Source organism: Mesorhizobium sp. B2-1-8 (assembly GCF_006442545.2).
Taxonomy (GTDB): Bacteria; Pseudomonadota; Alphaproteobacteria; order Rhizobiales; family Rhizobiaceae; genus Mesorhizobium.
The window spans coordinates 1416588-1471700 of sequence record NZ_CP083952.1 but is presented as its reverse complement, the minus strand read 5'-3'; the positions used below and the strand labels follow the sequence as shown (position 1 = coordinate 1471700).

The window sequence follows — 55113 nt, the reverse complement described above, 5'->3', positions numbered from 1 at the left end:
CGCATCTGCGCGCGGCTCGATGCGGAGAACCCGTTGCCGATCATCAGGGATCGCGGCGTCGGCAAGGATTGGCTGAAACGCATGGGCTTCGAATAGGCCACTTTAGACCGGTTCAGCGATTGGTGGAATCGCTGAACCGGTCTAACTCTTTGTTTTACGCAATTCCGGACGGAAAACCGCTACGCACTTTTCCTGGAACTGCTCTAACCTATCGTTCTTTCCAGCATGCTCAGCCAGTTGCGGTAGGCGATCTTTTCGATCAGCGCCCGGCCGAAACCGCGCGCTGCCAGCGCATCGATGAGTTTCGGCAGGCCAGCGACGTCGCCGATGACGGCCGGGATCATGGCGCCATCGAAATCCGAACCGAGACCGACGCCGTCCTCGCCCAAGGCCTGCAACAGGGAATCGATATGGCGCACCATGATGTCGAGGCTGGTGTCGGCATTCATGCGGCCGTCCTCGCGCAGGAAGCCGGTGGCGAAGTTGAGGCCGACCATGCCGCCGGTTTCGCGGATCGCCCCGAGCTGCCAGTCGGTCAGATTGCGCGAGTGGCCGCAGATCGCATGCACGTTGGAGTGGGTGGCGACCAGCGGCGCATCGCTGAGCGCTGCAACATCGCGAAAGCCCTTCTCGTTGAGATGCGAGAGGTCGATCATGATCTTCAGTTCATTGCAGGCCTTGACCAGCGCCTTGCCGGCATCGGTCAGGCCAGGTCCGGTGTCGGGCGAGGACGGAAAGCGGAACGGCACGCCATTGCCGAACGCATTCGGCCGGCTCCAGACGATGCCGAGCGAACGCAGGCCCGCGGCATGCAGAACGTCGAGCATGGTGAGTTCGGGATCGATCGCCTCGACGCCCTCGATGTGGAAGACTGCGGCAATCGTGCCCTGTGCCATGGCATTGCGCACATCGCCGGCACTGCGGCAGATCGCCAATGCGCCGGCGCGCTCCAGCCGGAACAGGATGGACGCCATGGCGATCGTCGAGTTGAGCGCATCGGCGCGCGGAACCTCGGGCGGCAGCGGCTCGCTGTCGCTCGGCGCCGAAGGCACGGCGCTACGCCGCGCTTTCTCGACCGGCGGCGGGAAGATGGCGAACATGCCGCCGGCGAAACCTCCGGCCCTGGCGCGCGGCAGGTCGATATGGCCGCCTGATTTCCCTTCGATGAACAGCTTTTCGACGTCGCTGTCCTTGGACTGATAGAGCCTCAGTAGCGTATCATTATGGCCGTCGAAGACGGGGACGAGGTCGGATTCGGTCATCGGGGGGTCATTCGGTTCGTTCATCGGCGCGGGAGCGATATATCATACCCACTTAGGCAGGATGTGCTACCCGCGCAAATGACAAAGCCCGTCCGACCTATTGCTTCAGCACGTCGGCCCATTCCGGATGGCGTCGGAACTGGGCGTTGGCGAACGGGCATAGCGGGATGATCTTCTTGCCCGCTGCCCGCGCGTCCTCGACGGCGCGGGTGACGAGCCGAAGCCCGGCGCCTTGGCCGCGAAAGGCGTCCGGCACTTCGGTGTGGTCGATGATGAGCTGGTGCTCGCCGATCTTGGTGAAGGTCATCTCGGCCTCGGCGCCGCCGGGGCCGCGCAGGACATAGCGACCCTTGGAGCCGCGATCCTCAAGTTCGATCTCTGGCAGTTGATCGGGCATCTTTAGACTCCTTGGGCGACACCGGCAAAAAGCCGCCGCGCCGCCTCGATTTCGTTTGGCCGCACCTCGTGCCCGCCTTCGTGCCACTCCACTGTGACATCGGCGCCATCGGCACGCAAATAGGCTTCGAGCCGCGCCGTCAGGTTCGGCGGGCAGATCGGATCGCGCCTGCCGGCGGTCACCAGGATGTGACGACCGGCAAGGCTGCCTTTGACCTCAGGTTCGAACGGGATCAGCGGATGCATAAGTACCGTGGCATCGAACAGACCAGGGGCTTCGAACACCACCGAGGCCAGGATATTGGCGCCGTTGGAATAGCCGAGGCCCAGCACGGCCGATGGCGTCGTCGCCTCGACATGGGCCTTGACGAATTCAGCCATCTTGGCCGTCGCCCGCGCCAGGTCGTCCATGTCGTAGACGCCCTCGCCGGTGCGGCGGAAGAAACGCGCGGCACCTTGTTCGGAGACATCGCCGCGCGGCGAGATGATGGTCGCCTGGGGCGCGAGATCGCGCCCCAGCGATACAAGCTGGCTCTCGTCGCCGCCCGTGCCATGGAAGACGAAGAGCAGCGGGCCACCCGGCGAACCGGGTAGCACTTTGTGGATGAAAGCGTCCTTGCTCATCGCCTCAGCCCTCCAGCTTTTGCAGATGCTGTTCGAGATAGGGCCGCAGGTGCTGATGCTGCGTGGGCAGCTTCAGCGCCTCGCCGAGATGAGCGGTGTCCTCGTCACGGTCGAAGCCCGGCTCGTTGGTGGCCACTTCGAACAGCACGCCGCCCGGCGTGCGGAAATAGATCGCCCAGAAATAGTCGCGGTCCATCACCGGCGTCACGCCATAGCCCGTATCCATCAGCGCCTTGCGCACTTCGAGCTGCTTGGCGCGGTTCTCGACGGCAAAAGCGACATGGTGGACGGAGCCGGCGCCGAGATCGGCGAAGGGCGCGGTCGGCAGCGATTCGATGTCGACGACATCGGCGCCATTGCCGTTCTTGACGGCGAGCCGCCTGACATTGCCTGACTTGTCGACCTCCTCGTAGCCCATGAACTTCAGCAGCTCCTCGGTGGCGCCACCATCTTTCAGCCTGAGCGAAACCGAGTGAAAACCGCGGATCGCCTCGTCTGCCGGAATGCCGCCCTTCACCCATGGCGCTCTGCTGTCGGCCTTGTCCTCGACAAGGGCAAAGCCGTCGCCGTCCGGACCGGCAAATCCGAGCCGCTTCTCGCCAAAGCTTTCCTCGCGGGAGACATTGGTTACGCCTTCGTCGGTGAAGCGTTTTTCCCAATAGGCGAGCGTGCCTTCGGGCACGGAGTAGACCGTGGTACCGACTTCGCCGACCCCATGGCGGCCCTTACCGATGTTGGGAAACGGAAAATAGGTCATCACCGAACCCGGCGTTCCGACCTCGTCGCCGTAATAGAGGTGATAGACGTCCGGCGCGTCGAAATTGACCGTCTTCTTGACCCGGCGTAGGCCGAGCTTGTGGGTGAAGAAATCATTGTTCTGCCGTGCATCCCTGGCCATCGAGGTGACGTGATGCAGGCCCCTGATCTGGTCGAGCATGGTCTTTGCTCCTTCCCTTGGTGTTTGTGCGGCCCTCGCCGCTGTCCACGCCAATATGAGGATACCTGCATCCACGGCAAAGGCGGCAAACACAGAATGGACTGTGCTGTATAAGTGAACAATAATCGGATTCTTGTTCACCATCCGGTCAACAGCCTGGTCTTGCGCGGTTGATGGAAATCGGTTCCATGTGCTCACCGAACGTACTGGAGGGGAGAGCAAAGTGACTGGAAAAGGCAGGCGGCCAAATGTCCTCCTCATCACCTGCGACCAGTGGCGCGGCGATTGCCTGTCGGCTGCCGGCCATCCCCAGGTGAAGACGCCGAATGCCGATGCGCTGGCCGCCGAAGGTGTCCTGTTCAAGCGCCATTACGGCGGCTCGGCTCCATGCTCGCCGGCGCGTGCCTGCCTCTACACAGGCCTCTACCAGATGAACAACCGCGTCTGCCGCAACGGCACGCCGCTCGATGCCCGCCATGGCAATATTGCGCTTGCGGCGCGCAGCGTGGGCTACGATCCGACCTTGTTCGGCTATACCGATGTGTCGCTCGACCCGCGCCAGCTTGCACCGGCCGATCCACGGCTGCACAGCTATGAAGGCGTGCTGCCTGGCTTCACGGTGCGCCAATTGCTGCCCGAACATCAGAAGCAGTGGTTGTCCTGGCTGAAGCAGCAGGGCATCGATGCCGGCGCTGGAAGTCCTGATATCCATCGTCCCGTGGGCGAGGCGGACGGCGCGGTGACTGAAGCGCCGCCCGTCTACTCGAAGGACCAGACGCCGACCGCCTTCCTTGCCGGCGAATTCATCCGCTGGCTGGGCGAGCAAGAGGAGGCCGCGCCATGGTTTGCGCATCTTTCCTTTATCAGCCCGCATCCGCCCTTCATCGTGCCGGAACCGTACAACACCCGATACGATCCGGCGGACGGCCCCGCTTTTCACCGTGCGGAAAGTTGGCGAGCCGAATCTCAGGGCCACCCCTACATCGCCTATGATCTCGGCCGGCAAAACCGCGCGAAGTTCCGCCCCGGCGCCACGGGCAAGGTACAGGACTGGAGCGAGGATGATTTCCGCCGCATCCGAGCAATCTACTACGGTATGATCTCGGAGGTCGACGCGCAGCTCGGCCGCCTATGGCAAGCGCTGAAGGCCGAAGGCGCTTGGGACAACACCATCATCGTGCTCACCTCCGACCACGCCGAAATGATGGGCGACCATTTCATGCTGGGCAAGGGCGGCTATTTCGACGGCAGCTACCACATCCCACTGGTCGTCCACGACCCACGCCATCGCAAGGCCGCCGGCAGCACTGTCGATTGCTTCACCGAAGCGGTCGACATTTTGCCGACGCTCATCGACCTGCTCGGCGCGGCTCCCGAACCGCATCTTGACGGGTGCTCGCTCAAACCCTTCCTGAGCGGCGGAACTCCCGCCGTTTGGCGCGACGCCGCGCACTGGGAGTTCGACTTTCGCTCGATCGCGGACGGAGAAGCCGAACGGCACTTCGGCATTACCTCGCGCCAGTGCAACCTCGCTGTCATCCGCACACGGAAATTCAAATACGTGCATTTTGGCGGCGGCTTGCCGCCTCTGCTTTTCGACATGGAGGACGACCCTGGCGAATTGAAGAACCTCGCCAACAGTCCGGCACATCGTTCCACCCGGCTGGAATTCGCCGAAAGGCTGCTTGCCTGGCGGGCCGAACATCTCGACCAGTCGCTTGCCCTCTCGGAGCTGACGGACAATGGATTGGTTGGATATGCCAGGTCGCATACGGGGCGGTAGGGATTTCCCTACCGCCCCATTTCCTTAGCTGTCGAAGTATCCTTGCCTACCGAACCATCAGACGCTGCTCGTCGCGCTTCTGGGCGTAGGTGCCCTTGTCGTAAGCTGCTTGCTTCTCGAGCTGCTCCTTGGTGAAGGTCGTATAAAGGTACTTCTTGCCGCTCTTGTCGGTCATGAACTTCAAATTATCCATGCCAACCGCGACCTCCTTCGAGCCGATGCCGAGGAAGCCGCCGACATCGACGATCACGGCATCGGTTTTCTTGTCGGGCGTCAGCACGACATCGCCGATCTCGCCAACCTTGGCGTCATTGGCGCCATAGACTGTCGTGCCCTTCAGATCGTTAGCCCTGATCTCGCCAATCGGCATCTCCGTCAGCTTCGACTTATCGATGGCTGAGGTCTTTGTCTGGTCGGGAGCCGTGGCGTCAGCTGGCGCCGCCGCCGTCTTGTCTGCCGGAGCGGCGGCGGGAGCTGTCGTGGCGGAAGGTGCCGCGGCTGGCGCGGTTGCCGCCGGCGCGTTGGATGCCGTCGTTGCCGGCACCGGATCATAGGCCTTGCGGTTGAAGTCCGGCTGCGCCTGCAGTTCTTCCTTGGTGGTCTGCGCCACCAGCCAGCGGTTGCCGTTCTTCTGCGCCCACTTCGCCTTGGCGAAATCATAGGCGACGTTCTTCTCGCCCATGCCAAGGAAGCCGCCGACGCCTATAATCAGCGATTGCGCCTTGCCTTCCTTGGTCAGCACGATGTCGTTAACGTCGCCGATCTTCTGGGCGTCATCGCCTGTCCCGTTGTAGACATTTTCACCGATGATGTTCGTAGCCAGATTGCCATCAGCCTGTTTCACCGGCTGCGCATTCATGTCGGCGGGCTTCTGCGCGGTGTCGGTCGACGTGGCTGGCGCCTGGGCAGTTGTCGATGCCGCCGGGGCCGGCGCATAAGCCTTGCTGTCAAACGCCGGATGCGCCTTCAGTTCGTCCTTGGTCGTCTGCGCCACCAGCCAGCGGTTACCGTTCTTCTCGGCCCATTGCAGCTTGTCATAGTCGAAAGCGACGTTTTTGGTTCCGACGCCAAGGAAGCCGCCGACGCCGATGACGACGGATTTCGCCATGCCGTCCTTGTCAAAGACGACGTCAGTGACCTTGCCGATATTCTCGGCATTGTCGCCAGTGCCATTATAGACCGATGCACCGATAATATTGGTGACGATGCTACCTTCCGCCCGCACCACCGGCGCAGCCGGTTGTTGGGCGGCTGGCGGGTTAGCCGGGGCTGGGGTTGCAGCGCTCTGCGCGAAGGCCCCGGTTGCGACCATTGTCGCAAGGGCAGTCGTCGCTAAAAGGGTCCGGATCATGATAATCTCTCCTCGTGCCTGATTTCGTGCGCCGCGTGCGGTCGACCCATCGGGGGAGATTGGACGCGGCATCTCTACAGGTTCACAACGTCGTGACCATGCTGTTGTTCCGACAAAAAACCGCGGCGTTCGAGACCAAGACCCACCAAACGGATGCGTATCCGCCAGCTGACGCAACCCTGGATTCCGGGCTTGGGTTCTGGCCTTGGATTGCGGCGCAACCGGAACCTTTCCTGGTCCGCTGCGTTCCAGCCTCCGGCTTGGGCGCCCGGGCCAGGTTTTGAGCGGAGCGGGGCATGAAGTTTGCAGCGGTGCTGAACCGGGACGGTGGCACCTTGCGCACCGTGGATCTCGCGGCTTTTTCGGACCGGATGCGTCAGACGCTGGAATCGGCGGGCCACTCTCTCAGCATCGACATCGTTGCCGGCAAGGACATCGTGGAAACCCTCGACAGCGCCGCGTCGCGCCGCGCCGTCGATGTTGTGCTTGCCGGCGGCGGTGACGGAACCATCTCAGCCGCGGCCGCAAGGCTGATGGGCAAGAAAAAGGCGCTTGCCATATTGCCGGCCGGCACGATGAACCTGTTCGCGCGCGGTCTGGGCATTCCGCAGTCGCTCGATGCCGCGTTGGACTCCTTCGCCGACGGCGAAATCATCGCGGTCGACATGGCCACGGCCAATGGCCAGCCATTCGTCCATCAGTTCTCGATCGGCATGCATGCCAAGATGGTGCAGCTACGCCAGGGGATGGAATTCGGATCGCGCCTGGGCAAGATCGGTGCTTCGGCCAAGGCCGCTTGGGCGACGATCAGGAACCCGCCGGCGATGAACGTCACGCTCGGCATTGGCGACGCCGAGGTGACGGCGCGCATATCGGGCATCGGCGTCACCAACAATCTGTTCGGCGAAGGCCATTTGCCTTATGCCGACAACCCTGCGGGCGGCGTGCTAGGCGTCTATGTCACGGTGGCGCAGCAGCGCGCCGAACTGGTCAAGTTCTTCTTCAACATGGCGCGCGGCAAGTGGCGCGACAATGAGCATGTCGAAATCCACCAGGCCGACCGTGCGGTGCTGAAAATCCATTCCGGCGGCAGAAAGTTTCGCGCTGTCATGGATGGCGAACTGGTCAGGCTCGATCGGGAGACGACCATCGAAATCCGGCCCGGAGCGCTCAACGTCCTGGTGCCGGCCAGCATTGCCAAGGCAAAGGCTGCCTGATGTGGCCCCGGGCCCTGACGCGGTCTTTGGCGATGACGCAATCTCTGGCGATGGCGGCCGAAACTCTAACCGCCGCTCGGCCCACTTCCTTGCTCCGTGGCTGGAGTCTTGGCCGTTTCGCCATATATTTCGGCGACACCCCATGCCACGAATGCCAGAAGCAGCGCCGCGATCAGGATGCGCAACCCGTGCCAACCCCAACGCCCCTGGCGTGCTTTGTTTTCAGGAATGATCTTGGGCATGGTCGGCCCTCGTCTCGTTCTGCGCCAACCCGCGCACTCGATAAATCACGGTCGGGTAACGGGTTCCTTGCTAGGATGGTTCCGGGGAGCCGGGTCCGGAAGGATGGCGCTGGAAGATCTGTCGAAGTGACACGAGGCGGGCCGCCCCGGCGCTGCTACTCCTCGCCGGCCTCCGGATGGCCGGTGTCGGACTTCACGTTCTCGCGGTAGATGGCGTAGGCCGCGAGTGCCACGGCCGGACCGAGAATAACCCCGAGCCCACCTTTTCCCTTGAGCAATGTCGGCAGTACAGCGAGCGCGGCCGTAATGCCGATCGCCTTCATGTCGGCCTTGCGCCGCCTTGCCTCGCGGCGGACCCGGGCGCCCGACATCAGCCTGTGGGTCAAAAGAACAAGGCCCGCGATCACCAGGAAGCCGACACCGAAACCAACCGCGGCAGCCAGCGATCCATAGCGCGCCGATGTCCAGATATAGGCTGCCCCGACCAGGAAGCCGAAGCCGCAGAATGCCGCCAGCGCGGCAAGCGCGTAGACGATGGCCGCCGTGCGTGCGCGCCGCACCGCAGCCATTGTTTCACCCGAGGCAAAACCCGAGAGCAGGGAAGCCAGCAATCCCATCTCAGCGGAACTAGCGACGCGCGAGCAGCGCGAACAGGAAGCCGACGCCAGCGGCGATTGCCAGCGACGTCACCGGCTTTTCGCGTACACTTGCCACCATCTGCGCCTCGATATCCCTGGCATTGCCGCGCAGGCTGTCGAAGGCTGCTTCCCCTTGGGCGCGCAACTGCTCGACGCCTTCGGCCGCCGCCCGGCGCGCTGTGCCGTAGCCGTGTTCACCGGTCTTGGCCAGCTGCTTGGTGAGCTTGTCGATATCGGCCTTCAACTGCCTGATATCGGCTTCAAGATCCGAATTCGTCCGGGCTTCGTTGGCGGTTTTCCCTGCGGCGGTTGCCATTGCTTAACTCCTTGTGATTGCTCGATTTCAAACGCGCCGTGTGTCTCAAGGTTCCGATGTGGGGACAAACTACCCCAAAACCCGGTTACGTGCATCCTCGGCGCCCTGGCGAGAAGCGCCGCGTCATATCAGCGGGCCGCGGCGTTCGCCCAGAAGCTCCGGTCTCCCGAACTCCCGGAACACCGGCAAGAGCCGCAACGGACATTGCTCGCAAGGGTATTGCCGGGCTCGCAAGGGTATTGCCGGCTTGAAAAAGCACACGCCCGATCTGGCTTGGCATTTCCTCCTTGCAAAGGCCTGCCGCCAGCAGGTCCGCTTTACGCGCTTGTCCAAGGTCGGCCTTTTATCGCCGGCGCACGGCTTTTTTAAATGACAACACACCAAATTACGATCATGACTCCCGACGTTTCAAGGAGCAATCGCCCGTGCCCCAATTACTTGACGGATTGCGCATTCTTGTCTTGGAGGATGAATTCCTCATAGCCATGGATGTCGAGCAACTCTGCCGCGACCACGGTGCGGGCGAGGTGGTGGTTGCCCGCGACCTGGCCGAGATTGACGGCCGGAAGATCGCGACGCATTTCGACGCGGCCATTGTCGATCTGATGCTGGGTGGCGCCTCGACGCTCGAATTCGCCGCGGGCCTGCGTGAGACCGGCGTCCCGTTCGTGTTTGCGTCCGGTCATTCCGATGCGGGCGAGATCAAGGCATCCTTCCCCGGAGTGAGGCTGGTCACCAAGCCGTATTCAGGCGAAGACCTCGTCGAAGCCGTGGCGCTGGCCTACGGTCGCGGCTCCCTTGGCTGAGACCGACGCAACGACATTCGAATTGCCGTTATCCGGCCCGCATTTCAATGTGCCGCCGTCCCTGTGACCTGGGCCGAGATCGCATCGGGACCATACTCGTCCTCACCGGAGATTTTCAGGATCTCCTGCAGGCGTGTGCGGGCCCTGCTGACCCGACTCTTGATCGTTCCGACCGCGCAACCGCAGATTTCGGCGGCCTCCTCATAGGAGAAGCCCGATGCACCGATCAGGATGATGGCTTCGCGCTGGTCCTCCGGCAATTGCTCGAGAGCGCCACGAAAATCCTTGAGGTCGAGCTGGCCATGCTGGGCCGGATGCACCGCAAGCCGGGCCGTCATGATGCCGTCGCTGTCCTGCACCTCGCGGCCGCGCTTGCGCATCTGCGAATAGAACTCGTTGCGCAGGATCGTGAAAAGCCATGCCTTGAGATTGGTGCCGGGCTGAAAGCTCTCATGCTTGTCCCAGGCCTTGACCAGCGTCTCCTGCACGAGGTCGTCGGCCTTGTCGGCATTCTGTGTCAGCGACACGGCAAAAGCCCGCAAGCTCGGGATTGCCCCAAGCAGATCGGTCTTGAAGCCTTGGGAGACCGCTGCCATGCCTCAGTCCTTCTTCTGTGCGGGTTCGGCCTGTTCCAGTTGTCTGAGCAACTGGGCGAAGCGATCCGGCACATTGTCGGAGACCAGCTCGTCATAATATTGTTTGAGTTTGCGTCCGATTTCGGAGTTCGGCCCCAGAGGGTCGCCGACGCCATTCCGGCGCCTGCCCGCGGCACCAGCCAGAATATCTTTCGTCATGTCCTTCATTTCGCCCTTATATTCCCAGAACTCAAGCCGCTCGTATCCAACGCAACACAAGGCAAGCGGCACCCTCGTCTGGTTGCCCATCCCGACGCCCAAACGCCATTGCCACGGATTTGTTCCATATCGGTGGAACTTTTTCGGAAAAGCGCCGTTATTTCCGCGGGGCGCAATCGGCGTGAGCTGCAATCCGTCCAACCGCGTCATCTGAGGGAGACGTCCATCATGAGCTTGTCCGCCACCATCGCTCCGCATCTGCCGTTCTTGCGGCGCTTCTCGCGTGCCGTCTCGGGATCGCAGGAGAGCGGCGACGCGCTGGTCGCCGCAATGCTTGAGGCCATCATCGCCGATGTCGACATCTTCCCGGAGGCGTCGAGTGACCGGATCGCCTTGTACAAGGTTTTCGCCAAGCTCTTCACATCCGTTGCCATCCGCGTTCCGCAGGAGCAAACGCAATCGGCCTGGGAGCAGCGCGCCGCCGCAAATCTCAATGCGATCGCGCCGCTTCCCCGCCAGGCCTTCCTGCTGGTTGCCGTCGAAGGTTTCAGCGAGGACGAGGCAGCCGAAATCCTCGATGTCGGCGACCAGGAGTTCTCTGAGTTGCTCGCCGAGGCAAGCAATGAGATTTCCCGTCAGGTGGCGACCGACGTGCTGATCATCGAGGATGAACCGCTGATCGCCATGGATATAGAGGAGATGGTCGAGAGCCTCGGTCATCGGGTCGTGGGAACGGCGCGCACCCATGCCGAAGCGGTGACGATGTTCGGCAAGACCCGACCGAAGATGGTGCTCGCAGACATTCAGCTCGCCGACGGCAGCTCGGGCATCGAGGCCGTGAACGAAATCTTGTCGTCGACATCCGTGCCGGTAATCTTCATCACCGCCTTCCCCGAGCGTCTCCTGACCGGAGAGCGCCCCGAGCCCGCCTTTCTCGTGACCAAGCCGTTCAATCCCGACATGGTGAAGGCGCTGATCAGCCAGGCTCTGTTCTTCGACCGGCAGGCCAAGGCTGCCGCATAGATCGCGGGCTCCGGAAGCCGGACGAGGGACATCAAAAGGCCGTTGGATGCGATTCATCCGGCGGCCCTTTTGACAAGCCGGATCGGCCACTGGCGAATTTCCCAGCCCGCGCTGCCCGGAACGATTTGCAAGCACCGTCTTTTTCGGCGAATGGTGGAACAAACCGCATCCACCCACGTTTTTGCCGTATCATTCGAAGGAGATGGACCATGCTTTACTGGGCGCTCGTATTTCTCGTCGTGGCGATTATTGCCGGCGCGCTTGGTTTCGGCGGCATTGCCGGCACATCCGCCGGTATCGCGCAGATATTGTTCTTCATCTTCCTGGCTTTCCTGATTATTTCGCTTCTGGCCGGCCTGTTCAGGCGGGCGTGAGCCTGGCGGCTCATGAGGCGAACACTGGAAGCCGCACCCCTCAAACGGTTTCCAGCCACCGCCGGGCGGCGTCCTTCAAGGATACCGTCCGGCGGACCGCTTTCAGGGGAACCCATTCGACAGTGAGCCGTTCAGCCCGAGTTGGATGGACGAATTGACCGATGCGCTCCAGGACTTCAGACAGAACGGAAGGCGCACCGCGCGATGAAGTCATCGCCATGCACCCCGCCGAAAGCGGCATGCAGCTTGGCCGAGCCCTTCTCCACGCATTGCACAATGCCGGCATTTCCGTCCTCTATCAGGATCGCGAAATGAAGACCGTATGGGCCCGCAACATGCGCGCGCCCTGGGCCTCCGACGATGTCGACGGGAACGGCATCCTGCCAACGGCGCAGGCCGACCGCATCGGCGCCGCCAAGCGCGATGTGGTTGCGACCGGCGATCCTCAGCGCCTTGAAATCAGTGTTCCAGTCGAGAATGGCGTTCGCTGGTTTCAGATCTGGGTCGATGCCGACCGAGGCGACAATGGCGATGTCCAAGGCGTCGTCACCACCATGGTCGAGACGACCGAGCAGAAGCGGCGCGAACAGACATTGACGACGCTGCTGCGTGAAGTCAGTCACCGCTCGAAGAACCTGCTGGCGATCATCCAGAGCATCGCGACCCAGACCGGTCGTTATTCCGACGGCGTCGGCGACTTCCTGAAGCGCTTCCGCGGCCGGCTGCAGTCGCTGGCGTCCTCCCAGGATCTGGTGACATCCTCCAACTGGCGAGGGGCAGCCCTTCATGAGCTGGTGGCGAGCCAGGTCGGCCGCTACGGAGCGAATCCGTCACATAGCCTTCGCTTCCGTGGCGCCAATCCCTACCTCAATCCCAACGCCGCGCTGCATATTGGCCTGGCGATGCATGAACTCGCCGTCAACTCCGTCAGCTACGGCGCCCTGTCTCGGCCGGATGGTTTCGTCGAGGTCACCGCCGACCTCAACGCCGCCGACACGGGGGAGGTCACCCTGTCCTTGACATGGGCCGAAACGATAGGGACCAAAGACGATGGGGGCGGTCAGAAGCGATTCGGCAGCGTCGCGTTGGAGCGGGTGGTGCCAGCGTCCCTGAACGGAACCGCGAACCTCGATATCGGCGACGGCCATCTCGAATACCGCCTTGTCGTTCCGCACAACAATTTCGAGACGCAGTGAAAGCCTCGGCAAGCAGCGATTCTTAACCGGCTGTTCACCATGAGGGTGGATGCTTTTTTTCCCAGATACCGCCGGAACCTGCCCCGCTTTCGGACATTGTTGGCAGGCTTGCAGCGCGGTACGGGAGGAATGTCTTGACGGTTGCCGACATGAACATATTGGAACAAGCCGCCCGGATTTCGATGGGCGAATTTCTGGAATCCGAATCCTCCGCGGAAACACACCCTGAGGCAGGCAGGGGTTCGATGAAGGGGCTCATTCTTGCCTTGGCCGCGATCATGTTGCTGGCCGTTCTTTGGCAGCTGACCTGACTTGGGTCCTGCTCTCCGTTGAAATCGCCGGTCGATCAACGCCGCCGCGCCTCCGATCGCGAGGGGCCGCAGTTTTTTTGCGTAACCCGTTGGAAATGACAGGAACTTTTTGACGATGTCGGCCGTTATTGCGGCCAGAGGACATCCGTCATGGAACACATAGCCGCGTTGTTGCTGGTGATCGGCTGCTCGAACACGATGGCCGAATGCCGGGAATTGCAGGTCCCAGTCAGTGTTTTTGCGACTGCCGACGAGTGCACCGCCGAGCGCCCCTTCGCGATGGGCCACGTGCAGGGGCAGGCGCAGCATGTCGTCGCCGAATGCCTCGCGGTCGATCCCGCCTTGGAGGACGACTACGATCAGATTGTCTGGAAGGTGCGGCCAGACGGTAACCTTGACGCTTCGTTGGCCATTTCCAACCTCGTCATGGCATCGAACACGATCCGCCCAGAAAAAGACGACCTTAGTCAACAATAAATTGCAGCAGCAAAGGCCGTCGTTTCATGCTAAATGGCGGTTGGAGCTTACTAAAGTGTGGACACAAGGTGAGGAGCGACTCTATGCGGAAAATACTTATTGCCATGGTTGCGGTGGTTGCTGTCAGCGGCTGCACCAGCACGGAGAAGGACGTCGTCGGCGGCGGCTTGATCGGCGCCGGTATCGGCGGCTTGGTCGGCGGCGGCAAGGGCGCGCTGGTCGGTGCGGCTGTCGGCGCCGGATCCGGCCTGCTGGTTCGCAAGTTGCAGAACGGCTACTGCCAGTATCGCGATCATCGCGGCCGGATCTACACGGCCCGCTGCAACTAATTCAGCGATTGGAGCAATCCAGGATCGGCTAGGCAATTTCTATCAAACGCTGAACCGTTCTAATGGAATACAGATCCGGGGGCCATGTGCGACCTCCGGATTTTCTTGGTTGCCGATCGGCAGGATTTCAGCCGACCAACGGAATTCTGATTTCCACCTTCAGGCCGTCAGCCTGGAAATCGCGCTTGATCGTGCCGCGCAATTCGCGCGTGACGTTGAGGTCGATCAGTTTGGTGCCAAATCCGGTCACGGCCGGCGCCTCGACCTTGTTTTTTCCGGCTTCCCGCCAGTTCAGCGCCAACATCCGCTCGCGCCCGCGCCCTACCAGCGACCAGTCCACCTTCAGCGCCCAATCTCCCTTGGACGAAGTGGCGGAATTGCCGGCTTCACCATATTTCAGCGCATTGGTGGCGAGTTCATGAAAGGTCAGGCCAAGCGCCTGCGTCGTGGTTTCGTCGAGCAGCACCTCCGGGCCCGACAGGAGTCCCTCCGGCAGTTCCTTGCCGAACACCTGGCCAAGCTCGATGCGCAGCAGATCGGCAAGGTCGGCTTTCTGCCAGCGTGAGCGCGTCAACATGTCCTGCGAAGCGGCCATCGCCTGCAGCCTAGCCGAGAAGGAGGCGGAGAACTCATTGACGTCGGTTGCCCGCGACGCCGTCTGCCGCGCGATCGCCAGCACCCTGGTGATCGAGTTCTTGATGCGATGCTTCATCTCCTGCAGCATCAGGTCCTTTTCGAGCAGGCTCTTTTCCGTCGTTTCGTGCAAGGCCGACACCGCGTCATAGGCTCGCTCCTGATAGCGCGCCACCAGCGCGATGGCGCCGGCCAGGAGCAGGCCGAACAGCCCCAGCATTACGGGGATGGCGCGCGACGAGGGTTGCGAGAAGGCGCTGGTCGGCCTGAACAACACGGTCCAAGGGCGTCCCGCCACGGTCATCTTGCGGGTGACCAGCAGCTGGTCTCCCAGGGATGAAGCCGGTGGCGTCTCCGAGCGGAACAACAGATTGTCGCCGTTCACCGCTCCATCATAGATCTCTGTGTTGACCGGCAGCAGCGGCGCACGGCTCAGCGCGATCTGGAACAGGTCCCGGGTCCGGAAGGCCGCATAGAGGAAGCCGGCGGTCGAGGATCGCGAGGCGTTGATGACCTCCGGCGCGGTTTCGACGTTGAGCCGCACGAAGACCAGGAAGCCGGTGAAGGTCTGCGCGGCGCCCGTGTGCTGGCCGAGCTGCACCAGCCCGCTTGCATGCTGCTGGTCGTCGGCCATCGCCTTTTCGATTGCCGCGCGCCGCACCGGCTCGCTGAACATGTCGTAACCGATGCTGGCCTGGCTGGACGGATCCAGCGGCTCGAAAAGCGCTATCGGCGTGCGCCAGGGCTGCGTCGTAGCGGGATAGACCGGGTGGCTGGCGCCGAAATCGTGGAGGATTTCGCGTTCGACCGCTGCCTCGTCGCCCGTCTTGACCAGCCGCAGGAAGCCGATGCCGCGCAGGCCGGCGAAATTGTTGTCGACATCCAGGGCCTTGAAGAAGGCCTTGAACTCGTTCTGGGAAATATCGCCGTTGCGCGCGTCGAACAGGGCCTGCATGGAGCGCAGCAGCGACAGATGCAGGTCGATACGGCTCTCGATCCGGTTAAGGGCGTCATCGGCCGCCCCTTCGAACTTGATGCGGGCGGCTTCCTGCGTCGCGAAATAAGCGAATCCCGCCATGGTCATGCTGATCAATGCAACGGCAATGAACGCGACGATTGGAAAAAGCTTCTTCAATGGATGATGCGGTCCCTGAGCAAAACAGGACCTTTATGGGCAAGTCGACGGGCCAACACAATGGTCAGGCCAAGCCATCGTGATCACTGGCATATCACGTGAACGGCAACGGGGCGTACACGCAGCCTGGCTGGCCTCAGGCGGCGATCTTCAGCGCACCCGGCCCCGGTATGGCACCTGGGGGACATTTGCCCAGGATGATCATGCCCAGCGCCTCGTCCTGGGTGACATCCGTGGTGCGTGCCGTGCCGACGACCTGGCCGTTCTTCATCACGCAGACCCGGTCGGCCAGCTCGAACACGTCGTGGATGTCGTGGCTGATCAGGAAGATGCCGATGCCGTCGGACTTGAGCTGCCTGACCAGTTCGCCGACCTGCGCCGTTTCCTGGGGCCCGAGAGCCGCCGTCGGCTCGTCCATGATGAGGATACGGGCGTTGAACAGGATGGCGCGTGCGATCGCCACCGATTGCCGCTGTCCGCCCGACAGTTTGATCACCGGCTCCTTGAAGCGCTGGAAGCGGGGATTGAGCCGCCCCATCACCTTGCGCGCTTCGGCCTCCATGGCGACGTCGTCGAGCGTGCCCCAGGCGGTCATCAGCTCGCGGCCGAGGAACAGATTGGCGGCCGCATCGACATTGTCGGCCAGCGCCAGCGTCTGGTAGATCGTCTCGATGCCGTATTTCTTGGCGTCGCGCGGGTTGGAGATCGCTGCCTCCTCGCCATTGACGAAGATCTGGCCCGAGTCGCGCTTGTAGGCGCCGGACAGGATCTTGATCAGCGTCGACTTGCCGGCGCCGTTGTGGCCGAGCAGCGCCACGACCTCGCCGGGGAAAAGATCGATCGAGGCGTCGTCGACGGCGCGGATGCCGCCGAAGGCGATCGAGATGTTGCGCATATCGACCAGCGGCGTGCCCGTGGGGGCAGTTGCGGGAGCGGTCTTGTCAGCCATGATCGTACCCCTAAACCCGCTTGCGATAGACTGTGTCGAGCCACACCGCGATGACCAGCACGGCGCCGACGACGATGCTCTGCAGCGGCGAGTCGACGCCGAGGAGCACCATGCCCGACTGCAGCGACTGCATCAGCAACGCGCCGAGCATGGCGCCGATGATCGTTCCCGAGCCGCCGGCGAGCGACGTGCCGCCGATGACGGCCGCGGCAATGACGAGCAGCTCGTCCAATGTGCCAAGCACATTGGTGGCCGAGTTCTGCCGTGCCGACGAAATGGCGGCTGCGATGGTGGCCAGCACGCCCATGATCATGAACACCTTCATGGTGATCCAGCGCGTGTTGATGCCGGCGAGGTTGGCCGCTTCCGGATTGCCGCCGATGGCAAAGACATAACGGCCGAAACGGGTGCGTTTGGTGATGAAGGTCATGACCAGACCGACGGCGACCGCCATCAGTACCGGTATGGCGATGCCGTGGGCGATGAACAGGCCGCCCTCGGGCACGGTGATGTTGTTGGCGGCCGCGTAGCGCTTCACGATGCCGATCGGCCACGGATAGGAGTTGGCGAGCCACACCGCGCCCATGATGACGGCGCAGGTGACGACGCCGAGCAGCGTCTCGGCCCAGATCGGGCGCAGCGGGAACCGGAAACGCTTGCGCTGCACCCTTCCGTTGAACAGCGCAAACACGACGGCCAGGCAGGCAACGATGCCCACGACCCAGCTCCAGGTGGCGCCGATCGATCCGGCCGGTCCGCCGCCCATCAGCTGGAAGGTGGCGTCGAGCGGTGCCACCGTCTGGCCTGACGTGACCCACCAGGCGGCACCGCGCCAGACCAGCAGGCCGCCCAGCGTGACGATGAAGGCCGGCACTTCGAGATAGGCGATCACGAAGCCCTGGAACGCGCCGATCAAAAGGCCGAGCGCCAGGCCGATGACCAGCGCCAGCACCCAGATCCACGGATTGCCGAGTTCAAGCCCCACGAACCGGACCAGGAAATGCACCTGGGCAAAGCCCATGACCATGCCGATCAAGCCCTCGGCGGAACCGACGGACAGGTCGATGTTGCGCATGACGATGACCAGCACCATGCCGCAGGCCATGATGGCGACCGCCGACGTCTGGACCGACAGGTTCCACAGGTTGCGCGGCGTGAGAAACGTGCGGCTGTCGAAATCGAGCGGATTGACGCCAAGACGCAGGCTCGAAATCACATGCAGCGCGATCCAGATCAGCAGCAGGGCGCCGATCATGCCCAGCATGCGGGTGTCGATCTCGGTCGCTTTCAGGAACCGGGCGACCGCGCCGAGTTCCGAGGCTCGCGCGGTGTCGGCCTGCAGGTCGGACGTCGTGTCGGTCATGATTTCCTCCAACCGGCTGGCCGTCTGACGCGGATGCCGAACCCAGCCTAGAAGCTATCCGCGCGACGCGGAAACACAAATCTTTTTGAGAAAACGCCGCGGCTTTGGGGCCGCGGCGCCTTCACTTCTGCAAGCGGTCAAACTCAGTTGCAGGCCGCGACTGTGCCGGCGGCGACGCCAGCGCAGACTTCGTCCTTCTTGATCCAGCCGGCGTCGATGACGAGGTTGAGATTGTCCTTGGTGATGGCGACCGGGGTCAGGAACAGCGACTTGACGGTGTTGCCGCCAGGCGTCGTGAAATCCTTCGCGCCGGCGATGTCGGTCATCTTCTTGCCGTCGGCGAGCTGCGAGGCGATCTCGGCGGCGTTCTTGCCGAGTTCACGCGCGTCCTTCCACACCGACACGGTCTGGGTGCCGAGCGCGATGCGGTTGAGCGCGGCGTGGTCGCCGTCCTGGCCAGAGACCGGCACGGTGCCGGCGAGCCCCTGCGCCGTCAACGCCGCGACGACGCCGCCGGCGGTGCCGTCATTGGCCGCGACCACCGCGTCGACCTTGTTGTCGTTGGCGGTGAGGAACTGCTCCATGTTCTTCTGGGCGTTGGCGGGCAGCCAGCCGTCCGTATAGGCTTCGCCAACATTCTTGATCTTGCCGCTGTCGATGGCTTCCTTCAGCACTTCCATCGAGCCCGAGAACAGGAAGTCGGCGTTCGGGTCGGCGCCCGAGCCCTTGATGAAGACGTAGTTGCCTTCAGGCTTCACCTTGAACACCTCGCGGGCCTGCATGCGGCCGACTTCCTTGTTGTCGAAGGTCAGGTAGAAGACGTCTTTGTTCTCGATCAGGCGGTCATAGCCGACGACCGGAATGCCCTCGTCGAGCGCCTTCTGTACCGCCGGGCCAATGGCCGACGCATCCTGCGCCAGGATGATCAGCGAATTGGCGCCCTGCGAAATCAGGCTTTCGACATCGGTCAGCTGCTTGCCGGGATTGGACTGCGCATCGGCGGAAATGTATTTGTCGCCCGCGGCCTCGATCGCCTTCTTCATGGCGGCTTCGTCAGTCTTCCAGCGCTCTTCCTGGAAATTCGACCACGAAACGCCGATGACCTTGTCCTTCGCCTGCGCGACCGACGCCAGTGTCAGCGACATGGCGACACCCGCCAGAATGGCGACTGTGAATCTCTTCATGTTATCCTCCCTGCGCCGCGTATGGCGCGACCAAACTGGCCCGAAGGCCGGCACAGAGGCCCTATTTTTTCGAGCCCCGAAAAAATACTGGTCCATCGTCGGAACGCTGTCAACATCGATTCTGATGCATTTTGAGGTGCCGGGAACCTTTTTTCGAGTCCCGCAATAAATAAATGACAGCACCAGCCGCTTCTGCCAGTATTCGACGCGTTGCCGGAGGTGTCGAGGGGCGTCAGGAACCACGGCGACGGGGAGGATGTGGGAAAGCATGTCGGTCGGAATCCGTCACGACGATCTGCGCCGGCGCAACCGCGCAATGGTGATTGCAGCCGTGCGCCAGGGTGGCCAGCCCTCGCGCACCGAGATCGCCGCGACCACGGCCCTCAGCCACTCGACCATATCGGCGATATCAGCCGACCTGATCGCAGAGGGTATCCTGACCGAAGGCAAGCCCAACGAGGCCGGCTCACTGAAACGCGGCCGGCCACAGGTCGGCCTTGGCCTCAACCCCGAGGCCGCGGCTGTGATGACCGTGGTGCTGTCGCTGAATTTCCTCTCTGTCGCCGTCATCGATTATGCCGGCCAGGTGGTCGCCGAGGAACAGCGCCGGCTGGACACGCTGACCATGTCGCGCGAGGCGCTGATCGGCGAATGCACGGCAATAGTACGACGTCGCCTCGAGGATCCCGATCTCGATGTCCGCAGTGTGGCCCGCATCGCGTTGGCGATCCAGGGCATCACCGACACCGAGGCGCGCGCCATGCTGTGGTCGCCGATCACGCCGCAGACGGACATAGCCTTCGCCGACATACTCGAAGCCGAATTCGGCATCCCCGCCACCGTGGAGAACGACTGCAACATGATGGCGGTGGCGCTGCGCTGGCGCGACCCCGAACGCTACCGCGACGACTTCATCGCCATCCTGCTCTCGCACGGCATCGGCATGGGCCTTGTGCTGAAGGGCGAGCTGTTCACCGGCACGCATTCGTCGGGTGGCGAGTTCGGCCACATGATCCATCGCCCGGGCGGCGCGCTCTGCCGCTGCGGGCGGCGCGGCTGCGTCGAGGCCTATGCCGGCAACTACGCTATCTGGCGTAACGCCAGGCAGCTTGGTGAGGACACCGAGCCGGTCGCCGATGTCAGCGACGCGCAAATGCGGACACTCGCCGCGACGGCAAGGGAGAAGGACGGACCGGAGCGCGAAGCCTATCGCAAGGCCGGCGAGGCGCTGGGCTATGGCCTCGGTAGTCTTTTCGCGCTGATCGATCCGGCACCGGTTGCGATGGTCGGCGTCAGCGCCGCCGCCTTCGACCTGATCGAGCCGGCCTTGCGCGAGGCCATCGCCCAGACTGCCGGCGGCCAGCATTCGGAATCGATTTCCTTCGACACCGAGCCGAACGAGCTGCCGCTCATCCGCGAAGGCTGCGCCATGCGCGCATTGACCTTCGTCGACCAGGAGATTTTCGCGCCTGGCGTGCAGGCAAGGGCGGGCGCGGGAAAGAACGTTGCCTGAGACCAAGATCGAACCCAATCACTCCGACGGGGCATGACATACTACCCGCCAGATTTCGAGCCTCCTGCTAGAGCATGATGTCGAAAAGTGTGAAGCGGTTTTCGGACGACATCATGCTCTATCTCTTCGATTTAGAGAAGGATTCAGATTTCAGGTTGATTCGACCTAAAATCATCCGGCTCTAAGCCCCCGTCGGGCGGCGGTGCGGTCCGCCGTGCGCCAGTACCCAAAACCGGCGTTCAGGCCGGGTAGAGCGCCGCAGCCCAGCGGCAGAAGGTCTGCACCGCGTCATTGCGTCCCGCCCCGTCGGCCTGCACCATGTAATGCGCGCCACTTATGGGCAAGCGGTGCGGCAAGGGCGCTACCAGTTGGCCGGAATCGAGAAACGGCCTGGCGAAACTCTCCAGAACGATCATGGCGCCGCCGCCCGTGGTCATCGCCCAGAGCGCGAGCAGCGATGAATCGTAGCGGGCACGCTGCGGCGGGGCCGGGAGGGCGAGGCCGAAATGATCCGACAGGCGCTGCCACTCGGTCTCAAACCCGATCACATGGTGCAGGCAGGCAAAGGGGAAGTCGCGGATGTCCCGGCGCCCCGCCAACCAGGCGGTGTCGGCAGGATGGCAGACGACGATCGCGGATTCATGGGCCAGCAGTTGAACCGCACCCTCGGGCCAGTCGCCGTGCCCCCAGCGGATGTCGACATCGCTGTTGCCGGCTTCAAAACGATCGGACCAGACGAAGGTGGAGAGTTGGATGTCGATCTCTGGATGGGCCTGCCGAAAATCGGCCAGCCGGGGCGCGAGGATCAACGCCGCCCAAGTGATCGAGGCGCGCACCCGCACCACCCGCCGCGATGGGCGCGCGAAGAGACCGTCCGTCGCCCGCTGCAACTCGGCGAAGGACTGGCGCACCGGCTGGGCATAGGCCTGGCCGATATCCGTCAGCGCAACGCCGCGCGGCAGCCGCTCGAACAGCCGCGCGCCGACATGCTTTTCCAGCAGGCGGATATGCTGGCTGACGGCCGCTGCGGTCAGGTTCAGCTCAGTGGCCGCGGCGGTGAAACTGCCATACCGCGCCGCCGCCTCGAAGGCGAGCAGCCAGGTCGGGTGCGGTGTTTTCATGAGATCTTACCGTCAATTAAAATGACCCCAATACCTGAAAAGATATTCTTTGTGTTGTCAATTTCTGAGCAATACCCTGCGCATGAACCACGGCCGGAAAAGAGCGACATCGATGTCAGACCGGAAGGAATGGAACCACGTCCCCGACAGCCTGCCCATTGAGATTGCGCCGATCTGGCGCTGGCCGCTGAACCTCGCAGCGATCTTTCGCTGGTATGTCGGAAGCTGGCTGCCTGTCTCAATCAATCTCGTCATCGTGGGGCTGGCCTTCGCGGCTTATGCCTTGGCCAGCCCCACGCTTGCCCAGGCGAAGGAGCCAGGGCTATGGATCGGGGTGATCTGGCTACGAAACTTCGGCCTGACGGTAATTGTAGCGCAGGGGCTGCATCTTGTTTTTCACCGCCACCAGTTGCAGGGCACCGACAAAAAGTTTGATCCGCGCCCTTACCCGCGCAAGGGGCGCGCCTTCAGTTTCGACAGCCAACTGGCCGACAACGTATTCTGGTCGCTGGCTTCGGGCGTAACGATCTGGTCGGCATACGAGGCGCTGGTCTGGTGGGCGATGGCCAATGGCTATGCGCCGACTCTAACATGGTCCGGCCACCCGGTCTGGTTCGTCGGCCTCTTCCTGTTGATCCCGATCTGGGAGAGTTTCTACTTCTACTGGATTCACCGGCTGCTCCATACGAAGCTCCTTTACCGCATCCACGCGCTGCATCACCGCAATATTGATGTGGGGCCGTGGTCGGGCCTTGCGATGCACCCGGTTGAACACATTTTCTATTTCGGAACCGCGCTGGTCCATTTCGTTGTTCCGTCCAGCCCGATGCATCTTATCTGCCACCTGATGTTCTATGGCCTTTACGCCATTACCACCCATACCGGGTTCGAAGGGCTCTGGCTGGCCGGGCGCAAGCGCGTCGACCTGGGCACCTTCCACCACCAGCTTCATCATCGCTACTTTGAGGTGAACTACGGCACGCTGGAAGTGCCATGGGACAAGTGGTTCGACACCTTCCACGATGGCACTGAATCGGCAAAGGCACGGATGAAGGCGCGTCTTGCCGCGCGGCGCCGGCTATAGGTCATGCCGGCGGAAGGGGCACGTGATATAAGTCCTCAGGCAGGTTTACGCCGCAGACCGCCCCAGCCCCCGATCTCTTTACGGCAAGGCCGGCGAGGCGCTGGGTTATGGGCTGGGCAGCCTGTTCGCGCTGATCGATCCCGCACCCGTCGCCATGGTCGGCGTCTGCGCGGCGGCCTTCGACCTGATCGAGCCGGCACTGCGCGAGGCGATCGCCCACACCGCCGGCGGCCAGCATTCGAAATCGATCTCCTTCGACATCGGGATTTGTTTTTCTTCCATGTGATCGGCGCGGCATGCATGATTGTTTTGCTCTGGAAGGTGCACAATCATACACGTGGGCGCTCCCCATTCCGATCTCACCGAGATGGGACAGACGTCTAGTCTTCCCTGATCGCGTAGCCCGCGCCGCGGATGGTGCGGATGACGTCGGGCATGCGGCCATTGTTGACCGCCTTGCGCAGCCGTCCGACATGCACGTCCACGGTGCGCTCGTCGATATAGATCGTCTCGCCCCAGACATTGTCGAGCAGCTGGCTGCGCGAGAACACCCGACCGGGATGGCGCATCATGAACTCTAGCAACCGGAACTCGGTCGGGCCAAGCCGGATCTCGCTCTTCTTGCGATAGACCCGGTGCGATTCGCGGTCGAGCACGATGTCGCCGACCTTGAGCACGCTGGACAGCACTTCCGGCTTGGCGCGGCGTAGCAGCGCCTTGACCCGGGCCATGAATTCCGGCGTCGAGAACGGCTTGACCAGATAGTCGTCGGCACCGGTCGAAAGGCCGCGCACGCGGTCGCTCTCCTCGCCGCGTGCCGTAAGCATGATGATCGGCAGCCTCTCGGTCTCGGGCCGCATTCGCAGGCGCCGACAGAGCTCGATGCCGGAAACCGCCGGCACCATCCAGTCGAGCACCAGGAGGTCGGGCACGTTCTCCTGGAGGCGGATCTCGGCTTCGTCGCCGCGCGTCACCACCTCGACCTGGTACCCTTCCGATTCCAGATTGTAGCGCAGGAGCACACCGAGCGGCTCCTCGTCCTCCACCACCATGATGCGTGGCGCGATCATCGATTGATCATCCCTGCCGTCAAGCCGCCGGCACCGACATCGCCGTCTCGTCCTGCTTCGGACGATTGGCGGGCAGTTGCGTGCCAGTCAGCACATAGTACGCATTCTCGGCGATGTTGGTCACATGGTCGCCGATGCGTTCGAGGTTCTTGGCGCAGAACAAAAGATGCGTGCAAGCCGTGATGTTGCGCGGATCCTCCATCATGTAGGTCAGGAGTTCGCGGAACACCGAGGTGTATTTGACGTCGATGCGTTCGTCGTCGTTCCTGAGCTTGGCGAGTGCGGCGGCATCGCCGGCCGCATATTCCTCGACCACGCCCTGCACCTGGATCAGCACCAGCTGCGCCATGGAGTCGATCGAGTGCGACAGGTCGCGCGGCGTGGCGGTGAGGCCGACGGAGCCGACGCGCTTGGCGATGTTCTTGGCAAGGTCGCCGATGCGCTCGAGATCGCCCGCCATGCGGATCGAGCCGACGACATGGCGCAGATCGTCGGCCATCGGCTGGCGCTTGGCGATCAGGGTGATGGCGCGGTCGTCGAGTTCGCGCTGGCGCGCGTCCATGATGGCGTCGTCGGAGACGACGCGCTGTGCCAGCGCGCTGTCCGAATTCAGCAGCGCCTTGGTGGCGCCACCGACCATCGTGCCGGCGAGATCGCCCATGTCGCTGATCAGCCTGCTGATCTGTCCGAGATCCTCGTCGAAGGCTGCGACTGTGTGTTCGGCCATGATCCTGGTCCTCGTATGCGTGAGATCAGCCGAAACGGCCGGTGATGTAGTCCTGCGTGCGCTTCTCGCGAGGCGACGTGAAGATCTTCTCGGTCTTGTCGAATTCGACCAGTTCGCCCAGATACATGAAAGCCGTCTGCTTCGAGACGCGCGCGGCCTGCTGCATGTTGTGGGTGACGATGACGATCGTGTAGTCGGCCTGCAACTCGTCGATCAGTTCCTCGATCTTGGCGGTGGACAATGGGTCGAGCGCCGAGGCCGGCTCGTCGAGCAGGATGACTTCCGGCTTCACCGCCACCGTGCGGGCGATGCAAAGCCGCTGCTGCTGGCCGCCCGACAGGCTGAGGCCGCTGGCGTTCAGCTTGTCCTTGACCTCGGTCCACAGTGCCGCGCGCTTCAGCGCCTGTTCGACACGGCCGTCCATCTCGGCCTTGCTGATCTTCTCGTAGAGCCTGACACCGAAGGCGATGTTCTCATAGATCGACATCGGGAACGGTGTCGGCTTCTGGAACACCATGCCGATCTTGGTACGCAGCAGGTTGAGATCCTGCGAGCGGTCGAGAACATTTTGGCCGTCGAGCAGCACCTGACCCTCGGCGGTCTGCTTGGGGTAGAGCTCGTAGATGCGGTTGAAGACGCGCAGCAGCGTCGACTTTCCGCAACCCGACGGTCCGATGAAGGCCGTCACGCTGCGCTCGGGCAGCGACAACGTGATGTCCTTCAGCGCCTTCGACTGGCCGTAGTAGAAATTGAGGTTCTTGACCTCGATCTTCGCCTTGGCGGCTGCCTCGGTGGCAATCGTCATGTCTGCAGACAACATCTGGCTCATTTGTCCTCTCTGCGTCCGGTCAGGCTGCGCGCAAAGATGCTGAGCGCGAGAACCGTCAATGTGATTATGAGTGCGCCGGTCCAGGCCAGCTGCTGCCATTCCTCATAGGGGCTGAGAGCGAACTGGAAGATGGTGACCGGCAGGCTGGCCATCGGCGCGTTGAGATTGCTCGACCAGAACTGGTTGTTCAGCGCGGTGAAGAGCAGCGGCGCCGTCTCGCCGGAGATGCGGGCGATCGACAGCAATATGCCGGTGACGATGCCGGAAAGTGCGGCACGGTAAGCCACTGATTTGATGACCACCCAGCGCGGCGCGCCGATAGCGGTGCCGGCTTCGCGCAAGGCGTTCGGCACCAGGTTGAGCATGTCCTCGGTGGTGCGCACGACCACGGGGATGACCAGGATGGCCAGAGCGACGGCGCCGGCGATCGCCGAGAAATGCCCCATCGGCCGCACCATCAATTCGTAGACGAACAGGCCGATGATGATCGACGGCGCCGACAGCAGGATGTCGTTGATGAAGCGCACCACGGTGGTGAGTTTCGAGAAGCGGCCGTATTCGGCCATGTAGGTGCCGGCCAGAACACCGATTGGCGTGCCGACGATAACGGCGATGACCGTCATCACCACGCTGCCATAGACAGCGTTCAGCAGGCCGCCGGCATCGCCGGGCGGCGGCGTCATCTGCGTGAACACATCAAGCGAGAGCCCTGCTACGCCTTTGTAGATCAACGCGCCGAGGATCAGTGCCAGCCAGGCAAGCCCGATGCCCGCGGCGGCGACGCACAGCGTCATCATCACCGAGTTTCTGGCCTTGCGGCGGCTGTGAAGCGACGAGGCTGTCGACATCGGTCAGGCTCCGGTGCGGGCGTCGATGCGCATCAGCATGTAGCGTGCGATCGCAAGGATGAGGAAGGTGATGACGAACAGGATCAGGCCGAGCGCCACCAGCGAGGACGTGTAGAGGTCGCCAACGGCTTCGGTGAATTCATTGGCGATGGTCGCGGAGATTGTCGTTGCCGGCGCGAACAGCGAGGTCGAGATGCGGTGCGCGTTGCCGATCACGAACGTCACCGCCATGGTTTCGCCAAGCGCGCGGCCAAGGCCGAGCATGACGCCGCCCATGATGCCGATACGGGTGTAAGGGATGACGACGCGACGTGTCACTTCCCAGGTCGTGCAGCCAATGCCGTAGGCGGACTCCTTCAGCACCGGCGGCACCGTGTCGAACACGTCCTTGGTGATCGAAGTGATGAAGGGCAGCACCATGATGGCGAGGATCAGCGACGAGGTCAGCAGGCCGATGCCGTAGGGCGGACCGGCAAACAGGCTGCCAAGGCCGGGAATGCCATGGAAAACGCTGATGATGAAGGGCTGCACTGTCGTCTGCAGGAACGGCGCCAGGACGAACAGGCCCCAGATACCATAGATGATCGAAGGAATGCCGGCCAGCAATTCCACCGCCATGCCGATTGGGCGCCGAAGGGGGCGCGGGCAAAGCTCGGTGAGAAAAATGGCAATGCCGATGCCGAGCGGCACGGCGATCAGGATGGCGATGGCCGATGTGACAATGGTCCCATAGATAGGCGCCAGGGCGCCGAATTTTTCCGTCACCGGGTTCCAGCTCTCGCTGGTCAGAAACGAGAAGCCGAAGGTCGACAGTGCCTGCCAGGAACCGGCAAACAACGAGATGGCAACGCCGCCAAGCAGCACCAGCACGAGAATGGCGGCGGCGCGGGTCAGCCCATGGAAGATCGAATCGGTTAACGCGAAACGTCTGACGATGGCGTCGCGCGAGCCCTTGATGGCTGGCAAGGCTTCCTGGACAGCACTCATGTCAAGCTCGGCTCTTTGTGTTGAGAAAAAGGAGCGCCGCGTGAAGCGGCGCTCCTTCGGGTGATGTTACTCGCCTGCGTAGACCGGCTTGCCGTCGGCCTGGATGTCGGCCTTCCACGAAGCCTTGATCAGGTCGACGACGCTGTCGGGGATCGACACGTAGTCGAGCGCCTTGGCGGTTTCCTTGCCGTCCTTATAGGCCCAGGCAAAGAACTTCAGCGCTTCGCCGGTGGCGGCGGCATCGCTCGGAGTCTTGTGGATCAGAACCCAGGTGGAAGCCGCGATCGGCCAGGTGGTGTCGCCAGGCTCGTTGGTGATGATGACGTTGAAGTTCTTCGCGCCCTTGAAGTCGGCATTCGAAGCGGCGGCGCCGAAGGATTCGAGCGACGGCTCGACGACCTTGCCGGCTGCATTCAGCATCTTGGAGTAGGAGAGGTTGTTCTGCTTGGCATAGGCGTACTCGACGTAGCCGATGCCGCCGTCGGTCTGCTTGACGGTGTTGGCAACGCCTTCGCTGCCCTTGGCGCCGACGCCGGTGGGCCATTCCACGGCAGTGTCCGAACCAACCTTGTCCTTCCAGTCGGGCGAGAGCTTCACCAGGTAGTCGGTGAAGTTGAAGGTGGTGCCCGAGCCGTCCGAACGATGCACGACGGCGATCGCGGTCGACGGCAGGGTGAGCGAGGGGTTCAGCGCCTTGATCGCGGCGTCGTCCCAGGTGGTGATCTTGCCCATGTAGATGTCGGCCAGCGCCTTGCCGTCAAGCACCAGTTCGCCCGGCTTGATGCCGGTGAGGTTGACGATCGGCACGATGCCGCCCATCACCATCGGGAACTGCACTAGGCCGTTCTTTTGGAGGTCGGCGTCGGACATCGGCTTGTCGGTGGCGCCGAAGGTCACGGTCTTGGCGATGACCTGCTTGATGCCGCCGCCGGAACCGATCGACTGATAGTTGAGGCCGATGCCGGTGTCCTTCTTGTAGGTGTCGGCCCACTTGGCGAACACCGGATAGATGAAAGTGGAACCGGCGCCGGAAAGGTCAGCTGCCATTGCCGCGGAAAGGGTGATGGTGGACGCGGCAGCCATTGCAATCGCAACGGCCGCCGAGCGGATGAAATGTCTCATGTGGCCTGCTCCTGTTCGGAAGATGGTCTCTCGGCGCCATTTCCTCCGGCGCCCGCTGAGGCCAATAGCCTTCGATTATAACAGTCGCATGACAGTTTCATGTCAGCCCGGTAACGCGTCGCCCGGACCGAGAAAGGCGCCGATGTCGGGCGCCCGCGGCGCGGTCCGGGTTTACCGCCGGAATCAGGGGCTTGAGCCGTCCGACGGCTGGAATGACCCGGGATTCGACCGGGCGTTCCCAAGTGAAAAAAATCCGGACGGGAGCGCGTTGCTCGCAGCCAGAGCGTGTCATGGCCGGGCCATCGCCAAAAACAGGTCCGTTGGGGTAGAGTGACGCTGTTTCTTGCAGGCGGTCGCTGCTCCCGCCCGTAACCGAGAAGGGCGGAATTCGATTTTGCTATTGTCCCGGCTCGGCATCGCCTTGGATATGGTGCGATCGCACCATATCCATTGCACGCAGGGGTGGCAGCAAATCCGCAGCTGATTCCCTCGATTTTGTCTCGCCGGATCCTGCAATCCCGGCGACGCGGGTGCTAGCCCGCGTTGCGATGGACCTGACGGCCGGCGCCGACCCAGCGCTCGACCTTCTCGAGCAGAGCCCTGGGGCTGATCGGCTTGGGCAGATAGTCGTCCATGCCCGCCTCCAGGCAGCGTTCGCGGTCGCCCTTGAGCGCATGCGCGGTGACGCCGACGATCGGCACATGCGTGCCGGTCTCCTGCTCCAGCAGGCGGATCGCGGCCGTCGCTTCGAGACCGCTCATCTCCGGCATGGAGACGTCCATAAGGATCATGCACGGATTGAGCGTGCCGAAGGCGTCGAGCGCCTTGCGGCCATTGGCGACGATCTCGAAGCGGTAGCCGGTCTCGCCGAGGATCTGGGTGAAGACCATCTGGTTCACCTCATTGTCCTCGGCCACGAGGATATCCAGCCTTTGCCCGCCGCCGGAGGCAGGCAGCCTGGGACGAACCGGCGGCGGCTGCAGCTGCGCACGCTGCTCGGCTATCGCCAGAGGGGCCCGCGGGGCAATCTCGAGCGCCTCGCCCGCTGGCGGCTGAACGGTGTGGCCGCTGGTGGCGTGGCGATGGCGCTGAATGGTCGCGACCAAGGTTTCCAGGAGCGCCGAGGAGCGTGCCGGCTTGATCAGCTGCGCGTCGATGCCAAGATCGCGGTAGCTGGTGTTGGCAAGCGACTGGTCGACCGAGGTCAGCATGATGATCGGCGTATCCGCGAGGCCCTCGGTGTCGCGCACGATGCGCGCCATTTCGGCGCCGCTCATTTCAGGCATCTGATAGTCGAGCACGACGCAATCGACCGCCACGCCATAGGCCGCCGCGGCGATCAGCACCTTGAGGCCTTCTGCACCGCTTTCGGCCGCGCAGGAATCGAACGTCCACGAGGTCATCTGCTCGGTCAGGATGGCGCGGTTGACGGCATTGTCGTCGACGATCAGCACGCGTGCGCCCGTCACGTCCACCGGCGTGATGCGCTGTCCGTTCTGTTGCCCGGCCCCAGGCAGCGTCACTGTGAACCAGAAGGTCGACCCCTTGCCTTCGGCGCTCTCGACGCCGATGTCGCCACCCATCAGGTCGACCAGCCGCGAGGTGATGGCAAGGCCAAGCCCGGTGCCCTCGTGGCGCCGTGTCGACGACGTGTCGACCTGGCTGAATTTCTCGAACACCAGTTTCAGTTTTTCCTCGGGGATGCCGATGCCGGTATCGGTGACAGAGATCGTCAGCCTGGTTCCGGTCGGAACCCGTTCGCCGGTCACATCGACCAGCACGTGGCCTTCTTCTGTGAACTTCACCGCATTGCCGAGCAGGTTGGTGACGATTTGCCGGATCCGGCCGACATCGCCGATGAACAGGCTTTCGAGCCGCGGCTCGATGCGCACGATGAGCTCGAGATCCTTTTCCTTGGCCCGTGTCGACACCAGCGTCGCCACGTCCTCGATCGCCTCGGCGAGATTGAAAGGCGCCGGGTCGAGCACCAACTGGCCGGCATCGATCTTGGAGAAATCCAGGATGTCGTTGATGATGGTCAGGAGCGCATTGCCCGATTTGACGATGATGTCGGTGAATGTCTTCTGCTTCGGGTCGAGATTGGATTTGGCCAGGAGTTCAGCCATGCCCAGCACGCCGTTCATCGGCGTGCGGATCTCGTGGCTCATATTGGCGAGGAATTCCGACTTGGCGCGGTCGGCGAGCACGGCGCGCTGACGCGCCTCGCTGAGCTCCGCCTCGCGCTGCTTGAGCTCCGTGATGTCCGTGGTCGAACCGATCAGGTAGAGCGAACCGTCGGAGGCGATCATAGCGCCCTTGCGGGCGAACTGATGCCTGACGCTGCCGTCGGGAAGGCGCACCGTCTCCTCGATCTCCTGGGTCTCGCCGGTACGCAGCACGGCGAGATCGCTGGCTACGAAGGCCTCGCCATCCGGCCCGAAGATTTCGACGTCGGTCTTGCCGATCGCCTCCTGCTTGCTGAAGCCGGTGAGGTCGCACCAGCCCTTGTTGACATAGAACTGCCTGAGATCGGAGCGCTTGGCGTAGATCGACACCGGTACATTGTCGATCAGGCTGCGGAACACCTCGTTCTCGCGCATGCTCTCTTCCAGAGCTTGCTCGCGTGCCTTGACGTCGGTGATGTCGGTGCTGGAGCCGACCAGATGCACCGATCCGTCCGTGGCCACCAGACGGCTCTTGCGTGTCATCAACTGCCGCACGGTTCCGTCACGATGGGTGACGGGCTCCTCGACCTCACGCACACTGCCGTTCGTCACGACATCGGTGTCGTCCTGGCTGAAGCCCTCTGCTTCCTCGCCGCTGAACAACTGGCGGTCGGTCCGGCCGATGACATCATCCTTGGCGAGACCGGTCAGCGCGCACCAGGCCTTGTTGACGAATTCGATGCTCAGGTCCTGCGCCTTGATGAAGGCGGCTACCGGCAACTCGTCCATGACATGCCGGAAGAGATCGATCTGGCGCATCGAGTGATGAAGCGCAGCCTCGCGACTCTTCAGGTCGGTGATGTCGACGCGCACGCCGATGAACGTGCCGTCATCGGTGCGCATGTCATAGACCTGGTACCAGCGTCCATCCGAATTGAGGCGCTCATAGGAGGAATTCGGCAGACGGTAACGGGCCAGGATGCCGTCAAGCCAGCGTTCGGAATCGACTTCGTACAGGCTGTCGATCCCAGGATCGCCGCTCGAACGGAAATAGCCGACCGAATGGCCGAACTCCAGCGCTTCGCGGATAGTGCGGCCGGGCTGCCAGAAGGGCTTCAGCGCCGGCAGCGTATTCTGCAGCCTGTGGTTGGCGAAGACGAAGTTGTCGTCCCGATCGTAGATGATAACGCCGGCCGGCAGCGATTCCAGCACGTTGGCGAGATGCTTCCGCGCTTCCTGCGCTTCGGTCTCGCGCCGCTTCATGTCGGAGATGTCGAAGAGAAAGCCGGCTACATAGTCGCGGCCGCTTGCCATGCGGACGCGGTTCTTCCTGACGATGCGCGAACGGCTGGCGCCGCCCGCCTCGAAGTTTTCCTCCACTTCATATTGCCGCCCGCTGGCCAGCACCTCACGTTCGCTGCTTTCGAACAACGCGACGTCGGCCGGCCCGAGGAAATCGCCCCCCGGTTTGCCAAGCATGGCTTGCGGCGCCTGCTTGAACAGCGCCGCGAAGGCCTCGTTGACGAAGACGAAGCGCAAATTGTCGTCCTTGACGAAGATCGGATCCTCGACGGCGTTGATCACGGTCTCCGCCAGCCGCGCCTTTTCCAGCGCTTCGGCAAGTTCGGCCTCGCGGTCCTTCATGTCGGTGACATCGACATAGCAAATGAGCAGCTTGCCGCCGGCCAGCGGCGCCATCGACGCGATCAGCGTCCCGCCGTCTTTGCACGGGAACTGCCACGATCCGGCGGTGCCGGCTCTGATTTCGGCCTCGCGCTCGGCGACATGCCGCTGCCATGTCGCGTCGTCCGAGCCATAGGGGTCGGTGTCGCGGCTCGCGTTCATCAGATCGCGGAAGCTGCAGCCGGTCTCGGCGTCCTGGGCGTCGATCTGCCAGAAATCGTAGAAGGCGCGGTTGATGACCTCGACACGCATGGCGGCATCGAGGACGAGAACGCCGATCGGCATCTGATCGACCATGGTGCGGAGATTGGCGAATGTCTCGGCGATCTTGGCGTTGGCATTCTCGATCTCGGCGTCACGACGCTTGACCTCGGTGACCTCATAGTAGGTCAGCAGGCGTTTGCCTCCCGACAGAGCGGTGACGGAGAACATCATGGTCCGCCCGTCGGCGCGGACAAACTCCCGAGGTGCGACGGTACCGGCCCTGATCTCCTCGACGCGGGTGGCGAGGTAGCGCTGCCATTGCTCTTCGTCGATGTCGCCATAGATGCCGTTGCGGCGGTTAAGTTCCATCAACAGACTGAACGGAGCGCCGACGGTCACGGCCCCATCTGGAATCCCGGAGAGGTCGCGATAGGCCTTGTTGACGATCAGCGTGTCGAGCCTGGCATCCAGGAGCACGACGCCCATATGCATGGCATCCATCGTCCGCTCGAGATCGCCAAGATGCTGGACGGACTCGCCGTCAGCTGGCGGTTCCATGGCCTCGAAGGCGCTGGCCAGCGCGGTGACGTTGCGGCCTATGCCGCGATAGCCGGCGAATTTTCCGTCGCTGTCGAAACGCGGGAAGCCTGACGTCAGCACCCAGCGGCAGTCGGGGCGGCCACCCTTCAGTTCGTAGACGAAGTCGCGGAACGGCCGGTGCGCCTGCAAATCCTCCAGATGCGCTGCCGCGCTGCGGTTGCCCTTCAGGACCTGATTGAGAAAATCGAAGCGGAACCGGCCAAGCACATCAGCCGGATCGATACCCGTCGCCGCCTGGTAGTCTTGTGAAAGCCAGGAAAAGCGAAGTTCCGCGTCGGTTTCCCAGGTCCAGTCCGAAGCCGCTTCGACGAGCTGGCGAAGCGCGCCGGCGCAATCCATGTCGACGCCGGACGATCCATCGCCGCCATGCGCGGCTGCCTTGCCGGGCTCGCGCTTGCCGCGCGCGCCGATTGCTTCGTCCGATTCCGCCATGCTGTCCCCACCCCGAAAATCAAGGTCGAACCTTCCCTCCGCGGTTCGTCGGCGAAATGTGCCGCAGAAGCATTAACGATCCGCTAACCTTAACGGCGCAACGGGCCGGTTCCTTCTGCGTTATTCCGTCCGGTTGTGGCGCGCAGCGAGGCCGCGCTATAAGCATGTGCAGGGGTGTTGCTAATGTATGGACGGATTGTGCCTTTCTTGCTGGGCGTGGCGCTGCTTTTCAGCGGTGGCTGCTCGCGCAGCTATGACGGCACGGTCATCATCCCGCGGCCGCTCGATGCCCGGCGGATCTGGGACCGGCCGCCGCCCAATGTCGAATACCAGCCTCAGGTGGACAATGGCGCCTTTCCGGGGCCACCCCAGCCACCCGGACGGGTTTCCGAGCGCAAGGTCCTGAAACCTGCACCGCACCGACGGCATCGGACCGGGGTATCGCCGCAGCCTCCGCCGTCATCGGGCCCCGAAAAACAACTCGCATGCCGGAACGTGAGCGCACCCGGCCAAAGGGTTCGCATGGTCTGCGACTAGGACGGCTTTGCATTTGACAGGATCGCAGAACCGCTCCAGCGGACAGCGTCCTAGAGCGATGCCGCGCCCTTCCTCGGTTCCTTGGCCCCCAGTCTGTCGAGGGCAAGCCGAACCTGGCGCAGATCGTCCTGCCAGCCGTCGTCGTCGCCCATCGGGCCCTCCGTCGCAGCCCGCTGCAGCCCGCGCGCCTCGGATTCGATCTTGCGCAATTCGGCGATCTTCTGGTCGGAAGTCAGGGAGCCGTCTTCGACGATCTCCAGTATCCTCATTTCCCTGAACGTGGCCATGGCGTTCCTCCTGCCTGATACCGACCACAACGCCGCGAGCAGGTCCCTGTTCCAGTCGGATCCTGGTTCCAGCGGGCACGCGACAGGCTCATCGAGGACGGCTACGCGCTCGAAAACGCCCGTGGTCATTCAGCCGGAAAGAACTGGACCGACCACACGCACGGTCCGCTTGCCGGCCCCTATCGACTGCGGCTAGGCGGCACCCGGAGCCTCGATATCGGATTCTGGAATTGCCGCGACGCTGCCGAGGTCCGACTTTGCCTGAGGCAAAGGGATGATGGCATTGGTCATGTTCGTGGGCGTCACCGTCCTGGCCGTCAGTTCGGCAACCCGCTGATAATAACGCTTGACGTCACAGGCCTTGAAATTGGCATCGTCACGATACCGGAAAGCTGCCGGCAACTCGGTGTATGGTTTGCGCGTGTCGAGCGCCACCATGCTGTCGGTTTCCTGGCTGATATCGCTCAGCGTGTAGAGATCGACCGCGGGATCGTCGCAGATGTAACGGCATTGATCGGCCATTTCCTTGAGATCGCCGCTGCCGGCGAATTGCGACTTTGGCGCGGGGAAGAAATACCCATCCGAAAGGCGGACGCAAAACAGCATCGCATTGCCGCTGGTCGTGGCCCCGGCCGCCGCCGTCGCGGATTGGGCCTTCGGCGCCGGGCGCTCCTGCTTTGCCCCCGACGGACAGCCGAGCGCTGCGAACCGAGCCTGCGGGCCGGAATTGTCACGCCCGGAATTGGACGCAGTCGCGATCTGGCGCTGCACCTCAGTCTGGTTTCGAGCCAGGTCGGCGCAAGCGTTGAAGAAGCCGCCCGCGGCAGTTTGCGCGGTACACTTGCGCTGCCTCTCCAGGCCCTGAATTGCCGCGAGCTGGCGACGAAGCTGAGCCAGTGCCGGGCTCGCGCCTCCGCCGCGGCCAGCGGACAGCAACTGATTTCTGATCGCACCACAACTGTCCGCGTAGGAAGATGTTGTGCCGAACCCAAACGCAACGATCGATACCAGCGCGATCATCATGAAAAGACAGAAACGGGTCATCTGAATGCCACGGTCCTTGTCGCCGATGGTCCGGAACCACGCTCTTTCGACTTGGGTAAATTACCAATAAATGAGATATACATAATATTACAAGACTTCTGACCGAGAAGAGCTTCATCTAGTGCAATATAATCCTGCCTGTAAATTCGACATTACATTTTTATTTCAAGATTGAGACGAATCGGAAAACAACGGAGACAGACCTGCGGCCGTCGGCAGACCGATGCGTCGAGCCATGCGATCAATCAGGCGTTACCGGTGTCTGGCCTTGAAACCTTTGCCCGCGTTGTTGCGTTGAAGCGCGAAGGAGAACGCAGATGTCGATCCACTTCACGGTATCGGAACTGACGAGAAATCTTTTTCACACTCTCGGGCTGGATCACGAACGTGCCCCGCGGCCGCTCAATCCCGAGCAAAACCTGTTGCTTGAGTGCTATCTGGCCGGGCAGATTCCGGAATCGGCCTGGAGCGACTATGTCTTCGAGACTCCGGATCTGGCACGGCATGCCGAAGTACGGCGCCTGAGCCGTTGATCCGGCGATCGGGGGAAAGACGTTCGACCCCGCTCTCCGATTCAGACGAACCAGCCACGCCGCACGCTGATGCCCACTCCATCGCAGGCTTTTTTGGGTGTGCCGCTACTGTTTGGGCGAAACGAATTGCTGCGTGAACACGTTGCCGGCAATTCCTTGCGACAGTTCCGGCGATAAACTCAGCGGCGTGCAATTCTTCACCGCAGTTATTGCCGCATCGATGAACGACTGACGCGCCTTGTCGTCGCCGGCCACCTTGACGGCGGTTGGTCGCGGCTGTCCGATCAGAGTACCGTCGCGCTTGAAACTGAAGCTCAGGGTTACAGTCGAATTCCCGGCGTCGCCAGGCGGCGTCCAGCACGACTGGATCGCGGCCCCGACATCGTCCATGGTGTTGAGCGTTGCGGCAACCGATGTGCATACGACACCTGCCGACAGCACACCCGCAATCACCAGCTTTGCAATGCCTTTCATCGCAAGCCTCATCGTCACGACCAGCCGGCAATCCGCGCCGGACTGCCGGAATCGATGGTAGGGCCGATCGAGGCGATGGCAATATCCCTTGCCAAAAAGTTGTTCGGAGAGAGCCTACCGCGAAGCCGCCGGGGGCGCCTGACCGTGGCCGATGCGAGCCAATGCCGAAAGCAAAAAGGCCGGCACTGAGCCGACCTTTCCTTTCCGCCTCGACGGTTGCGCCAGTACATCCGTGGTCGCGGGCCGAAAGCGAATTGTTTCCAGTAGACAGGCTATTGGTAAACCAAACCTTAACGTGCCGACCGTCTCACGCACCAAGCAGGAATCGATAGCCGCGAAGATCGCCTCTTTGCGGTAGGACGGCCTATGCGACCGCCCTGAACTCGGCTTCCGGCATCGTCCCGAGCCCGGCGCACTCCGCGCACACCACGGTCTTTCCGGGACAACCACTTTGATGCGTCCCATGCGGGCAGCAATGCCCTTTTGACGCATGCCATCTGGAGCAATCGAAAACCTTGCCGCCGCCATGGCAGTGCGCGCATATCGTCTTCACGGAAGTCATTCCAAACTCTACCCGAACCCAAAATCCGCGTTGCCGCGAAAGCCACCCCCGCACCGCAAGTATCAGAGATCGCAGTGCTTTCAAGCGCTGCGGCCTGACTTAAATTGGGTGGATTCGGGCATGGGAAATTCCCGGGCTCTCGCCGGGCATTGCGCGCTCTTTGGAGGCATGCAGAGCCCATGCGGGACTGGTCCGAAATCGTTGGATTGTCTGGAGATCAACGACGCCGTTGCTTGGTACGCCCAAGGGGAATCGAACCCCTGTTCCCGCCGTGAGAGGGCGGTGTCCTGACCGCTAGACGATGGGCGCGTTCAAGAACCGGCGATATAGGCTGACGGCCAGGAAAAAGCAACTGGGGTTCGGCGGCTTTACCGCATCGAGTAAAAAGCGGTCCTCCGCGTTACCGCCTGGGCTCGATCAGGTCCCAGAGATTGCCATGGAGATCGGCGAAAACGGCCACGGTACCATAGGGTTCGAAACGCGGCGCCTCGCGGAATTCGACGCCTTTGTCCAGCATGGCGGCATGGTCGCGGGCAAAGTCGTCGGTTTCGAGGAACAGGAAGACCCGGCCGCCGGTCTGGTTGCCGATGCTTTTCCTCTGCGTCTCGTCGGACGCCTCGGCAAGCAGCAGCCTTGCACCCTGTCCGTTGGCGGGCGCGACGACCACCCAGCGCTTGCCGCCGCCGAGATCGACATCGTCGAGCAGCAGAAAGCCCAGCCGCCCGACAAACCAGGCGATCGCTTCGTCATAGTCGGCGACGACCAGCGTCACGGTCGCGACACGGCGATGTTCGGCGAATCCGGTCATGTCTGCGGCAAGCTCGTGTGCGGCATTGCTGCCTGCCTATTTGTTGCGGATTGCAAAACGGCCGATCAGGCGGCGCTCGGCGATATCATAGACGAAGATCGCACGGCTGCCGTCGGCAAGCTCGGCGTCGATCGAAAGACGGCTGCCCGACAGTGACTGGCTGACCACCCTGGCGCCCACCGGCAGCACGATATCGCCGCTGGCCGGCTCGCCACCCGGCGTCTGGACGTCGCCGGACAGCGGCGGGTTGGCCGATGGCGCCTTGCGGGCTTTGTAGACAAGGGCGCCGATCACCACCATAAGAGCAACAAACAAGAGGCCGAGATTGATGACCATGAAGCGGATGAGCTTGCCGCGCAGCTTGTCGACCTCGGGGTCAAGCGGCTTTTCCTGGTCTTCGTCGGCATCGGGCCGGGCCATGGCAAATATTCCGGAATGGTTTTTCGATGAGCGCTCATAGCGAAGAGGCCCCCGAATTGATAGAGGACCTGTTGATGGAGGCCGCGCCCACCTTGCTGGTCGCGGGCGCGGATGCGGCGGGCCAACGCCTGGACCAGTGGCTGGCAGCCGCCCTTGGCCCGGACATGTCACGCAGTCGCGTACAGATGCTGATCAGGCAAGGCGCCGTCGTCATCGACGGCAAACCGGTCGACGAAACCAAACGCAAGATGAGCGCGGGCGAAAATGTGTCGGTCGCCATGCCGGAACCGGAACCGGCGCAGCCGCGGGGCGAGAACATAGCGCTCGACGTGCTCTACGAAGACGACGAGTTGATCGTCATCAACAAGCCGGCGGGGCTTGTCGTGCACCCCGGCGCCGGCAACTGGACCGGCACGCTGGTCAATGCGCTGATCCACCATTGCGGCGACAGCCTGTCGGGCATTGGCGGGGTGCGCCGGCCGGGCATCGTCCACCGCCTCGACAAGGAGACCAGCGGCGTAATGGTGGTCGCCAAGACCGACCGCGCCCACAAGGCCCTGTCGGAAGCCTTTGCCGACCACGGCCTGACGGGCGACCTCGAACGCGCCTATCTGGCGCTGGTCTGGGGCATACCGCAGAGGCCGACCGGAACGATCGATGCGCCGCTTGGCCGCGCCGCCGACCGGGTGCGCCGCGCTGTCGTGCCGGAAGGCCGCGACGACGCGCGCCACGCCGTCACCCGCTTTGCCGTGCAGGAGCGTTTCGGCGAGGACCAGCGGGAATTCGCCACCGCAAGCCTCGTCGAATGTCGACTGGAAACCGGCCGCACCCACCAGATCCGCGTTCACATGGCCCATATCGGCCATCCCGTCATCGGCGACCCTGATTACGGCCTGGCGTTCCGCACCAAGGCCAATCGGCTGCCGGAGCCCTTGAAAAGTCAGGTCAAGGCATTTTCCCGGCAAGCTTTGCATGCCTGGCTCCTTGCATTTCGGCATCCCACTACCCATCTAACGATGAGGTTCGAGGCACCGATGCCGAGGGATATGGAGAAACTCGTCGACGGCTTCAGCAAACTCTGAACCGACCATCAAAAAACCTGACTGTCATTGTTCACTTCAGCGTGACACACTGTTTCGTGTTGAACAAATGCCTGTCTTTTCTGGTTTTGTTCCTGTATAGGATCTGTTGTCGCGGGCGAGCCTTTGGTGCTCGCGTCACATGCCCGCCGCGTTTCGGGGGCATCACTCCAATAGAGAGGGGGCGCTATCATGGCCCAGTCATTACCCAGTATCGTTTCCGGCGAAGGCGGCCTCAGCCGCTATCTCGAAGAAATCCGCCGCTTTCCCATGCTTCAGCCGCAGGAAGAGTACATGCTCGCCAAGCGTTATGCCGAGCATGAAGACACCACGGCCGCGCACAAGCTCGTCACCAGCCATCTCAGGCTCGTCGCCAAGATCGCCATGGGCTATCGCGGCTATGGCCTGCCGATCGGCGAAGTGATCTCGGAAGGCAATGTCGGCCTCATGCAGGCCGTCAAGAAATTCGAACCCGAGCGAGGTTTCCGCCTCGCCACCTACGCCATGTGGTGGATCAAGGCCTCGATCCAGGAATACATCCTGCGCTCGTGGAGCCTGGTCAAGATGGGCACGACCGCCAACCAGAAGCGTCTGTTCTTCAATCTCCGCAAGGTGAAGGGCAAGATCCAGGCGCTGGACGATGGCGACCTCAAGCCCGACCAGATCGCCGAGATCGCCACGCGGCTGAACGTTTCCGAGGCCGAAGTGGTGTCGATGAACCGCCGTCTGTCCGGCGACGCGTCACTCAACGCGCCGATCCGGGCGACGGAAGGCGAGTCCGGCGAATGGCAGGACTGGCTGGTCGACGACCACGAAAGCCAGGAGGAAATGCTGATCGAGCAGGACGAGCTGGAAAACCGGCGCGGCATGCTGTCGGGCGCGCTGGCCGTGCTCAACGATCGCGAGCGGCGCATCTTCGAGGCACGTCGCCTGGCCGAGGAGCCGCTGACGCTTGAGGAACTGTCGGCCGAGTTCGACATCAGCCGCGAGCGCGTTCGCCAGATCGAGGTGCGCGCCTTCGAAAAGGTGCAGGATGCCGTCAAGGCCGCCGCCAAGCGCCAGATGCAGGCGCTGCGCACCATCGAGGCACAGCCAGCGGCGTAAAGCCGGGATCGGCTACGAAACAAACGGCGGCGTCAGGAAACTGGCGCCGCCTTTTTATACGCCGCAGCCGGAGCCACGGTTGCCTCAAAGCCCATCCAGCGGAAACTTGAGGTACCGCCGGCCATTGGCTTCAGGTTCCGGCAGCCGCCCGCCGTTCATGTTGACCTGCAGCGCATGCAGGATCAGTCGCGGCATCGGCAATGTGCGGTCGCGCGCCTCGCGCAGCGCGACGAACTCAGCCTCTGTGCGCGCGGCGACAAGATGGATGTTGGTGGCCCTCTGCGCTGCCACGGTGCTTTCCCACAGGGGCTCGCGGCCACCGGCCTGATAATCATGGCCGACGAAGACGCGCGTCTCGTCCGGCATCGCCAGGATGCCCTGGATCGAGCGCCAGAGCCGCGCGGCGCTGCCGCCGGGAAAATCCGTCCTCGCCGTGCCGCTGTCGGGCATGAACAGCGTGTCATGCACGAAGGCCGCATCCCCCACCACATAGGTGATCGACGCCAGCGTATGTCCGGGTGAGAACAGCACCTTGACCGGGAGGGTTCCGATCCGGAACGTCTCGCCCTCGGCGAACAGCCTGTCCCACTGCGTTCCGTCGGCAGGAAAATCCGGCCAGTTGTAGATGACCTTCCACAGCGCCTGGACGTCGACGATCCTGTCGCCGATCGCCATCGACGCTCCGGTCTTCTGTTTCAGGTAATGCGCCGCCGAGAAATGGTCGGCGTGGGGATGGGTGTCGAGGATCCATTCGAGCTCCAGCCCATTTTCCCCAACGAAATCGAGCAGGGCATCCGCGCTCCTCGTACCCGTTGCGCCGGATTTCTCGTCGAAATCAAGGATCGGATCGACGATGGCGCATCGCTTCGTTGCCGGGTCCGAGACGACATACTGGATGGCCCCGGTCGGCTTGTCATAGAAGCCGCTGACCAAAGGCCTGGCCAAAGCTACATCCACTTCCGGCTCCCTTACCCCAGGGCCGGCAGGAACGATTTTCTCCACCGGAACCCATCGCGAGCATGGTTGTCCGCCCCGGCGGGCCAGTCAAGTATGACTTGGCTCGCAGGAGCGGAAAAGCCAAAAACCGTTCCGACGCGCTGGCTTCAGGCGGAAGGCTGCTTGGTCTTCCTGAGATAGGGCAGGATGGTCTCGTAGGCGCCGAAGCGCTTGATTGCATCCTCGTTGGAAACGGCGGCCGTGATGATGACGTCCTCGCCCTGCTTCCAGTTCGCCGGCGTCGCCACCTGGTGCTTGGCGGTGAGCTGCATGGAATCGACCGCGCGCAGGATCTCGTCGAAGTTGCGCCCCGTCGTCATCGGGTAGGTCAGCACCAGCTTGATCTTCTTGTCCGGTCCGATGACGTAGACCGAGCGCACGGTAGCATTGTCGGCGGGCGTGCGGCCTTCCGAGGTTTCGCCGGCGCCGCCTGGCAGCATGTCATAGAGCTTTGCGACCTTGAGGTCCTTGTCGCCGATCAGCGGATAATGCACCGAATGGCCGGTCGCCGTCTTGATGTCGTCCTGCCATTTACCGTGGCTTTCGACCGGGTCGACCGAAATGCCGATGATCTTGACGTTGCGCTTCTTGAACTCGCCCTCGAGCCCCGCCATCGTGCCAAGCTCGGTCGTGCAGACCGGCGTGAAATTCTTCGGATGGCTGAACAGGATCGCCCAACCGTCGCCGATCCAGTCATGGAACTTGATGGTCCCTTGCGTGGTCTCGGCGGTGAAGTCCGGCGCGATGTCGTTGATACGAAGACTCATGACCTATCCCTACCCTTGTGAAATATAGCCGGCATTCTTTTGCCGGCCGGCGCCGGCACCTAATCGTACCACCGCAGCGTGACTGATTAAACGCCGGAGATGACGGCTATCGCCCGACGGGCAAAATTTTTCCGCGCCTGCGGGGCGAAAAATAGAGCGTGACATCGGGCATGAGACAGACGTCAGGGATCGGGGAGGCGCGCCTCAGGCCTTGTTGATCGCCAGCGACGTCGCCAGATCTTCCATGCGCTGCGCCAGGGCGCCAAGCGCGTTGGTCAGCACGCTGTCGCTCTTGTCGGCCTTGGTCAGCGCCTCGTCGCGCGTCTTGCGCAAGGTCAGCACCTCGCTCTCCATGCCCTTGACGCGCTTCTGCAGCTCGGAGAGCTCGTCCATCACCATGATGCCGGCCATGACGGTCAGCCGCTGGTCGCCGATCTCGCCAAAAGAATCCTTCAGATGCGAGACATAACGGTCGAAGCGTTCGGCGAGGTCGATCAGATGCTCTTCCTGGCCCTCGTCGCAGGCCATGCGGTACTGCTTGCCGTCGATTGAAACCGTGACCTGTGCCATCGGGCCAGCTCCTATCTGTCCAACACGGCGCGGATGGTTTCCATCGCGGTCACCAGCCGTCGCGATACTTCCTTGTTGGCGTCTTCCAGCCGTTCGGCGCGCGCTTCGGAATTGTCGAGCTCCTGCGCCAGCCGGGAGCGATCGGCATTCATCCGCTGCACTTCGGCCTCGGCTTCCGAATAGTCCCGCTCATGCTCGAGCTTGGCCGCGACGGCGTTTTCCAGCCCTTCTATGGCCTTACCCAGCCTGGCGATTACTTCCTTGAGCGTGGTTTCCCCGGTCATGGCCTTCGTCCTGCCCTGCCCATCACCGAATCGTTCGCGTTCAGAACGCGTTATCCAGGAAACATTAGGCACCGGGTGAAGGCAACGTCAACAAAGCTCTCGCGACTGTCCCCCGCTAACGCTAAAGTAGGCCTGCCTGCGGCATCACAAGACCGGCAAATCTGCACCCGATTTGTTGACTAAAAGCCCGCGCCTGCTATGTGTCGCGCACCCTTTTCAAGGGCTCTCCCAAGCCCCCCAAACCCCCACCCTGGAGGTACCATGACGTCGCGTGAACAACATGACCGGATGGCCAATGCGATCCGTTTCCTCTCCATGGACGCCGTCGAGAAGGCGAATTCCGGCCATCCCGGCCTGCCCATGGGCTGCGCCGACGTCGCTACGGTGCTGTTCACCCGCTTCCTGAAATATGACCCCAAGGCCCCGCACTGGGCCGACCGCGACCGCTTCATCCTGTCGGCCGGCCATGGCTCGATGCTGCTCTACTCGTTGCTGCATCTGACCGGCTACGAAGACATGACCATCGATCAGATCAAGCACTTCCGCCAGCTGGGTTCGAAAACGGCCGGCCATCCCGAATACGGTCATGCCACCGGCATCGAAACCACGACCGGCCCGCTCGGCCAGGGCCTCGCCAATTCGGTCGGCTTCGCGCTCGGCGAGCGCATCATGAACGCCGCCTTCGGCAACGACCTCGTCGACCATTACACCTACGTGCTGGCCGGCGACGGCTGCCTGATGGAAGGTGTTTCCCAGGAAGCCATCGCGCTTGCCGGTCACCTCAAGCTCAACAAGCTGATCGTCTTCTGGGACAACAACAACATCTCGATCGACGGCCCGGTGTCGCTCGCCGACAACACCGACCAGGTCGCCCGCTTCCAGGCCTCCGGCTGGAACGCCAGCCACATTGATGGCACCGATCCCGAAGCGATCGCCTATGCCATCGAAGCCGCCCGCCATTCCGACAAGCCGACGATGATCGCCTGCAAGACGACCATCGGCTTCGGCGCGCCGACCAAGGCCGGCACCAACAAGGCGCACGGCTCGCCGCTAGGCGCCGACGAGATCGCCGGCGCGCGCAAGTTCTTCAACTGGGATTCTCCGCCCTTCGAAATCCCGGCCGACATCCTCGATGCCTGGCGCACCGCCGGCAAGGCCGGCGTCAAGGCGCGCACAGACTGGGAAGGCCGCCTCGCCAAGGCCGATCCGAAGCTGAAGGCAGAGTTCGAGCGCCGCACCGCGGGCAAGCTGCCGGCGAACTTCGACGCCGTCATCGTCGACTACAAGAAGAAGCTTACGGCCGACAAGCCGAAGGTCGCCACTCGCAAATCCTCCGAGATGGCGTTGGAAGTCATCAACGGCGCGGTACCGGAAACCATCGGCGGCTCGGCCGATCTGACCGGCTCCAACAACACCAAGACCAGCCAGACCAAGAACATCACGCCGGACGACTACGGCCAGCGCTATGTCCACTACGGCATTCGCGAGCATGGCATGGCCGCGGCCATCAACGGCCTGACGCTGCATGGCGGCCTCATCGCCTATGGCGGCACCTTCCTGTGCTTCTCCGACTATGCCCGTCCGTCGATGCGGCTTGCCTCGCTGATGGGCATCCGCTCGATCTTCGTCATGACCCATGATTCCATTGGTCTGGGCGAAGACGGCCCGACCCACCAGCCGGTCGAGCACATGGCGGCCCTTCGCGCCATTCCCAATCACAATGTGTTCCGTCCGGCCGACGCGGTCGAAACCGCTGAATGCTGGCAGATCGCGCTCGAATCCGAAAAGACGCCGTCGACGCTGGCGCTGACCCGTCAGAACCTGCCGACCGTGCGCACCGAGTTCACCGAAAACAACCTTAGCAGCCTGGGCGCCTATGAACTCGCCGCCGCCAGCGGTGAAGCCGCGGTGACGATCTTCGCTACCGGCTCCGAGGTCGAGATCGCACTCGGCGCCCGCGACCTTCTGGAAAAGCATGGCCACCCGACCCGTGTCGTCTCGGTGCCTTGCTTCGAACTGTTCGACAAGCAGAGCGGCGCCTATCGCAAGAAGACGATCGGTTCGGCGCCGATCAAGATGGCGATCGAGGCCGGCATCCGCCAGGGCTGGGATCATCTCATTGGATCCGATGGCATCTTCATCGGCATGACCAGCTTCGGTGCCTCGGGCACCATCGAGCAGCTCTATCCGCATTTCGGTATCACCGCCGATGCGGCTGCCAAGGCAGCGGAAGCCCGCCTGCACGGCAAATGAGGCCCGGGCATGTCGCCCAAAAGTGTATCGCGGTTTTGGGATAACGACATGCACGAAACAAAATCCCCGGCGAGATCGCGTGAAAAGCGGTTTCGCTGGACTGGCCTAACCTAATCGATTTAAATCCAGCCCGCTGCGGCTGGATTCTTCGCCCGTCCGCCGCTATGAAGCTGCGGACCAATCGTCTGCCTTCCAGCTCCCAGGGAGAGAACAATGACCGTCAGAGTTGCCATCAACGGATTTGGCCGCATCGGCCGCAACATCCTGCGTGCCATCCATGAGTCCGGCCGCAGGGACATCGATGTCGTCGCCGTCAACGATCTCGGCCCGGTCGAGACCAATGCCCACCTGCTGCGCTTTGACAGCGTGCACGGCCGTTTCCCCCATGAAGTGTCGGTCGACGGCGACCAGATCACCGTCGGCAGGGAGAAGTTCAAGGTCACGGCGATCAAGGACCCGACGCAGTTGCCGTGGAAGGAACTCGGCGTCGACATCGCGCTCGAATGCACCGGCATCTTCACCGCCCGCGACAAGGCCGCCGCCCACCTGACCGCCGGCGCCAAGCGCGTGCTGGTCTCGGCGCCTGCCGACGGCGCTGATCTGACCGTCGTCTACGGCATCAACCACGACAAGCTGACCAAGGACCACATCGTCATCTCGAATGCGTCCTGCACCACCAACTGCCTGGCGCCGCTCGCGGCCGTCCTGCACGAGACGGTCGGCATCGAAAAGGGCATGATGACGACGATCCATTCCTACACTGGCGACCAGCCGACGCTGGACACCATGCACAAGGATCTCTACCGCGCCCGCGCCGCCGCCCTGTCGCAGATCCCGACCTCGACCGGTGCCGCCAAGGCCATCGGCCTCGTCCTGCCCGACCTCAAGGGCAAGCTCGACGGCATCTCGATCCGCGTGCCGACGCCGAATGTCTCGGTCGTCGACTTCAAGTTCATCGCCAAGCGTTCGACCACGGTGCAGGAAATCAACGAGGCGGTGATCGCCGCGTCCAACAGCAGGCTGAAGGGCATCCTCGGCGTCACCCATCACCCGAACGTGTCGATCGACTTCAACCACGATCCGCGCTCCTCGATCATGGCGCTCGACCAGACCAAGGTGATGGACGGCAACTTCGTTTCGGTGTTGTCGTGGTACGACAATGAATGGGGCTTCTCCAACCGCATGGGCGACACCGCCGTCGCCTTCGGCAAGACCATCGCCTGATCGAAGATCCGTCTTCTCGACACTCGAAACGCCCGGCTTCGTCCGGGCGTTTTTCGTTTACCGGAGCAGCAGCGCGAAAATCAGCGGCGCTGGGCAAAAAACCACCCTCCCGCCTTGCACTGGTCACGCCTTCGCCCCACTCTGCCGTAAAGCCAGGAGGCAGAGGAATTCGAGGGGCAAATCACGGATGGAGCATGCGATCTATCTCGTCACGCTGGTTGGCACAGCGCTTGTCGTCGCCGCCGCGTTTTCGAGCCTGATCGCCTTCCGCTTCGGCGCCCCGCTCCTGCTCCTGTTTCTGTGCATCGGGCTCGCCACCGGAACCGACGGCCTCGGCATCCAGTTCGACAACGCCCGTATCGCCTATTTTGCCGGCTCACTGGCGCTCGCCGTCATCCTGTTCGATTCCGGTTTCGGCACGCCGCTCAACGCCTTGCGGCAGGCGGCAGGACCAGCCCTGTCGCTGGCGACCTTCGGCGTGCTTCTCACCACCGGCCTGTTCGGCGCCGCCGCCTACTACCTGCTCGACCTCAGCTGGCTGGAATCCTTCCTGCTCGGTGCCGCCGTCGCCTCGACCGACGCGGCCGCGGTGTTCTTCCTGCTGCGCGCCGGCGAGATCAATCTGCGCGAGCGCGTGCGCTCCACGCTCGAGGTGGAATCGGGCACCAACGATCCGATCGCCATCTTCCTGACCATCACGCTGGTCGAGGTCATTGCCGCCCACGCCAATCCCGAAGCCAATGTCCTGGTCACCAATCTGATCCTCGGCTTCCTCGTCAACATGGGCCTCGGCGCCATCGTCGGCGTGCTTGGCGGCCTCGCCATCGTGCGCCTGGTCGATCGGCTCAACCTCGACCATGGCCTGCTGCCGATCTTCGTGCTGACCCTGTCACTGATGGTCTTCGCCGCCGCCGGCGCGATTGGCGGGTCGGGCTTCCTAGCCGTCTATATCGCCGGGCTCATCGCAGGCAATTCCGACATCCGCGCCGTCACCATCCTGAAGCGTTTCCAGGATGGCATGTCGTGGCTGGCGCAGATCATCATGTTCCTCATCCTCGGCCTGTTCGCGACGCCCTCGCAATTTCCGGCGATCATGGTGCCTGCGATAGCCCTTGGCCTGTTCCTGATGTTCATTGCCAGGCCTGTCGCCGTGTGGCTTTGCCTGGTCCCGTTCCGCCTGCCGCGTCCCGAAGTCGCTTTCGTCTCCTGGGTCGGGCTGCGCGGTGCCGTATCCATCCTGCTCGCCATCACACCGCTGCTCGGCGGGCTGGAGAACGGCCGCACCATCTTCAACGCCGCCTTCATCATCGTTCTGGTGTCGCTGGTCATCCAGGGCTGGACCGTCGGTCCGCTGGCGCGTCGCCTGGGCCTGATCGTGCCGGCGCGGCTCGGACCTCTGGACAAGGTCGAACTGGAGCTGCCCGGCTCCGCGCATCACGAACTCCTTGCCTATCGTGTGGCGCCAGGCAGCCCGGTGGCGCGCGGCGAGCGCATCCCGCGCTGGGCGCGGCCCTCGCTGGTGCTGCGTGACGGCCGCTCGATGCGTTTCCAGGACATGGGCCGACTCGCCGCCGGCGATCAGGTCTACATCTTCGTGCCCGACCGCTATCCGCGCCTGCTCGACAAGCTGTTCGCCAGCCGCGCCGTGGTCGATCCGGAGGACGCCGATTTCTTCGGCGCCTTCGCCGTCGACCCCGAACGCTCCGCCGCCGAACTGGAAGTCGCCTATGCGCCCGGTCTCACCGAGGCCGAGCAGAAGCAAACAGTCGGCGCGCTGGTCACGGCGCGGCTCGGCGGCCATGCCGAATATGCCGACCGGGTTCTGCTTGGCCCGATCGAGCTGATCGTCAGGGATGTCGACGACAAGGGCAGGATCACAGGTCTCGGCCTCTCTTTCGAGCCGACCGCACCGGTGGCGCGCGTGCCTGTCTTCCTGAGCGCCGGCGAGATCGGCGACCGTCTCGGTGCCTTTATCCGCAAGTGGCGCAAGCCGGCCGGGGCGCAGGTAACGGCACAGGCGGATGACGCCCCTGAGCCTCCGGTCGAGAAGGCATCGGCCGAAAGCTGACGCGGGCGATCGTTGCACCACCCCAGACATACTTGGGGCGTCTTCACGGACTATGCCCTCACCCGTTTCAAAATTTCGCGTCCGACCCCGCCAAAGCCTTGCATCGCCGCCGATGCGGGGTATGGTCCCGGCGATTTTCAGACGAAAGGAACCGGCATGGCTGCCTTCAAGACACTGGACGATATCGGCAACATCAGCGGCAAGCGCGTGCTGGTGCGCGTCGACCTCAACGTTCCCGTCACCGACGGCAAGGTCACCGACACCACCCGCATCGAACGCATCGCGCCGACCATCGCCGAATTGTCCGGCAAGGGTGCCAAGGTCATCCTGCTCGCCCATTTCGGCCGTCCCAAGGATGGCCCCTCGCCCGAATTCTCGCTGGAGCCTATCGCCAGGGCAACCGCTGAGGTGCTCGGCCGCCCCGTCGGCTTCGCCAGCGATTGCGTCGGCGACACGGCAGGCAGCGCTATCGCCGCCATGGACAAGGGCGACGTGCTGCTCCTGGAAAACACCCGCTTCTACAAGGCCGAGGAGAAGAACGACCCGGCCTTTGCCGAACGGCTCGCCGCCAATGGCGACATCTTCGTCAACGATGCCTTTTCCGCCGCCCACCGCGCCCATGCCTCGACCGAAGGGCTGGCGCACCTGTTGCCCTCCTTTGCCGGTCGCACCATGCAGGCCGAACTCGAGGCACTGGAGAAGGGCCTGGGCAATCCGGTCCGTCCGGTCGTCGCCATCGTCGGCGGCGCCAAGGTCTCGACCAAGATCGACCTGTTGATGAACCTGGTGAAGAAAGTCGACGCGCTGGTCATCGGCGGTGGCATGGCCAACACCTTCCTCGCCGCGCGCGGCACCGATGTCGGCAAGTCGCTGTGCGAGCATGACCTGGCCCCGACCGCCAAGCAGATCATGATCGAAGCCGCCGAGGCCGGCTGCGCCATCATCCTGCCGGTCGACGGCGTCGTCGCCAAGGAATTCAAGGCGGGTGCGGCCTGCGAGACCGTCGCCATCTCTGACGTGCCAGCCGATGGCATGATCCTCGATGTCGGCGCCAGAACCGTGACGACGATTGGCGAGTGGATCGATCGTGCGGCGACGCTGGTCTGGAACGGTCCGCTCGGCGCCTTCGAGATCGAGCCGTTCGATCACGCCACGGTGGCTGCGGCCAAGCATGCGGCCACGCGTACAAAGGCCGGCAAGCTGGTTTCGGTCGCCGGCGGCGGCGACACGGTGGCGGCGCTCAACCATGCCGGTGTCGCCGACGACTTCACCTATGTCTCGACCGCCGGCGGCGCCTTCCTGGAGTGGATGGAAGGCAAGCCCTTGCCCGGCGTCGACGTGCTCAAGCGCTGAGGCGGTCGGCGCTCGCCGACAATCCGATCAACTCGAGGGGAGCCGGCGGCAGCGCCGGCGACTTTCAATCGATTCGAGCTTTCCGGCATCATTCCTTTGGCGGTAGAGTTCCGTTAAACGCGAACGATACCGTCAAGGAGAGCAACCATGAGCGAACGTCTCGAAGACATTGCCGCCGCGATCGTGGCCAACGGCAAGGGCCTTTTGGCTGCCGATGAAAGCTCCGGCACCATCAAGAAGCGCTTCGATGTCATCGGCGTCGAATCGACCGCCGACAGCCGCCGCGACTACCGCGAGATGATGTTCCGCACCAAGGACGCGATGACCCGGTACATTTCCGGCGTCATCCTTTACGACGAGACCATCCGCCAGAAGGCCGCCGACGGGACGCCGCTGGTCGACATCATCAAGGCATCAGGCGCCATTCCCGGCATCAAGGTCGATGCCGGTGCCAAGCCGCTGGCCGGCTTTCCCGGCGACACCATCACCGAAGGCCTCGACGGCCTGCGCGAGCGCCTTGCCGACTATTACAAGCTCGGCGCCCGCTTCGCCAAATGGCGCGCGGTGATCGACATCGACAAGACCAGGGGCGCGCCCTCGGCCACCTCGATCGGCGCGAACACCCATGCCCTCGCCCGTTATGCCGCCCTTTGCCAGGAAGCCGGCATCGTGCCGATCGTCGAGCCTGAAGTGCTGATGGACGGCGCCCACGACATCGACACCTGCTACGAGGTTTCCAAGGCGACGCTGACGAGGCTCTACGACGAACTCTATGCCGCCCGTGTCGTGCTCGAAGGCACGATCCTGAAACCCAACATGGTGCTCTCGGGAAAGAAATCGGGCACGGTGGACAGCCCCGAGCAAGTCGCCGAAAAAACCATAAAACTGTTCCGCGAGACGGTGCCGGCGGCGGTGCCGGGCATCGCCTTCCTCTCCGGCGGCCAGGAGGACGAGGAGGCGACCGCCAACCTCAATGCCATCAACGCCATCGGCCCGCATCCGTGGAAGCTGACCTTCTCCTATGGCCGCGCGCTGCAGGCCGCGCCGCAGAAGGCCTGGAGCGGCAAGGCCTCGAACGTCGCCGCCGGCCAGGCCGCCTTCACCCACCGTGCCCACATGAATCACCTGGCGGCACTGGGTAAATGGAAGGCGAGCCTGGAACAGGCTGCCTGAAGACCCCCTGCTATTCCTTTCCTTCAAACCCGGGCCGACATGCCCGGGTTTTTTGTTTTGGCGCACCGGCCTTGGGGCAAGGCGTTCGCATTCTTATTTGCTCTGGGCATTCCTGGCAGCGGCGATGTCGGCTTGCGCCCATCCCGTACGTCCTTGGAGTGCAGACAGGGAGAAGTTCATGTATCGCAACAAGGTCGTTTCGCGCGAAGACTGGTTCGAGGCTCATAAGGCACATCTGGCCCGCGAGAAGGAACTGACACGGTTACGCGAGCGCGTTGCGGCCGAGCGGCGCGAACTGCCCTGGCTGAAAATTCGCAAGGACTATGTCTTCGAAGCCGAACAGGGGCCGAAGAAACTGGCCGATCTCTTCGCCGGCCGCAGCCAGCTGATCGTCTATCACTTCGTGTTCGCACCAGGTTCAACGCATCACTGCGAGAGCTGTGCCTTCGTCGCCGATCACATCGATGGCGCCAACCAGCATCTCAGGCATCACGACGTGTCGCTTGTCGTGATCGCGCGCGCGCCGCTCGCCGAGCTACTGCCTTACAAGCAGCGCATGGGCTGGAGATTTGACTGGGTGTCCTCCTACGCCTCGGACTTCAACTTCGACATGCAGGTGTCCTTCACCGATAGGCAGATCGCATCCGGCGAAGCCGTCTACAATTTCGAAACACCTGTGTCGACGTCGAAGGACCTGCCCGGCACCACGGTCTTCTACCGGGAGGAAGCCGGCGACATCTTTCTGACGTTCATGTCGCGCGCCCGTGGCAGCGAGCAGTTCATCGGCGCCTATCAATATCTCGACATGACGCCGAAAGGCCGTGGCGAGACAGGTCCTTACGGGACTTCGATGGACTGGGTGCGGTTGCACGACGACTATGGAAACAGGTCGCGGCAGGACGACGCCGGCCGCTAAAGAAATTCCAGCAAAAGCGCGTAGAAGCAGGGATCCGTTCACGCCGGCCAAAACATACGCTAAGGCTGCCACGGATTGTTACACGGTATTGCCATGCGTTTCCCGACCATTCTCACCTGGCTCGCCTTCCCTGTCTATGTCTGGCAGGGGCTGGGCGTGCGCCGCCGCACCTCGCGCATGCTGCCGGCGCGAGGCCCGGTCATGCACGATCTCGCCGGCAACCCGCCGGTGATCTCGCTGCTGGTGCTGGGCGATTCCTCAGCCGCGTCGGTCGGCATCGGCAATTCCGAAAACGGACTTGCCGCGCAGCTCGCCGTCCTGATTGCACAGCGCACCGGCAGCGCTGTGCGCTGGCGTGCAGCCGGCTTCAATTCGGCGACATCGGGCCAGATTCGCGACCATGTCCTGCCCAATCTGTCGGCCGATCCGTGGACGCACATCGTGCTCGCCATCGGCACCAACGATACCAAGAACTTCCATTCAGTACCGCGTTTCAAGAAGGAGTTCGGCGGCCTGCTCTATGCGCTGCGCGCCAAATGGCCGGAGGCGCGCGTGGTATGGTCACCGGTACTGGAGTTCACGCGTGCGCCGGCCATGCCGTCGCTGCTCGGCAAGATCCTCGAGATCCGCGCCACCGCGATGAACCGGATGGGCGAACGCCTCTGCCTGGAACGCGGCGCGGTGCCGGCGCCGCGCCTGCCGATCACCAATCCCGAGGCCGGTTTTGCCTCCGACGGGTTCCATGCCTCGGAGGCCGGCTACCGGGCCTGGGCGGAACATCTCGTCGGCCCTGTGCTTGCGGACTGAAAGCCGACGACAGGTGTCGCGAGGGCCTATGTCAAATGCCCGAGCACGGCCGCCAGCGAGATTGCCGCCATGGCGAGCAATGCCAATTTCCAGAAATCGGCGCGGCGCTTGAGCCCGGGCCAACCGACCGGCTTGATGATCTGGATCACCATGAACCCGACAATGACAAGGGCGAGGAGTTTGGTCATGCCGCCTTTGACCAGCAACGCTGTCACCTGTCAAAGCGGTTCGTTCCGTCTCCGGGAAAGAAAGGGCGCCGCGATCCCGGACCGGAACGCGGCGCCCGCCTTGACCGCGCAGCGATCTACTTCAGCGGTTTGAGGCCAGCCTCGATCGAAGCGCGTTTTGCCTCGAGGAACGGCGGCAGGGCCAGGCTTTCGCCGAGCGTTTCCAGCGGCTCGTCGGCGGTGAACCCCGGCCCGTCGGTGGCGATCTCGAACAGGATGCCGTTCGGCTCGCGAAAATAGAGCGAGCGGAAGTAATAGCGCTCGACCTCGCCGCTCGATGGCAGCCGGAATTCGGCCAGGCGTGCCGTCCATTGATGCAACGTCTCCTGGTCGGGCGCCCTGAAGGCAACATGATGAACCGCACCGGCGCCTTGCCTAGCCGGCGCAATCCCAGGCTGCACGGCTACATGAAGCTCCGCCGCCGGCCCGCCCGCGCCCATTTCGAAGACGTGGACCTGGCCCTCACCGTCCGGCGAAGCATAGTCGCGGGCCTTACGCATGTTCATCACGCTGGTCAGCACCGCCTCGGTGTTGGTGATGTCGGGAACACTGATGACGATCGGCCCGAGCCCGCGGATCTGATGCTCCGCCGGCACCGGGCTCTGCGCCCAGGGATGGCTGCCGCCCTTGCCGCCATCGCTGACGAGCCGCAGACGCTGGCCCTCGGGGTCTTCGAAATCCAGGCTGGAGTAGCCGCCGATATCAGCAATCTCTCCTGTCACGATGCCTTCGCTGGCAAGGTGCTGCTTCCACCAGGCAAGGCTCTCCCGGCTGCCGACCCTGAGGCTGGTCCGCGCGATGCTGTGCGTGCCGCGCCGTTCGCGGCCGACCGGCCAGTCGAAGAAGGTGAGGTCGGTACCCGGCGTTGCCTCGCCGTCGGCATAAAAGAGGTGGTAGGCCGATGTGTCATCCTGGTTCACCGTCTTCTTGACCAGCCGCAGCCCCAGCACCCTCGTGTAGAAGTGAAGATTACCGGGCGCATTGGCGGTGATGGCGGTCAGATGGTGAATTCCCATCAGTTGCAGGCTCATGGTCGTCTCCCTGTTTTTGGGGAAAAATTTTCTCCCTTCATATCAGAACTCCCGTCACGCCGCTGAAGGCCGCCTATCCCGACAGTCCGTCACCAATCAATGAACAACACGACCCCGATTGGTCCCTCACGGTGAACAATCCGCGCTCGCCTGACCCGTCACGGCAAGAACGGAACTGACGTCGCACGACCCTGCCATCCTCCTGACAGACTGCTGTCAGGAGGGGTGTGCGATACTGTCTCCAGTCAGAGAGAGGAGATTGGTCATGAACGGTTTTACCATTCTGCGCGGCATGCAGCACTATGTCGGCAAGATCCGCACGATGCGCAACGAGATCCGGACCCAGCGGTTCATGAACGCGCTGCCCGCCGACATCCGCAAGGATATCGGCTGGCCTGACATGTATGCCGAGCGCCGCCATCACGGCAATTGAGGCAGAATTTTCAACGCGGCGGTTGGATGCTAACCTGTCAGCATCCAGATATCAGATCCGCGCGCGAGGGATGGAGCGAACTCATGCCCGATCAGAAGACAATCGGCTTTCTGTTCGTCGAAGGTTTTGCCGACTGGGAATACGGGCTGCTGGCGGCCTCGGCGGTCGAATGGTTCGGCGCGCGCGCCGTGTCGATTACGCCCGAAGGCAAGCCGGTGACCGGAATCAGCGGCTTTCGGCTGACGCCGGATCGCTCGGCAGACGCCGATGAGAATACCGATCTCGATGCCATGGCCGTCATCGGTTCCGACCGGTGGGCGGGCAAGGCGCCGCCGGATGCTTCCGAACTGCTGACGGCGGTCGCCAGGCGCGGCGGTGTCGTTGGCGGCATCTGTGCGGGAACGCTTGCGCTGGCCCGCGCCGGCATGTTCGAGAACG

The 55113-nt window shown here is 63.0% G+C and carries 57 protein-coding genes, 1 tRNA gene and 1 pseudogene (2 of these 59 running past the window's edge); 25 read left to right on the top strand and 34 right to left on the bottom strand.

The window, feature by feature from the left end:
• On the top strand, positions 1–96 hold the end of the coding sequence (locus tag FJ970_RS07230; RefSeq protein WP_140754503.1) for a hypothetical protein. Its footprint begins 165 nt before the window's first position; only the last 96 of its 261 coding nucleotides appear in the window; the start codon falls outside the window, past its left edge; its stop codon occupies positions 94–96.
• A gap of 107 nt (positions 97–203) precedes the next feature.
• On the opposite strand, the gene FJ970_RS07225 is transcribed toward FJ970_RS07230, so the two are convergent.
• The 4 genes from FJ970_RS07225 to FJ970_RS07210 all read right to left on the bottom strand — a co-directional run bounded on the left by FJ970_RS07225 (position 204) and on the right by FJ970_RS07210 (position 3219).
• Complete coding sequence (locus tag FJ970_RS07225; protein WP_140754505.1) at positions 204–1262, bottom strand: dipeptidase; 1059 nt, start codon at positions 1260–1262, stop codon at positions 204–206.
• Between the two features lie 97 nt (positions 1263–1359).
• Positions 1360–1659, bottom strand: a complete 300-nt coding sequence (locus FJ970_RS07220; RefSeq protein WP_140708095.1) for a GNAT family N-acetyltransferase — start codon at positions 1657–1659, stop codon at positions 1360–1362.
• A 2-nt stretch (positions 1660–1661) separates the two neighbouring features.
• Complete coding sequence (locus tag FJ970_RS07215; protein ID WP_140754507.1) at positions 1662–2282, bottom strand: alpha/beta hydrolase; 621 nt, start codon at positions 2280–2282, stop codon at positions 1662–1664.
• A 4-nt stretch (positions 2283–2286) separates the two neighbouring features.
• Positions 2287–3219 carry a VOC family protein gene (locus FJ970_RS07210; protein ID WP_140754509.1) on the bottom strand — a complete coding sequence of 311 codons (933 nt, stop codon included), beginning with the start codon at positions 3217–3219 and terminating at the stop codon, positions 2287–2289.
• A gap of 223 nt (positions 3220–3442) precedes the next feature.
• On the opposite strand from FJ970_RS07210, the gene FJ970_RS07205 reads away from it, so the two are divergent.
• Positions 3443–5002, top strand: coding sequence for an alkaline phosphatase family protein (locus FJ970_RS07205; RefSeq protein ID WP_140754511.1), 1560 nt, complete (start codon positions 3443–3445; stop codon positions 5000–5002).
• Positions 5003–5048: 46 nt separating this feature from the next.
• Here the strand turns inward: FJ970_RS07205 and FJ970_RS07200 are convergent, their stop codons facing one another.
• Positions 5049–6353, bottom strand: coding sequence for a PRC-barrel domain-containing protein (locus FJ970_RS07200; RefSeq protein WP_140754513.1), 1305 nt, complete (start codon positions 6351–6353; stop codon positions 5049–5051).
• A gap of 296 nt (positions 6354–6649) precedes the next feature.
• Between FJ970_RS07200 and FJ970_RS07195 the strand changes: the two genes are divergently transcribed.
• Positions 6650–7570: a diacylglycerol/lipid kinase family protein gene (locus tag FJ970_RS07195; RefSeq protein ID WP_140754515.1), complete on the top strand. Its 921-nt coding sequence runs from the start codon at positions 6650–6652 to the stop codon at positions 7568–7570.
• Between the two features lie 65 nt (positions 7571–7635).
• Here the strand turns inward: FJ970_RS07195 and FJ970_RS07190 are convergent, their stop codons facing one another.
• From FJ970_RS07190 to FJ970_RS07180, 3 genes are all read right to left on the bottom strand, one after another.
• Complete coding sequence (locus FJ970_RS07190; protein WP_181178211.1) at positions 7636–7812, bottom strand: hypothetical protein; 177 nt, start codon at positions 7810–7812, stop codon at positions 7636–7638.
• Positions 7813–7967: 155 nt separating this feature from the next.
• Entirely contained in the window at positions 7968–8429 is a 462-nt protein-coding gene (locus FJ970_RS07185) for a hypothetical protein (protein ID WP_140754517.1), read from the bottom strand.
• 10 nt (positions 8430–8439) lie between these two features.
• Positions 8440–8766 (bottom strand): DUF883 family protein, encoded by a 327-nt coding sequence (locus FJ970_RS07180; protein WP_140754519.1) that lies wholly within the window; start codon positions 8764–8766, stop codon positions 8440–8442.
• Positions 8767–9191: 425 nt separating this feature from the next.
• On the opposite strand from FJ970_RS07180, the gene FJ970_RS07175 reads away from it, so the two are divergent.
• The gene (locus FJ970_RS07175) at positions 9192–9572 is read left to right on the top strand and encodes a response regulator (RefSeq protein WP_224591352.1); all 381 of its coding nucleotides are present in this window, start codon (positions 9192–9194) and stop codon (positions 9570–9572) included.
• Positions 9573–9616: 44 nt separating this feature from the next.
• On the opposite strand, the gene FJ970_RS07170 is transcribed toward FJ970_RS07175, so the two are convergent.
• Positions 9617–10168, bottom strand: coding sequence for an RNA polymerase sigma factor (locus FJ970_RS07170; protein WP_010911883.1), 552 nt, complete (start codon positions 10166–10168; stop codon positions 9617–9619).
• A 3-nt stretch (positions 10169–10171) separates the two neighbouring features.
• Complete coding sequence (locus tag FJ970_RS07165; protein ID WP_140755009.1) at positions 10172–10375, bottom strand: NepR family anti-sigma factor; 204 nt, start codon at positions 10373–10375, stop codon at positions 10172–10174.
• A gap of 219 nt (positions 10376–10594) precedes the next feature.
• Between FJ970_RS07165 and FJ970_RS07160 the strand changes: the two genes are divergently transcribed.
• From FJ970_RS07160 to FJ970_RS07135, 6 genes are all read left to right on the top strand, one after another.
• Positions 10595–11389: a response regulator gene (locus FJ970_RS07160; RefSeq protein WP_140754521.1), complete on the top strand. Its 795-nt coding sequence runs from the start codon at positions 10595–10597 to the stop codon at positions 11387–11389.
• A gap of 209 nt (positions 11390–11598) precedes the next feature.
• Entirely contained in the window at positions 11599–11763 is a 165-nt protein-coding gene (locus FJ970_RS07155; protein ID WP_006203859.1) for a DUF1328 domain-containing protein, read from the top strand.
• A gap of 161 nt (positions 11764–11924) precedes the next feature.
• A complete protein-coding gene (locus FJ970_RS07150; RefSeq protein ID WP_140754523.1) occupies positions 11925–12959 on the top strand; it encodes a sensor histidine kinase in 1035 nt (344 codons plus the stop codon).
• Between the two features lie 134 nt (positions 12960–13093).
• Positions 13094–13270, top strand: coding sequence for a hypothetical protein (locus FJ970_RS07145; protein ID WP_181178214.1), 177 nt, complete (start codon positions 13094–13096; stop codon positions 13268–13270).
• A gap of 150 nt (positions 13271–13420) precedes the next feature.
• On the top strand, positions 13421–13747 hold the full coding sequence (locus tag FJ970_RS07140; protein ID WP_140754525.1) for a hypothetical protein: 327 nt from the start codon (positions 13421–13423) through the stop codon (positions 13745–13747).
• A gap of 83 nt (positions 13748–13830) precedes the next feature.
• Positions 13831–14076, top strand: coding sequence for a YMGG-like glycine zipper-containing protein (locus FJ970_RS07135; RefSeq protein ID WP_140754527.1), 246 nt, complete (start codon positions 13831–13833; stop codon positions 14074–14076).
• A gap of 127 nt (positions 14077–14203) precedes the next feature.
• Here the strand turns inward: FJ970_RS07135 and FJ970_RS07130 are convergent, their stop codons facing one another.
• The 4 genes from FJ970_RS07130 to xylF form a co-directional block, all read right to left on the bottom strand.
• Positions 14204–15844 carry a CHASE domain-containing protein gene (locus FJ970_RS07130; RefSeq protein WP_140754529.1) on the bottom strand — a complete coding sequence of 547 codons (1641 nt, stop codon included), beginning with the start codon at positions 15842–15844 and terminating at the stop codon, positions 14204–14206.
• Positions 15845–15980: 136 nt separating this feature from the next.
• Positions 15981–16793: an ATP-binding cassette domain-containing protein gene (locus FJ970_RS07125; RefSeq protein ID WP_140754531.1), complete on the bottom strand. Its 813-nt coding sequence runs from the start codon at positions 16791–16793 to the stop codon at positions 15981–15983.
• Between the two features lie 10 nt (positions 16794–16803).
• Positions 16804–18156: a sugar ABC transporter permease gene (locus FJ970_RS07120; protein WP_140754533.1), complete on the bottom strand. Its 1353-nt coding sequence runs from the start codon at positions 18154–18156 to the stop codon at positions 16804–16806.
• 143 nt (positions 18157–18299) lie between these two features.
• On the bottom strand, positions 18300–19340 hold the full coding sequence (gene xylF, locus FJ970_RS07115; RefSeq protein ID WP_140754535.1) for a D-xylose ABC transporter substrate-binding protein: 1041 nt from the start codon (positions 19338–19340) through the stop codon (positions 18300–18302).
• Between the two features lie 268 nt (positions 19341–19608).
• On the opposite strand from xylF, the gene FJ970_RS07110 reads away from it, so the two are divergent.
• Positions 19609–20853: an ROK family protein gene (locus tag FJ970_RS07110; protein WP_140754537.1), complete on the top strand. Its 1245-nt coding sequence runs from the start codon at positions 19609–19611 to the stop codon at positions 20851–20853.
• A 239-nt stretch (positions 20854–21092) separates the two neighbouring features.
• On the opposite strand, the gene FJ970_RS07105 is transcribed toward FJ970_RS07110, so the two are convergent.
• Complete coding sequence (locus FJ970_RS07105; RefSeq protein ID WP_140754539.1) at positions 21093–21974, bottom strand: LysR substrate-binding domain-containing protein; 882 nt, start codon at positions 21972–21974, stop codon at positions 21093–21095.
• 112 nt (positions 21975–22086) lie between these two features.
• Between FJ970_RS07105 and FJ970_RS07100 the strand changes: the two genes are divergently transcribed.
• Complete coding sequence (locus FJ970_RS07100) at positions 22087–23058, top strand: sterol desaturase family protein (RefSeq protein WP_140754541.1); 972 nt, start codon at positions 22087–22089, stop codon at positions 23056–23058.
• Positions 23059–23128: 70 nt separating this feature from the next.
• Positions 23129–23317 (top strand): annotated as a pseudogene (locus tag FJ970_RS07095) (sugar kinase); the annotation flags it as partial.
• Between the two features lie 121 nt (positions 23318–23438).
• Here the strand turns inward: FJ970_RS07095 and phoB are convergent.
• The 9 genes from phoB to FJ970_RS07050 all read right to left on the bottom strand — a co-directional run bounded on the left by phoB (position 23439) and on the right by FJ970_RS07050 (position 35593).
• Entirely contained in the window at positions 23439–24128 is a 690-nt protein-coding gene (gene phoB, locus FJ970_RS07090; RefSeq protein ID WP_010911896.1) for a phosphate regulon transcriptional regulator PhoB, read from the bottom strand.
• Positions 24129–24147: 19 nt separating this feature from the next.
• The gene (gene phoU, locus FJ970_RS07085; RefSeq protein ID WP_140754543.1) at positions 24148–24855 is read right to left on the bottom strand and encodes a phosphate signaling complex protein PhoU; all 708 of its coding nucleotides are present in this window, start codon (positions 24853–24855) and stop codon (positions 24148–24150) included.
• A gap of 25 nt (positions 24856–24880) precedes the next feature.
• On the bottom strand, positions 24881–25684 hold the full coding sequence (gene pstB, locus FJ970_RS07080; protein ID WP_140754545.1) for a phosphate ABC transporter ATP-binding protein PstB: 804 nt from the start codon (positions 25682–25684) through the stop codon (positions 24881–24883).
• Positions 25681–26532 carry a phosphate ABC transporter permease PstA gene (gene pstA / locus FJ970_RS07075; protein WP_140754547.1) on the bottom strand — a complete coding sequence of 284 codons (852 nt, stop codon included), beginning with the start codon at positions 26530–26532 and terminating at the stop codon, positions 25681–25683. The genes pstB and pstA overlap by 4 nt, the downstream gene beginning before the upstream one ends.
• Before the next feature lie 3 nt (positions 26533–26535).
• Positions 26536–27519: a phosphate ABC transporter permease subunit PstC gene (gene pstC, locus FJ970_RS07070; RefSeq protein ID WP_140754549.1), complete on the bottom strand. Its 984-nt coding sequence runs from the start codon at positions 27517–27519 to the stop codon at positions 26536–26538.
• Between the two features lie 66 nt (positions 27520–27585).
• Entirely contained in the window at positions 27586–28641 is a 1056-nt protein-coding gene (pstS, locus tag FJ970_RS07065) for a phosphate ABC transporter substrate-binding protein PstS (protein ID WP_140754551.1), read from the bottom strand.
• A 533-nt stretch (positions 28642–29174) separates the two neighbouring features.
• Positions 29175–33725 (bottom strand): PAS domain-containing protein, encoded by a 4551-nt coding sequence (locus FJ970_RS07060; RefSeq protein ID WP_140754553.1) that lies wholly within the window; start codon positions 33723–33725, stop codon positions 29175–29177.
• A 587-nt stretch (positions 33726–34312) separates the two neighbouring features.
• Positions 34313–34549: a hypothetical protein gene (locus FJ970_RS07055; RefSeq protein ID WP_140754557.1), complete on the bottom strand. Its 237-nt coding sequence runs from the start codon at positions 34547–34549 to the stop codon at positions 34313–34315.
• Between the two features lie 192 nt (positions 34550–34741).
• Complete coding sequence (locus FJ970_RS07050; RefSeq protein WP_227792047.1) at positions 34742–35593, bottom strand: DUF2865 domain-containing protein; 852 nt, start codon at positions 35591–35593, stop codon at positions 34742–34744.
• Between the two features lie 317 nt (positions 35594–35910).
• Here FJ970_RS07050 and FJ970_RS07045 point away from each other — a divergent pair, with 317 nt between their 5' ends.
• Positions 35911–36126 (top strand): hypothetical protein, encoded by a 216-nt coding sequence (locus FJ970_RS07045; RefSeq protein ID WP_140754559.1) that lies wholly within the window; start codon positions 35911–35913, stop codon positions 36124–36126.
• A gap of 105 nt (positions 36127–36231) precedes the next feature.
• Here FJ970_RS07045 and FJ970_RS07040 read toward each other — a convergent pair whose 3' ends face one another.
• The 4 genes from FJ970_RS07040 to FJ970_RS07025 all read right to left on the bottom strand — a co-directional run bounded on the left by FJ970_RS07040 (position 36232) and on the right by FJ970_RS07025 (position 38390).
• The gene (locus FJ970_RS07040; protein ID WP_140754561.1) at positions 36232–36600 is read right to left on the bottom strand and encodes a cell envelope integrity protein TolA; all 369 of its coding nucleotides are present in this window, start codon (positions 36598–36600) and stop codon (positions 36232–36234) included.
• 796 nt (positions 36601–37396) lie between these two features.
• Positions 37397–37471: transfer RNA gene (locus FJ970_RS07035), tRNA-Glu, on the bottom strand.
• Positions 37472–37562: 91 nt separating this feature from the next.
• Positions 37563–37970, bottom strand: a complete 408-nt coding sequence (locus FJ970_RS07030; protein ID WP_140754563.1) for a VOC family protein — start codon at positions 37968–37970, stop codon at positions 37563–37565.
• 36 nt (positions 37971–38006) lie between these two features.
• A complete protein-coding gene (locus FJ970_RS07025; protein WP_140754565.1) occupies positions 38007–38390 on the bottom strand; it encodes a fimbrial protein in 384 nt (127 codons plus the stop codon).
• A gap of 26 nt (positions 38391–38416) precedes the next feature.
• Between FJ970_RS07025 and FJ970_RS07020 the strand changes: the two genes are divergently transcribed.
• Both FJ970_RS07020 and rpoH read left to right on the top strand, forming a co-directional pair.
• On the top strand, positions 38417–39472 hold the full coding sequence (locus FJ970_RS07020; protein ID WP_140754567.1) for an RluA family pseudouridine synthase: 1056 nt from the start codon (positions 38417–38419) through the stop codon (positions 39470–39472).
• A gap of 189 nt (positions 39473–39661) precedes the next feature.
• Positions 39662–40573 carry an RNA polymerase sigma factor RpoH gene (gene rpoH, locus FJ970_RS07015; protein ID WP_015315375.1) on the top strand — a complete coding sequence of 304 codons (912 nt, stop codon included), beginning with the start codon at positions 39662–39664 and terminating at the stop codon, positions 40571–40573.
• A gap of 84 nt (positions 40574–40657) precedes the next feature.
• Here rpoH and FJ970_RS07010 read toward each other — a convergent pair whose 3' ends face one another.
• From FJ970_RS07010 to FJ970_RS06995, 4 genes are all read right to left on the bottom strand, one after another.
• The gene (locus tag FJ970_RS07010; protein ID WP_140754569.1) at positions 40658–41530 is read right to left on the bottom strand and encodes an MBL fold metallo-hydrolase; all 873 of its coding nucleotides are present in this window, start codon (positions 41528–41530) and stop codon (positions 40658–40660) included.
• Between the two features lie 146 nt (positions 41531–41676).
• Positions 41677–42336 (bottom strand): peroxiredoxin, encoded by a 660-nt coding sequence (locus FJ970_RS07005; RefSeq protein ID WP_140509714.1) that lies wholly within the window; start codon positions 42334–42336, stop codon positions 41677–41679.
• A gap of 204 nt (positions 42337–42540) precedes the next feature.
• On the bottom strand, positions 42541–42906 hold the full coding sequence (locus FJ970_RS07000) for a cell division protein ZapA (RefSeq protein ID WP_140754571.1): 366 nt from the start codon (positions 42904–42906) through the stop codon (positions 42541–42543).
• An 11-nt stretch (positions 42907–42917) separates the two neighbouring features.
• Positions 42918–43190 (bottom strand): DUF4164 domain-containing protein, encoded by a 273-nt coding sequence (locus FJ970_RS06995; RefSeq protein WP_006200774.1) that lies wholly within the window; start codon positions 43188–43190, stop codon positions 42918–42920.
• A 261-nt stretch (positions 43191–43451) separates the two neighbouring features.
• Here FJ970_RS06995 and tkt point away from each other — a divergent pair, with 261 nt between their 5' ends.
• The 7 genes from tkt (at position 43452) to FJ970_RS06960 (ending at position 52984) form a co-directional block, all read left to right on the top strand.
• Positions 43452–45443 carry a transketolase gene (tkt, locus tag FJ970_RS06990; RefSeq protein WP_140754573.1) on the top strand — a complete coding sequence of 664 codons (1992 nt, stop codon included), beginning with the start codon at positions 43452–43454 and terminating at the stop codon, positions 45441–45443.
• A gap of 213 nt (positions 45444–45656) precedes the next feature.
• A complete protein-coding gene (gene gap, locus FJ970_RS06985; RefSeq protein ID WP_140754575.1) occupies positions 45657–46667 on the top strand; it encodes a type I glyceraldehyde-3-phosphate dehydrogenase in 1011 nt (336 codons plus the stop codon).
• A 187-nt stretch (positions 46668–46854) separates the two neighbouring features.
• Complete coding sequence (locus FJ970_RS06980; protein WP_140754577.1) at positions 46855–48735, top strand: potassium/proton antiporter; 1881 nt, start codon at positions 46855–46857, stop codon at positions 48733–48735.
• Between the two features lie 156 nt (positions 48736–48891).
• A complete protein-coding gene (locus FJ970_RS06975; protein ID WP_140754579.1) occupies positions 48892–50088 on the top strand; it encodes a phosphoglycerate kinase in 1197 nt (398 codons plus the stop codon).
• A gap of 147 nt (positions 50089–50235) precedes the next feature.
• Positions 50236–51261 (top strand): class I fructose-bisphosphate aldolase, encoded by a 1026-nt coding sequence (locus FJ970_RS06970; protein WP_140754581.1) that lies wholly within the window; start codon positions 50236–50238, stop codon positions 51259–51261.
• A 178-nt stretch (positions 51262–51439) separates the two neighbouring features.
• Entirely contained in the window at positions 51440–52177 is a 738-nt protein-coding gene (locus FJ970_RS06965; RefSeq protein ID WP_140754583.1) for a DUF899 domain-containing protein, read from the top strand.
• A gap of 93 nt (positions 52178–52270) precedes the next feature.
• Complete coding sequence (locus FJ970_RS06960; RefSeq protein ID WP_140754585.1) at positions 52271–52984, top strand: SGNH/GDSL hydrolase family protein; 714 nt, start codon at positions 52271–52273, stop codon at positions 52982–52984.
• 26 nt (positions 52985–53010) lie between these two features.
• Here FJ970_RS06960 and FJ970_RS06955 read toward each other — a convergent pair whose 3' ends face one another.
• Entirely contained in the window at positions 53011–53172 is a 162-nt protein-coding gene (locus FJ970_RS06955) for a hypothetical protein (protein WP_140754587.1), read from the bottom strand.
• Positions 53173–53288: 116 nt separating this feature from the next.
• Positions 53289–54242 carry a ring-cleaving dioxygenase gene (locus tag FJ970_RS06950; RefSeq protein WP_140754589.1) on the bottom strand — a complete coding sequence of 318 codons (954 nt, stop codon included), beginning with the start codon at positions 54240–54242 and terminating at the stop codon, positions 53289–53291.
• Between the two features lie 265 nt (positions 54243–54507).
• Between FJ970_RS06950 and FJ970_RS06945 the strand changes: the two genes are divergently transcribed.
• Together FJ970_RS06945 and FJ970_RS06940 are read left to right on the top strand one after the other, a co-directional pair.
• Positions 54508–54675 carry a hypothetical protein gene (locus FJ970_RS06945; RefSeq protein ID WP_015315361.1) on the top strand — a complete coding sequence of 56 codons (168 nt, stop codon included), beginning with the start codon at positions 54508–54510 and terminating at the stop codon, positions 54673–54675.
• Positions 54676–54758: 83 nt separating this feature from the next.
• Positions 54759–55113: the 5' portion of a DJ-1/PfpI family protein gene (locus FJ970_RS06940; protein ID WP_140754591.1), read on the top strand. The gene runs 236 nt beyond the window's last position; 355 of the gene's 591 nt are visible here — the first part of the coding sequence; its start codon is at positions 54759–54761; its stop codon lies beyond the right edge, outside the window.

Bases quoted from the DNA above. Each gene is read 5' to 3' on its own strand.
- FJ970_RS07225 (WP_140754505.1), bottom strand. From the start codon at position 1,262: ATGACCGAATCCGACCTCGTCCCCGTCTTCGACGGCCATAATGATACG.
- FJ970_RS07220 (WP_140708095.1), bottom strand. From the start codon at position 1,659: ATGCCCGATCAACTGCCAGAGATCGAACTTGAGGATCGCGGCTCCAAG.
- FJ970_RS07215 (WP_140754507.1), bottom strand. From the start codon at position 2,282: ATGAGCAAGGACGCTTTCATCCACAAAGTGCTACCCGGTTCGCCGGGT.
- FJ970_RS07210 (WP_140754509.1), bottom strand. From the start codon at position 3,219: ATGCTCGACCAGATCAGGGGCCTGCATCACGTCACCTCGATGGCCAGG.
- FJ970_RS07200 (WP_140754513.1), bottom strand. From the start codon at position 6,353: ATGATCCGGACCCTTTTAGCGACGACTGCCCTTGCGACAATGGTCGCA.
- FJ970_RS07195 (WP_140754515.1), top strand. From the start codon at position 6,650: ATGAAGTTTGCAGCGGTGCTGAACCGGGACGGTGGCACCTTGCGCACC.
- FJ970_RS07190 (WP_181178211.1), bottom strand. From the start codon at position 7,812: ATGCCCAAGATCATTCCTGAAAACAAAGCACGCCAGGGGCGTTGGGGT.
- FJ970_RS07185 (WP_140754517.1), bottom strand. From the start codon at position 8,429: ATGGGATTGCTGGCTTCCCTGCTCTCGGGTTTTGCCTCGGGTGAAACA.
- FJ970_RS07180 (WP_140754519.1), bottom strand. From the start codon at position 8,766: ATGGCAACCGCCGCAGGGAAAACCGCCAACGAAGCCCGGACGAATTCG.
- FJ970_RS07170 (WP_010911883.1), bottom strand. From the start codon at position 10,168: ATGGCAGCGGTCTCCCAAGGCTTCAAGACCGATCTGCTTGGGGCAATC.
- FJ970_RS07165 (WP_140755009.1), bottom strand. From the start codon at position 10,375: ATGAAGGACATGACGAAAGATATTCTGGCTGGTGCCGCGGGCAGGCGC.
- FJ970_RS07160 (WP_140754521.1), top strand. From the start codon at position 10,595: ATGAGCTTGTCCGCCACCATCGCTCCGCATCTGCCGTTCTTGCGGCGC.
- FJ970_RS07155 (WP_006203859.1), top strand. From the start codon at position 11,599: ATGCTTTACTGGGCGCTCGTATTTCTCGTCGTGGCGATTATTGCCGGC.
- FJ970_RS07150 (WP_140754523.1), top strand. From the start codon at position 11,925: ATGCGCTCCAGGACTTCAGACAGAACGGAAGGCGCACCGCGCGATGAA.
- FJ970_RS07140 (WP_140754525.1), top strand. From the start codon at position 13,421: ATGGAACACATAGCCGCGTTGTTGCTGGTGATCGGCTGCTCGAACACG.
- FJ970_RS07135 (WP_140754527.1), top strand. From the start codon at position 13,831: ATGCGGAAAATACTTATTGCCATGGTTGCGGTGGTTGCTGTCAGCGGC.
- FJ970_RS07125 (WP_140754531.1), bottom strand. From the start codon at position 16,793: ATGGCTGACAAGACCGCTCCCGCAACTGCCCCCACGGGCACGCCGCTG.
- FJ970_RS07120 (WP_140754533.1), bottom strand. From the start codon at position 18,156: ATGACCGACACGACGTCCGACCTGCAGGCCGACACCGCGCGAGCCTCG.
- xylF (WP_140754535.1), bottom strand. From the start codon at position 19,340: ATGAAGAGATTCACAGTCGCCATTCTGGCGGGTGTCGCCATGTCGCTG.
- FJ970_RS07110 (WP_140754537.1), top strand. From the start codon at position 19,609: ATGTCGGTCGGAATCCGTCACGACGATCTGCGCCGGCGCAACCGCGCA.
- FJ970_RS07105 (WP_140754539.1), bottom strand. From the start codon at position 21,974: ATGAAAACACCGCACCCGACCTGGCTGCTCGCCTTCGAGGCGGCGGCG.
- FJ970_RS07100 (WP_140754541.1), top strand. From the start codon at position 22,087: ATGTCAGACCGGAAGGAATGGAACCACGTCCCCGACAGCCTGCCCATT.
- phoB (WP_010911896.1), bottom strand. From the start codon at position 24,128: ATGATCGCGCCACGCATCATGGTGGTGGAGGACGAGGAGCCGCTCGGT.
- phoU (WP_140754543.1), bottom strand. From the start codon at position 24,855: ATGGCCGAACACACAGTCGCAGCCTTCGACGAGGATCTCGGACAGATC.
- pstB (WP_140754545.1), bottom strand. From the start codon at position 25,684: ATGAGCCAGATGTTGTCTGCAGACATGACGATTGCCACCGAGGCAGCC.
- pstA (WP_140754547.1), bottom strand. From the start codon at position 26,532: ATGTCGACAGCCTCGTCGCTTCACAGCCGCCGCAAGGCCAGAAACTCG.
- pstC (WP_140754549.1), bottom strand. From the start codon at position 27,519: ATGAGTGCTGTCCAGGAAGCCTTGCCAGCCATCAAGGGCTCGCGCGAC.
- pstS (WP_140754551.1), bottom strand. From the start codon at position 28,641: ATGAGACATTTCATCCGCTCGGCGGCCGTTGCGATTGCAATGGCTGCC.
- FJ970_RS07060 (WP_140754553.1), bottom strand. From the start codon at position 33,725: ATGGCGGAATCGGACGAAGCAATCGGCGCGCGCGGCAAGCGCGAGCCC.
- FJ970_RS07055 (WP_140754557.1), bottom strand. From the start codon at position 34,549: ATGGCCACGTTCAGGGAAATGAGGATACTGGAGATCGTCGAAGACGGC.
- FJ970_RS07050 (WP_227792047.1), bottom strand. From the start codon at position 35,593: ATGACCCGTTTCTGTCTTTTCATGATGATCGCGCTGGTATCGATCGTT.
- FJ970_RS07045 (WP_140754559.1), top strand. From the start codon at position 35,911: ATGTCGATCCACTTCACGGTATCGGAACTGACGAGAAATCTTTTTCAC.
- FJ970_RS07040 (WP_140754561.1), bottom strand. From the start codon at position 36,600: ATGAAAGGCATTGCAAAGCTGGTGATTGCGGGTGTGCTGTCGGCAGGT.
- FJ970_RS07030 (WP_140754563.1), bottom strand. From the start codon at position 37,970: ATGACCGGATTCGCCGAACATCGCCGTGTCGCGACCGTGACGCTGGTC.
- FJ970_RS07025 (WP_140754565.1), bottom strand. From the start codon at position 38,390: ATGGCCCGGCCCGATGCCGACGAAGACCAGGAAAAGCCGCTTGACCCC.
- FJ970_RS07020 (WP_140754567.1), top strand. From the start codon at position 38,417: ATGAGCGCTCATAGCGAAGAGGCCCCCGAATTGATAGAGGACCTGTTG.
- rpoH (WP_015315375.1), top strand. From the start codon at position 39,662: ATGGCCCAGTCATTACCCAGTATCGTTTCCGGCGAAGGCGGCCTCAGC.
- FJ970_RS07005 (WP_140509714.1), bottom strand. From the start codon at position 42,336: ATGAGTCTTCGTATCAACGACATCGCGCCGGACTTCACCGCCGAGACC.
- FJ970_RS07000 (WP_140754571.1), bottom strand. From the start codon at position 42,906: ATGGCACAGGTCACGGTTTCAATCGACGGCAAGCAGTACCGCATGGCC.
- FJ970_RS06995 (WP_006200774.1), bottom strand. From the start codon at position 43,190: ATGACCGGGGAAACCACGCTCAAGGAAGTAATCGCCAGGCTGGGTAAG.
- tkt (WP_140754573.1), top strand. From the start codon at position 43,452: ATGACGTCGCGTGAACAACATGACCGGATGGCCAATGCGATCCGTTTC.
- gap (WP_140754575.1), top strand. From the start codon at position 45,657: ATGACCGTCAGAGTTGCCATCAACGGATTTGGCCGCATCGGCCGCAAC.
- FJ970_RS06980 (WP_140754577.1), top strand. From the start codon at position 46,855: ATGGAGCATGCGATCTATCTCGTCACGCTGGTTGGCACAGCGCTTGTC.
- FJ970_RS06975 (WP_140754579.1), top strand. From the start codon at position 48,892: ATGGCTGCCTTCAAGACACTGGACGATATCGGCAACATCAGCGGCAAG.
- FJ970_RS06970 (WP_140754581.1), top strand. From the start codon at position 50,236: ATGAGCGAACGTCTCGAAGACATTGCCGCCGCGATCGTGGCCAACGGC.
- FJ970_RS06965 (WP_140754583.1), top strand. From the start codon at position 51,440: ATGTATCGCAACAAGGTCGTTTCGCGCGAAGACTGGTTCGAGGCTCAT.
- FJ970_RS06960 (WP_140754585.1), top strand. From the start codon at position 52,271: ATGCGTTTCCCGACCATTCTCACCTGGCTCGCCTTCCCTGTCTATGTC.
- FJ970_RS06955 (WP_140754587.1), bottom strand. From the start codon at position 53,172: ATGACCAAACTCCTCGCCCTTGTCATTGTCGGGTTCATGGTGATCCAG.
- FJ970_RS06950 (WP_140754589.1), bottom strand. From the start codon at position 54,242: ATGAGCCTGCAACTGATGGGAATTCACCATCTGACCGCCATCACCGCC.
- FJ970_RS06945 (WP_015315361.1), top strand. From the start codon at position 54,508: ATGAACGGTTTTACCATTCTGCGCGGCATGCAGCACTATGTCGGCAAG.